This is a genomic window from Rhizobium sp. 'Codium 1', from assembly GCF_020889605.1.
GTDB lineage: Bacteria > Pseudomonadota > Alphaproteobacteria > Rhizobiales > Rhizobiaceae > Allorhizobium > Allorhizobium algae.
Genome location: NZ_JAJGPW010000001.1, coordinates 903410 through 959041 on the forward strand (window position 1 = coordinate 903410; position 55632 = coordinate 959041).

The window sequence follows — 55632 nt, forward strand, 5'->3', positions numbered from 1 at the left end:
AAGAAACTCAGGCCGCAGGACAAGCCGCCGCACCTGATCCTCAATCAGGTCGGCATGCCGAAACGTCCCGAAATCGCGCCATCGGATTTCTTCGAACCGCTCGAACTCGAGCCGGTCGCAATCATACCCTTTGATGCACAGCTTTTCGGCACGGCCGCCAACAGTGGCCGGATGATCAGCGAACTCGATGGGAAATCCCCGACAGCGGAGACCTTTTCGCAGCTGGCGCATCTGGTGACGGGCCGCGCCACGATCAAGAAACCCAAGAAGGCGGGCCTCGGCTCGCTCATCGAAAAACTCCGCAAGAAGTAGACCGGTAACAGGAACAGGTAGAGCTCATGTTTGGCAAACGCGGAAACGACGGCTTCGGCAAGGGCGGGGCGGGCGTCAGCACGATCCCGGCACAGCCGCCTGCTGCCGCACCTGCGGCCCGTTCCAGCACGCTCATCGAGCCCGGCAGCCCGGAGGTCAACAGCCGCCAGCAGGTCGCGGCACCTTCGATGCAGACACCGAGCCGCAAGAAGCCACCGCGGACAGAAGATTATTACGACACAAAGAGCCAGGTCTTCTCGGCGCTGATCGACACGATCGACCTCTCGCAGCTGGCCAAGCTCGACGGCGAAAGCGCGCGCGAAGAAATCCGCGATATCGTCAACGACATCATCACGATCAAGAACTTCGCGATGTCGATCTCGGAGCAGGAAGAACTGCTCGATGACATCTGCAACGACGTCTTGGGCTACGGTCCGCTCGAGCCGCTGCTGGCACGCGACGACATTGCCGACATCATGGTCAACGGGGCTGGCCAGACCTTCATCGAAGTCGGCGGCAAGACCATCGAGTCGGAGATCCGCTTCCGCGACAATTCCCAGCTGCTTTCGATCTGCCAGCGCATCGTCAGCCAGGTCGGCCGCCGCGTCGACGAATCGAGCCCGATCTGCGACGCGCGTCTTCCCGATGGTTCCCGTGTCAACGTCATCGCGCCGCCGCTCGCGATCGACGGACCGGCGCTCACCATCCGCAAGTTCAAGAAGGACAAGCTGACCCTCGCCCAGCTCGTCAAGTTCGGCGCGATCACGCCCGAGGGCGCGGAGGTTCTGCAGATCATCGGGCGCGTCCGGTGCAACGTAGTCATCTCCGGCGGTACCGGCTCGGGCAAGACGACGCTTCTCAATTGCCTGACCGGCTTCATCGACACCGACGAGCGTGTCATCACATGCGAAGACACGGCCGAACTGCAGCTGCAGCAGCCGCATGTGGTGCGTCTCGAAACGCGCCCGCCGAACATCGAAGGCGAAGGCGAAATCACCATGCGTGACCTCGTCAAGAACTGCCTGCGTATGCGCCCCGAACGCATCATCGTCGGCGAAGTGCGTGGACCGGAGGTTTTCGACCTTCTCCAGGCCATGAACACCGGCCACGACGGTTCGATGGGCACGATCCATGCGAACACGCCGCGCGAATGCCTCAGCCGTATGGAATCGATGATCGCCATGGGTGGTTTCTCTCTGCCGGCCAAGACCGTGCGCGAGATTATCTCCGGCTCGATCGACGTCATCATCCAGGCCGCCCGTCTGCGCGACGGTTCGCGCCGCATCACCCACATCACCGAGGTGATCGGGATGGAAGGCGACGTGATCATCACCCAGGACCTGATGCGCTACGAGATGGACGGTGAAGACTCCAACGGCAAGATCATCGGACGGCACATGTCGACCGGCATCGGCAAGCCGCATTTCTGGGACCGCGCCCGTTACTACAACGAGGATCGCCGGCTCGCTGCCGCGCTTGATTCCATGGAACAGAAGTCGAAGGGGATCTGATCACCATGTTCGGCATCGATCCGACCATTCTCGCCATCGTTCTTCTGGTTGCCGTCTCGACCGGAGCCGTGGCCTATGGCGTGCTGTATTCGAGAATCGAGACCGACAAGAAGACCGCCAGCCGCATCAACAGGGTTCGTGCTGCCGAGACCGACACCTCGCAGGTGAAAGCTGCCCGCGACCGCGTGCAGGAAATCTCCAAGCGTCGCAAATCTGTCCAGGATTCGCTGAAGGAACTGGAAAAGAAGCAGCAGCAGGAGAAGACCAAGAAGGCCAATGCCACCAGCCTCAAGGCCAAGCTTGTGCAATCGGGTCTGCCGGTAACGCTGCCGCAATTCTATATCCTGAGTGCCATTCTGAGCCTCGTCGTGCTCGCCGTGACCTTTCTCACCGGCATGCCGCCGCTGGTCATCGGGGGCGCCACCTTTGTCGCTGGCCTCGGCCTTCCGCGCTGGATCGTCGGCTTTCTCGTCGGCCGTCGCCAGAAGCAGTTTCTGAACGAGTTCCCAAACTCGCTGGACGTGATGGTCCGCTCCATCCGATCGGGCCTGCCGCTGAACGACGCGATCCGCATGATCGCATCCGACGGCCAGGAGCCGGTCAAGACCGAGTTCCGCCGGATCGTCGAATCGCAGCAGCTCGGCCTCAACGTCCCCGATGCCGTTGCGCGCATGCACCAGACCATGCCGCTCTCGGAGGTCAGTTTCTTTGCTATCGTCGTGGCGATCCAGGGACAGGCAGGCGGCAATCTTTCCGAAGCCCTGTCCAACCTTTCGCGCGTGCTGCGCGACCGCAAGAAGATGAAGGCCAAGGTCAGCGCGCTGTCGATGGAAGCGAAAGCTTCGGCAGCCATCATCGGCGCCCTGCCCTTCATCGTCGCCTTTCTGGTTTACCTGACATCACCGCAATACATCATGATCCTCTTCACTGATCCGCGAGGACACCTGATCCTCGGCATTTCAGCGGTGTGGATGAGTATCGGGCTGCTTGTCATGCGCAACATGATCAATTTCGAGATCTGAAGGATAGGCGGGATGACCGAAGACTGGGCCGCACAAATGACCGATCCGGCGTTGGTGATCGCAGTGCTGGTGGCGCTCGCGGTCTTCGGCACATTCTACACGTTCGCGATGCCGTACCTGGAACGCGGCGATCTCAACAAGCGCATGCGTGCAGTCTCGACCGAGCGCGACCTGATCCGCGCGCGTGAGCGGGCGAAGCTCAATGCCGAAGCGACGCAGAGCCGCGCATCGCTCCGGGCCAACAACAACAAGTCGGTGCGCAATATCGTCGAGCGCTTCAATCTGAAGAAGGCGCTTGTCGACGTCGGCACCGTCGACCGGCTCAAGGCTGCAGGGCTTCGTTCACAGAACGCGCTGAACATGTTTCTCGTCGCGCGCTTCCTGTTGCCCTTCGCAACTCTGGCACTGACCGCATTCTGGGTCTTCGCACTGGGAAATCTCGCCGAAAAACCGCCTGCGGTCCGGCTCTTCGCGACCATCGTGGGGGGGTATGTCGGCTTTTATCTGCCGAACATCTATATTTCGAACCGCATTGGCAAACGCCAGAAATCGATCCGCCGCGCGTGGCCAGACGCGCTGGACCTGATGCTGATTTGCGTGGAATCCGGTATTTCCCTTGAAGCCGCCATGCGACGCGTATCGGACGAAATCGGGGAACAATCACCCGAACTCGCCGAGGAAATGGTACTCACCACCGCTGAGCTCTCGTTCCTGCCCGATCGGCGCCAGGCGCTCGAAAATCTTGGCACGCGAACCCAGCTCGACGGCGTCAAGAACGTGGTCCAGGCGCTGATCCAAGCGGACCGCTATGGTACGCCTGTCGCCCAGGCACTTCGGGTGCTGGCTCAGGAAGGGCGCGACGAGCGCATGAACGAGGCGGAAAAGAAGGCCGCGGCCTTGCCGCCGAAGCTCACCGTCCCGATGATCCTGTTCTTCCTGCCCGTGCTGGTCGCGGTCATCCTCGGTCCGGCCGGCATCCAGGTGTCCGACCGCTTCTGACTGCGCTCAATCAGTGGACGGTTGCGAGCTCTTCTTCAAGGAGCTTCAACGCATCCTGAAGCGCTTCCACCAGGATGTCCGTCAGTTCGTCGGACTTGTTTTCGAGAAGCATCAGCTTGACCGCCATGTCCTGCTGTTCGAAATACTGATCAGGTCCTTCGTTCATCATCGTCATGTCCCCATAAGGCCGAATCATCTCGGCTGGTTCCCACGATGATGACGTATCCTTGCGCCGGGCTTTCACCCGATCGCGCTTTTCCGGTCAAGCCTCACTCCCTCCATCACCCGCTGTCACGGCCGCGCTGAAATTCGAGAAAAACTCTCCGGCGAGCTTTTTTGATGTCGATTCGATCAGACGACTGCCGAGCTGAGCGATTTTGCCACCGACTTCCGCCTTCACCGTGTAGGTGAGTACGGTCGCTCCTTCGCCATCGGATGTCAGCGTCACATCTGCCCCGCCCTTGGCAAAGCCGGCAAGGCCACCCTTGCCTTCGCCTGATATCGTATAGGAATTGGGCGGGTTGAGGTTCTGCAACTCGACGGCGCCCTCAAACTTCGCCTTGATCGGTCCGATCTTGAGAACGACCTTGGCCGCCATCGTGGTGTCGGACGTCTTTTCCAGGCTCTCGCAGCCAGGGATCGCCTGTTTCAGGATATCAGGATCGTTGAGGGCCAGCCATACGGTCTCGACCGGCGCCTCTATGCGCTCGCTTCCCTGCATATCCATTCGGCATTCCTCCCTTGCAGATCACGGGCTCCCTCCCGTGGAAACAAGACTGCATGGCAGGGGCGGCGGATGCAAGACATCTAAAGCATCAGAGCGTCGCTGATGTCAGACGATTACGGCCTGCTCGACACGGTCCTGTGAACCGAAGAAGCGGAGGTATCGCTCAACCTCGGCCGGATCGCCAGTTGCCTTGCGCGGATTGTCCGAGAGTTTCACGGCAGGGCGGCCATTGGCTTCCGACACTTTGCAGACGATGGAAATCGGTTTCAGGCCGGCGATCTCCACAGGTGCGCAGCCGGCGAAATCATTGGTGAGGTTCGTGCCCCAGCCGAAGGACATGCGCACACGGCCGGCGAAGTGGCGGTAGGTGTCGATGATGGCATCGACATCAAGACCGTCGGAGAAGATCAGCAATTTCTTGCGGGGATCTCGGCCCGTCTTCTTCCACCAGTCGATGATCTTCTCACCGCCTTCGATCGGGGGCGCGCTGTCCGGGCGGAAACCGGTCCAGTCGGCGACCCAATCGGGGGCGTGCTGGAGAAAGGATGCGGTGCCGAAGGCATCCGGAAGGACGATCAGCAGGTTTCCGCCGTAGAGACGGTTCCAGTCCTTGAGAACCTGGTAGGGGGCGGCTGCCAGTTGCTCGTCGTTTCTGGCAAGCGCTGCGACGACCATCGGAAGTTCGTGGGCATTCGTGCCCACTGCCTCCAGATCCGAATCCATGGCGAGCAGGACGTTGCTTGTCCCCGTGAAAGCCGGGCCTATGCCTTCCTTCAGGGCTTCGACGCACCAGCGCTGCCAGAGGAAGCTATGGCGCCGCCGGGTACCGAAATCGGAGATGCGCAGGCCCGGAAGTTCGCGCAGGCGCTCGACCTTGGCCCACATCTTGGCCTTGGCTCGGGCGTATAGCACATCGAGGGTGAAATAGCCGACGGAGCGCATGGCCGCACGCGAGCGCAGTTCATTGATGATTGCGAGCGCTGGAATCTCCCAGAGCGTCGTTTCCATCCAGGGACCGTGGAAGGTCAATTCGTATTGACCGTCGCGCTTGGCAAGCTCGTATTCGGGAAGCTGGAGATTGCCGAGCCATGCAAGGAATTCGGGTTCGAAGATCTGGGCCCGCCCATAAAAGGTATTGCCTGCGAGCCAGATCATTTCCTTCTTGGTCAGACGAAGAGACCGCACATGATCGAGCTGGTCGCGTAGCTCCTGCTCGTCGATCTCGTCGGCGAGACGGACCGAGGTGGTGCGGTTGATCAGGGTGAAGGTGGCGTTGACCTCCGGGTAAAGCTTCCAGATCATCTGAAGCATCAAGAGCTTGTAGAAGTCGGTATCGATAAGGCTGCGGATGATCGGATCGAGCTTCCAGGCGTGGTTATATACCCTGGTCGCGATATCAGTCTTGGTCATGATCCACTGCCTTCACTTCCGCAGCGGGGGCTGCGGCGGGCGACCGGAACACTTCGGTCGCTTCCGCTGCAGTTATCGGCAATCGATTTCGGATTGTCCAGTGAGCGACGTGCGCGCACCAGCCAAGCTGCAATCACTGGCCCGGCGTCGGGTTTGACTGCGGCATGTTCTCGGCTCCGTCGGAAGTGCCCCCCGGGGACGGCGCTGGAGCTGTCTGCTGCGACTCATTGGCCGGATTTTCCGGCGCAATCGAATTGCCCCACCATTCAGCGGGAATCCAGACCAGCATGGCGAGGATGAGCCCTCCCAGGAGGACAATCAGGACAGGCTTGCCGCGAAAGCCCTGGCGAGCCTCGACCGGCGTCATGGGCTCAGGCCTCAGGCCACGGGTCCGACGATCAGATGTGTCGGGCATATCGGTTCTGCTGCTCATGTGATGCTCCCATTTTCTGAGGCGCTCAAGGCGCGTTCCTCAGGACAAACGGAAGCTGTCGCGGTTTGTTCCGCGAATTCGGTGGCAGATCAGTAGCCGGATGTGCGGTCGACGACGAATTCGAGCGGTTTGCCGCTTTCCAGACGAGCGATCTGCGCCTCTACATGGCGGAAAAGTGCACGAACATCAGATGCCGCTGCCGCATGGGGCGTCACGATCACATTGGGCATCGACCAGAGCGGGCTGTCGGTGACAAGCGGCTCATGTTCGAAGACGTCCAGCGATGCTGCCTTCAGCGTACCGTCGGCGAGACACTCGATTAATTCGGCTTCGTTCTGGCTGCCACCACGACCCGCATTGAGGAAGATGGGACCGTCCAAGGCGCCAGTGCTGCGGAGCTTCGAGAAGAGCGCGCGATCGTAGATGCCGCGCGTGTCCTCGGTCAGCGGCAGGAGGCCGACGAGGATGTCGGTGCGACCCAGGAAGGCATCGAGGTCTGCGGCATCGAAGGTTTCGAGACCGGCGATCGACTTGGCACGACGCGACCAGCCGATGACATCGAAGCCCATGACCTTCAGCTTGCGGACGGCATCGGCACCGAGGACACCGAGACCCATGACACCGACCGTGACGTCACGGGCTTCCGGCTGTTCGGCGATTTCATTCCAGACGTTCTCCCGCTGTTGCCCGGCATAGGCGATGCCGTTGCGCAGATGGTGGAGGCATTGCCAAACAACCCACTCGCTCATGCGATCCGTCAGGCTGCGATCGACGAAGCGCACGATGGGAAGGTCGGGGAGTTCATAGGCCGAGAGGATGTGATCGACGCCGGCCCCACCGGAGAAGATGGCCTTCAACCCCGTGGCACGGCGGAAGAGCGCCGGATCCGGCTTCCAGACGATGGCGAATTCCGCATCGGAAATGTCTCGGTCGGCATTGGCGGGGTCGCCCATGTCGATGACAGGCCGATCTGGAAAGGCCGAACGCAGTGCGGAGACCACAGTCTCGCGCGCGAAGCGGAGGTCGATGACGACGGGGCGTTTGTCGGACATGGTAAACTCACATTATTGGCGAATGCCACCGGCCTCGACGGCTTCGAGATTGAAGGCTGCGGCCATCAGGGCACGGGTGTAATCGGCTTTGGGAGAGGCGAAGACCTCTGCCGCCGGACCCTTCTCGACCACCTTTCCACCGCGCATGACGATAAGCTCGTTGGCAAGCGCTTTCACAACCTTCAGGTCGTGACTGATGAAGAGATAGGCGAGATCGTGCCTGGCCTGAAGGTCGCGCAGGAGATCAACAACCTGGGCCTGGACGGTCATGTCGAGGGCGGATGTCGGCTCGTCGAGCATGACAAAACGGGGTTTGAGCACCATGGCGCGGGCAATCGCGATGCGCTGCCGCTGACCGCCGGAAAATTCATGCGGATAGCGCCAGCGGGTGGCGGGATCGAGGCCGACTTCCTCAAGCGCCCAGGCGACGCGAGCGTCGCGCTCTTCCGCCGTGAGCTGCTTTTCATGAACCTTCAGACCCTCGGCAATGATCTCGCCGACCGACATGCGGGGGCTGAGCGAGCCGAAGGGATCCTGGAAGACGATTTGCAGGCGATCGCGCAGCGGCCGCATCTCGCTGTAAGAGAAAGCGTGAATGTCCTTGCCAATGAAGCTGATGCGCCCCTTCGAGGCAATGAGGCGCGAGAGGGCCAGGCCGAGCGTGGTCTTGCCAGAGCCGGATTCGCCGACTACGCCGAGCGTCTGCCCGGCCCTGAGCGTCAGGTCCACGCCATCGACGGCTTTAACATGGTCCACCGTGCGGCGGAGGAAGCCGGCCTTGATCGGGAACCAGACGCGGATGTCCTCGCCCTGCATGACCACGGGTTTTGTCCCGTCCAGAAGCGGCGGCTCGCCGCGCGGCTCGGAGGCAAGCAGCTTCTTCGTATAGGGGTGCTGCGGGCGCTCGAAGATCTCTTCGACCGCGCCGGCCTCGACGATCTCACCCTTGGTCATGACGCAGACGCGATCGGCGAATTTGCGGACGATGCCGAGATCGTGGGTGATGAACAGCATGGACATGCCATGCTCGGTCTTCAGGCGGCCGAGCAGTTCCAGGATCTGCGCCTGGACGGTGACGTCGAGTGCCGTGGTCGGCTCGTCGGCGATCAGGAGCTTCGGTCTGTTGGCGAGTGCCATGGCGATCATGACACGCTGGCGCTGCCCGCCCGAGAGTTCATGGGGATAGGCCGTGAGCCGCTTTTCAGGTTCGCGGATACCGACCTGATGCAGCAGTTCCAGCACTCTTGCGCGGGCCGGGGCGCCCGCCAGACCCTGATGGAGCGTCAGGATCTCGCCGATCTGCCGCTCGATCGTGTGGAGCGGATTGAGCGAGGTCATCGGCTCCTGGAAGATCATGGTGATCTCGTTGCCGCGCACGGCACGCAGCTCCGGCTCGCTGGCCGTCATCAGGTCGCGACCGTCGAAGAGGATCTGGCCCGAGGGGTGGCTGGCGGCCGGATAAGGCAGAAGTTTCAGGATCGAGGCAGCCGAGACCGACTTGCCGGAACCGGATTCGCCGACGAGAGCGACGATCTCGCCCCGACCGATATCGAAAGAAACCCGGTCTACCGCCAGACTCTCGCTTCCGCCCTGATGGAAGGCAACGGACAGATCGCGCACGGAGAGGAGAGGTGACATCAATCGAAACCTGACAGTCGAAGTACGATAATGAACAACAAGAAAAAGCTACCAAAGGTCGTGATGTACTCTGGGAGGATCCCATACTTCCCGCCAGCACTGCCCTTGTTGCTAGCCTCGATAACCCTGCTTCCCAGTTCGGGAAACACCTCATCAAAGTCGACGTCACCTTTTCGAAAAGTAGTCTTCACCGGAAAAAGCCACGTATCGATCCGATCTAAATCCAGTGATGGCGTCCTTCGTTCGACTTTCTTGACCTCGGCGTTCTGTAGCACGTCTTGCTCGGCCAAAAACGCTGCTTCGACCAAAAGCGCAGCTACTCGCCGGTTCCGGAACTGAAATCTGAGTACCAAGTGGAAGAGTATCCAGACGATCCCGGCAAGCGGAATAAGCGTTTCCCTGCCAAGGCGTGCCATGTCCTGAGGAATTGAATTGAGCACAACGAAACCCAGAAAGAATGCTCCTTCGAGAGCAAATACACTAAAGGCCATGGCCTCCTTATGGTTGTGGTACTCCGCGTAGTGTTGGCGGAAGGATCTGAGATAACTGATCTTCTGCTCTTGGTTCATGGGATTCTCCTCATCGGAAGGTCTTCCTCGGATCGAAGGCATCGCGCACGGCTTCGCCGATGAAGATCAGGAGCGAGAGCATGATCGACATGGTGAAGAAGGCGGTGAGGCCGAGCCAGGGGGCCTGGAGATTGCGTTTGCCCTGCGCGATCAGCTCACCAAGCGAGGGCGAGCCAGGCGGCATGCCGAAGCCGAGGAAGTCGAGCGAGGTGAGCGTGGTGATCGAACCCGAGAGGATGAAGGGCAGGAAGGTCAAGGTGGCGACCATGGCGTTCGGCAGCAGGTGGCGGAACATGATCGTGCCGTTTCCGACGCCCAGCGCGCGGGCAGCGTTGACATATTCAAAATTCCGCGCGCGCAGGAATTCGGCACGCACGATGCCGACGAAGCCGACCCAGGAGAAAAGCAGCATGATGCCGAGCAGGACGAAGAAGCCGGGCGGCAGGATGGCTGCGATGATCAGCAGGATGTAGAGCACCGGCATTGATGACCAGATCTCAATGAAACGCTGCATCAGAAGATCGGTCCAGCCGCCGAAATAACCCTGCACAGCCCCCGCCGTGACCCCGATCGCGGCGGAGGCGAGCGTCAACGCCAGTCCGAAGAGGATCGAGATACGAAAGCCGTAGATCATGCGGGCCATGACATCGCGCGCCTGATCGTCGGTGCCAAGCCAGTTCATGTTGCCGAGCACGCAGTTCGGGTCCTCGGCCTTCAGCGGATAGGCGGCGCAGCGGGTTTCCTTGTCCATCAGCCAGAAGGGCGCTGTGGGTGCCGAATGCGGCACCTCGGAATTTACCGTGCGGTAGGAATAGCGGATCGGCGGCCAGACCATCCAGCCGTTGGCATTGATCTCGTCTGATATGAAGGGCGAGCGATAGTCGGTGACGGCGAGGAAACCGCCGAACTTTTCTTCCGGGTAGTCGACGACAACCGGGAAGAGGATCTCGCCCTTGTAGGAAGCGATGACGGGCCTGTCATTGGCAATGAATTCGGCAAACATCGAGAGCACGAAGAGGACCATGAAGATCCAGAAGGACCACAAGCCGCGCCGGTTCGCCTTGAAGTTTTCGAGGCGACGGCGATTGGTGGGCTTGAGCCAGGCCTTTTTCGGCGGCGCGATGGACGTGGTTTCGACGGCGGACATCAGACATCCCTCCGATCGAAATCGATGCGCGGGTCAATCCATGTGTAGATCAGGTCGGAGATGAGGCCGACCACAAGACCCATCAGCGAAAAGATGTAGAGCGTGGCAAAGACGATCGGATAGTCGCGATTGACGACGGCGAGATAGCCGAGGCGTCCGAGGCCATCGAGCGAGAAGATGTTTTCGATGAGCAGCGAACCGGTGAAGAAAGCTGAGATGAAGGCCGCGGGAAGGCCGGCGATGACGATCAGCATGGCGTTGCGAAAGACATGGCCGTAGAGCACCTGGCGCTCGCCGAGACCCTTGGCGCGGGCAGTCACCACATACTGCTTCTTGATCTCGTCGATGAAGGAGTTCTTCGTCAGCAGGGTCGTCGTGGCGAAGGCCGAAAGCAGGAGCGCTGTCAGCGGCAGTGCGAGGTGCCAGAAGTAGTCGAGGATCTTCTCCCACCAGGAGAGTTCGGCGAAATTGTCGGAGGTCAGGCCGCGGAGCGGGAACCAGTCGAAGAAGGAGCCGCCTGCGAACAGCACGATGAGCAGGATGCCGAAGAGGAAGCCCGGAACCGCATAACCGATGACGATGACGCCAGAGGTCCAGACATCGAAGCGCGAGCCGTCTGAGACCGCCTTCCTGATCCCAAGCGGAATTGAGATCGCATAGGAGATCAACAGGACCCACAGGCCGAGCGAGATCGAGACCGGCATCTTTTCGATGATGAGGTCAATGACAGACGTGTTGCGGAAGAAACTCTCACCGAAGTCGAAGCGGATGTAATTCCACATCATTTCCATGAACCGTTCAAGCGGCGGCTTGTCGAAGCCGAACTGCTTTTCGAGCTTGGCGATCAGGTCCGGATCAAGGCCCTGGGCACCGCGATAGCGGGAGCCACTCTCCTCCGTGCCGACCGACTGGTTCAGCATGTCGCCGCCGCCGGACAGACGCGCATCGGCGCTGTCGCCCTGACCACTCAGCTGGGCGATGACCTGTTCGACCGGGCCACCGGGGGCAAACTGGATGACGATGAAGGATATGCCCATGATGCCGATCATGGTCGGGATCATCAGCAGCAGACGCCGGAAAATATAGGCGATCATGCAAAACGCTCCGTAGCGGGATCAAACCCGCCGGCCAAGGCCATTCCCATTGCGTCCGCCAATCTCAGCCGCTCCCTTTCATGCGATTCGTCCCCTTCATTCCTAGTGGCTCCGGGCCAAGGCGCAAGCCCCGAGGCCGGGTCACTGGCTCTTCGCCCACCAGATCAGGGGGAAGCCGGTGGAATAGGTCGGTAGTTCAGCCGGGTGCTCGAACTTGTCCCAGAAGGCATAGCGGGCCGTCCCGCCATAGTAGAGAGGTATGACGTAGTCATGGGCGAGCAGCACACGGTCCATCGCTCTGGTCGCGGCAACCTGTTCGTCTCGGTCGGCCGGGAAGATGATCTTTTCGATCAATGCATCGACCGCGGGATCGGCAATGCCGGCATAGTTCTGTGAACCTTCGCGATCGACCGAGGTCGATCCCCAGTAATCGCGCTGTTCATTGCCCGGGTTGAGCGTCTGGGCCCATACCGTCCAGGTCATGTCGTAGTCGAAAGTCCGGGTGCGGTTGGTGTATTGCGAGTCATCGACGGTGCGAACCGCCATGTCGATGCCGATCTTGCGCAATTGCTGCTGATAAGGCACGGCCACGACCTCCAGCTGCGGGCTGGACAGAAGCAGCTCAAAGCGAAAGGGCTGACCCGTCTTCGCGTTCACCATGGCATTGCCGCGCAATTCGTAGCCGGCGTCCTTCAACAGTTCGACCGCTTTGCGGAGGTTGTCTCGCGAGGCCTGCGGCGTGCCTCCGACCGGGTTCTCATAAGGCGTGTCGAAGACCGAAGCCGGAACCTTGTCTTTCAGGGCCGTCAGCAGTTCCAGCTCCTTGCCTTCAGGAAGTCCGGTGGAGGCGAGCTCGGTTCCGGAGAAGAAACTCGCGACGCGGTGATAGGCGTTGTAGAAGACCGTCCGGTTCAGCTCCTCAAAATCGAGCGCATAGTTCAGCGCCTCGCGCACCCGCTGGTCCTTGAAGATCTCACGCCGCATATTGGGAACCAGCGCCTGCATGATCCCCGTTGCGCGGTAGGGATTTTCGTATTCCTTTTTCGTGACGCGGCCATCCTTCACGGCGGGAAAATCGAAACCGGTTGCCCAGCGGGCGGCACGCGTCTCCTGCCAGAAATCTGTGTTGCCGGAGCGGAAGGCCTCGAACTCGACGTCGCGGTCGCCGAACATCGTGTAGGTGACGTTCCGGAAGTTGTTGTAACCGACGTTGACGTTGAGATCCTTGCCCCAGTAGTCGTCGCGCAATTCGTAGCGGATGCTGGCGCCGGGCTTGAACTCGGCAATCCTGTAGGGACCCGAACCCAAGACAGGCTCCAGAGTGGTGCGTGAAATGTCACGCGGCTGACCATCGGGACCATTTCCTTCCCACCAGTGCTTGGGAATGACGGGAAACTGGCCAAGGATCATCGGTAGTTCGCGATTGTTCTTCTGGTCGAAACGGAAGGTGACGTCTCGCTCGCCGGTTTTTTCGGCCGAAATCACATGGCCGTAATAACTCATGTAGAGAGGGTTCAGCTCCTTCAGCTTTTCGAAGCTGAAGATGACGTCCTCGGGCTTCACGGGTTCACCGTCAGCAAAACGGGCTTCGGGACGCAGGCGGAAGGTTGCGCTGGAGAAGTCTGCGGGGAAAGAGACACCCTCGGCGAGCAAACCATATCCGGTGGACACCTCGTCGCTGGAATCCTTGAGCAAGGTGTCAAAGACATAAGCAAGCGCCGGGGCCGCCTCTCCCTTGTTCAAAACCGGGTTGAAGCTGTCGAAGGTGCCGGTCGACGACATGCGAAGCGTGCCGCCCTTGGGCGCTGTCGGATTGACGTAGTCGAAGCGTTCGAAGCCTGCTGAATATTTCACATCGCCGACGATGGCGACGCCGTGCACGAACGGCTCAGCCGGCTCCTGCGCGGTCACAAGCTGCGGCGAGAATGCCAAAACCGCCAGGAGACCACCGAACACCGCACTCTTCTTGTTCAGACCCATCGACCGATTTCCCCTTGATTTTCATGGTTGCGACGCAGGATAGGGCAAATGTCGACAAAAAACAGGCAGCTGACAGAGATGTGAGCGGCGTTGCATCCGCAGATTCACCCCATTTCCATTTCACGCTAGACTGACAGGTGATTCACCCGGGGCGCTGCGCCCTTGGGAGATCAGGACAGACCGGGGACGAACACACGATGAAAACGACCAGGGGCAGCCGCCCGATCGCCGCGGCACTGATGCTTGCGGCGGCCTTCGCGACCGTCATCGGCGACGCGGCCTTTGCCGAGGGGCGCCCCGCAAAGGAATTGTTTGGCGGCATGGCACTGCCGGCCAAGGCTGCCCCCTCGCCGTACGGATCCTATGCCAAGGGCTGCATTGCAGGGGCAGTCGCCATCCCGACCGATGGGCCGACCTGGCAGGCCATGCGGCTGTCGCGCAATCGCCGCTGGGGCCATCCGCAGATGATTGCGCTTCTCGAACGGTTTTCCAGAGATGCGGTGCAGCTCGGCTGGGGATCGGGGATCCTGATCGGGGATATTTCGCAGCCACGCGGCGGCCCGATGCTTTCGGGCCATGCCTCGCATCAGATCGGCCTTGATGCCGATATCTGGTTCACGCCGAAGCCTGTAAACCCGTTGTCGCCGCAACAGCGCGAAGACATGCCCTTCACGTCCTTGCTGGAAAAGAACAAGTTCCTCACCGTGGACAGGCGGCTCTGGACCGACACCCTTGCCCGGATTGTCGTGCAGGCGGCCAGCTATCCGCAGGTGGAGCGCATCTTCGTCAATCCAGCGATCAAGAAGAAGCTCTGTGACACCTGGCCCGGCGACCGCTCCGCGCTGGGCAAGATCCGGCCAATCTACGGTCACGACGCCCATTTCCACATCCGCATGCGCTGTCCCGATGGCGCGAGCGGTTGCAAGCCGCAGGCCGCAGTGCCGCCAGGCGACGGCTGTGACAAGTCGCTGGCCTGGTGGTTTACCAAGGAGCCCTGGGCGGCTCCAAAGAAGGACCCGAACGCCAAGCCGGCGCCGAAGCCGCGGGCCATGCAGGTGTCCGACCTGCCTAAGGCCTGCGCCATGGTGCTGGATGCCGGTGGACCGTCGAGCGAACTGGAGGCGACCTACCAGGCCCATGGCGGATCCATGCCCGCCGCTGCCTCGGCCTTTGTCGCGCCTGTGGCCGCAGCCGACCCGTCTTTCGAGATTCCCGCAGTGGTACCCGTGCCCGCCGCTCGCCCCGCCGGTTGGTGAGACGTCCTGCGCCTGATGCCTTTTCAAGCGCGGCGGGCTGCGCTAGATGGGTTTATCAAATCGATTAAAATGAGTTGGGGGACCCGTCGTGAGCCGCACCCGTTGTATCGCCCTGATCGCGCATGACCAGAAGAAAGATGACATGGCGGAGTTCGCCAGACGCCACAAGGCCAAGCTCATGGGCTGGCGGATCGTGGCGACGGGCACGACAGGCGGCCGGATCAAGGAGGCCGTATCCGAGCTCGACGTGACGCGGCTGAAGAGTGGGCCGCTTGGCGGCGATCAGCAGATCGGCGCATTGATCTCGACCGGCGAAGTGGACATGCTCGTCTTCTTTGTCGACCCCTTGACTCCGATGCCCCATGATGTGGATGTCAAGGCGCTGATGCGGCTGGCGACCGTCTACGACATTCCGATGGCGCTGAACCTCTCAACCGCCGACATCCTAATGCAGACCCTGACTGCCTGAGGCAGCGGGGGCCAAGACCGGACAGACCATGGCCCAGACACAGCGCGACGACACCCTCCCCTTTCCGATCCTGATCGGCGACATCGGTGGCACCAATGCCCGCTTCTCGATCCTGATCGACGAAAGTGGCGAGCGGATCAGCTTTCCGAACGTGGTGAACAAGGACTTCGCGACGATTGACGATGCGATCCGCACCTGCGTTCTGGAAACCACGAGCCACAAGCCGAAGTCGCTGATCCTGGCGCTGGCCGGGCCGATCGAAGGCGACGAGGTGCCGCTGACCAACTTCCCCTGGATGGTCCGGCCGAAGGTGCTGATGGCCGATCTCGGCTTTGCCGAAGTCTTGCTGCTCAATGACTTCGAAGCACAGGCTCTTGCCGCAGCAACGCTCGAAGCCAGCGACCGGCAGAATCTCGGCTCGCTCAGCGAGGCGCCGCTCGGTTCGCGCGTCGTGCTCGGGCCCGGTACGGGCCTTGGCGTTGCCGGCCTGGTCAGGGCGCGGGACATGTGGTTCCCGGTTCCGGGCGAAGGCGGGCATGTGGATGTGGGGCCGCGCACGCTTCGCGATCACCAGATATGGCCATATCTGACGCCGGTGCGTGACCCGAATGCGGCACTCGGGCGCATTTCCGCCGAAGAGCTTCTCTCCGGACGCGGGCTGATGAACATTTACCGCGCCCTCTGCAAGGCGGATGGCAATCTGACGCCCCGTTACGACGAACCGGCAGAGGTATCGGCTGCCGGTATTTCTGGCGCGGACGCCAGGGCGGGGGAAGCGCTCAGCCTCTTTGCCACCTATCTCGGTCGGGTCGCGGGCGATCTCGCACTCATTTTCATGGCCAAGGGTGGCGTGTTTCTTGCCGGCGGAATCTCGCCGAAGATCCTGCCTGCGTTGCAGAGCGGCGAATTCCGCGCGGCCTTCGAGGACAAGGCCCCGCATCAGGCCCTGATGCACAGCATTCCGACCTTTGTCGTGACCCATCCCCAGGCCGCCCTGCACGGGCTCGCAGCCTTCGCAACCGCGCCGGCCGACTTCGGGCTTGCCACCGAGGGGCGTCACTGGCGCTGAGCGCAAAGGCCGTCCGCCTATGGCCAAAGCCGCCGCGACTGGCTATAGAGCGGCGGCGCCTGCGCGGGCGTAAAAGAGCAATCGCACAGGACATTTCTTCTTGGCCGCCAGGAACACCGAAACCCGCAAGACGGATATCGAAAGCGTCTCCGCCATCCTGAAGCGCGTGATCGCGGAAAACGGGCGCGAACACGTCAGGGGTTACACATTCGCCATCTTCTGCCTGCTGACGGTCGCGGCGACTACGGCATTCACCGCCTGGATCATGGAGGCCGTGATCAATGAGGCGTTTGCCAATCGGCGGGCCGACCTCGTTTGGATCATCTGCGGCGCCATCTTTGCGGCTTTCGTGATCCGCGGTTTTGCCGGCTACGGGCAGGCCGTGACGCTGTCGAAGATCGGCAACAATATCGTGGCCCGCTATCAGCGTCGGCTGTTTGCCCATCTGATGTCGCTTTCCGTCGGCTATTTCAGCGAAGCCCGATCCGCCCGCCTCGCTGCCCAGATCAACGAGAATATCAACGGCGTCCGGGATGTTCTCAATCTCACCGTTACCTCGCTGGCGCGCGATCTGGTCACCCTCGTCGCCCTGATCGGGGTCATGTTGTTCCAGGATCTGGTTCTGACGCTCATCGTCTTTACCGTGGCGCCGCCGCTGATGATCGGACTGCGCTATCTCTCCAGGCGGCTGCGCAGCGCCACGAAAGAGAGCATTATCCTCAATTCTCATGTGCTGGGGGCGGTCCAGGAGACCGTTCAGGGCATCGCCATCGTCAAGGCCTTCACCATGGAGGCCCAGTTGCAGAACAAGATCCAGTCGACGATCAACGAGGCGGAACGCCGCGCCAACAAGATCGCGCAACTCAGCGAACGCAATGGCCCGATGACGGAAACGGTGGCCGGCTTCTCGATTGCGGGGGTCATGGCCTATGCCGCCTACCAGGCGATCTATGGGGGCGTCCTGCCCGGCGCCTTCTTCTCCTTCGTCACTGCGCTTCTGCTCGCCTACGAACCGGCAAAGCGGCTCGCGCGCCTGCAGGTGCAGATGGAACGCGCTGCCGTCAACGCCCGCATGATATACGAGATATTGGACACCCAGCCACATCAGCGCGACAAGACCGGTGCGGCGGCGCTTTCGGTTACGGACGCGCGGATCGAGTTCCGCGACGTGACCTTTGCCTATGGCTCCAACCCGCCTGTCCTGCGCAAATTGAGCTTTACCGCTGAGGGCGGACAGACGACGGCGCTGGTGGGTCCTTCGGGCGCCGGAAAGTCGACCGTCATCACGCTCGTTCCGCGTTTCTACGATCCGGCAGGTGGCGAAATCCTGATCGACGGGACGAACATCGCCGACGTGACGAAGGCGTCGCTCCGCCAGCACCTCGCCTATGTCTCGCAGCAGCCCTACCTTTTCGAAGGCTCGATCCGCGACAATATCCGCTATGGCCGTCCCGAGGCGACAGATGCGGAGATCGAGGATGCGGCGCGGCTCGCCAATGCGCATGACTTCATCCTGGCGCAGCCGCAGGGTTATGACACGCCCGTCGGCGAAAACGGCGTGACGCTATCCGGTGGCCAGAGGCAGCGGCTCTCGATTGCCCGTGCGCTTGTGCGCAACGCGCCGATCCTGCTGCTCGACGAGGCGACCTCCGCACTCGACACGGAATCGGAAGCTGCCGTGCAGCAGGCGCTCGACGCCGCCATGGCCGGGCGCACCGTCATCGTCATCGCGCATCGCTTGTCCACGGTTGTCAACGCCGACAAGATCATTGTCATGCAGGCGGGCGAAGTGGCCGAGGAAGGCACGCATGAGAGCCTTGCACAGCAGCCGGGCGGTCTTTACGCTCGCCTCAACAACCTGCAGGCCGCGTCCAACGGCCCGCACAACATTCAGGAATAGACCCGCATGGATACACCCATGAAGCTCGTCGTCGTTGGTGCCGCCGGTCGCATGGGCAAGACGCTCATCAAGTTGATCAGCGAGACGCCGGGCATCGTGCTGCATGCGGCGGTCGAACGGACGGGCTCTGCGGTTCTCGGACAGGATGCCGGCGAATTGGCCGGCGTGCCGAAGCTCGGCGTTGCCGTGACCGACGATCCGCTGGCAGCCTTCGTGCATGCGGACGGCGTCGTCGACTTTACCACGCCGGCTTCGACCGTGGAGTTCGCAGCGCTCGCCGCGCAGGCGCGGATCGTGCATGTCATCGGCACCACCGGCTGCCTGACGGAGCACGAGGAGAAGATCGATGCCGCCGCGCGGCATGCGCGGGTGGTGAAGTCCGGCAACATGAGCCTCGGCGTCAATCTGCTCTCGGTTCTGATCAAGCAGGCGGCGCGCGCGCTGGAAGCCTCGGGCTGGGACATCGAAGTGCTGGAAATGCACCACAAGCACAAGGTTGACGCGCCCTCCGGCACGGCACTCTTGCTCGGCGAAGCGGCGGCGGAAGGGCGAGGCATTGCGCTTGCCGATCATTCGGTCAGAGTGCGGGACGGACATACCGGACCACGCGAAGAGGGCTCGATCGGCTTTGCCACGCTGCGCGGCGGATCCGTCATCGGGGAACACTCCGTGCTGTTTGCCAGCGAAGGCGAGATGGTCACGCTTTCTCACAGCGCGACCGACCGGTCTCTCTTTGCGCGCGGCGCATTGCGGGCAGCCGTCTGGGCCCGGGACAAAAAGCCCGGCCGCTATACCATGCTCGACGTGCTCGAGCTCAACTCCACCCCCTGATCGTCAAGAGAGGAATTGTCGATGACCGGTACACTCGTGCTCGTGCGCCATGGCCAGAGCGACTGGAACCTGAAAAACCTGTTTACCGGCTGGCGTGATCCCGATCTCACGGAGCTCGGCGTCCAGGAAGCCAATGCCGGCGGCAAGGCGCTTGCCGACTATGGCATCAAGTTCGACATCGCGTTCACCTCGGTGCTGACGCGTGCGCAGAAGACCTGCGACATCATCCTCGAAAACGTTGGCCAGACGGACCTCGAGACGATCAAGGACCAGGCGCTGAACGAACGTGATTACGGCGATCTCTCCGGCCTCAACAAGGACGATGCCCGCGCCAAGTGGGGCGAGGAGCAGGTTCATATCTGGCGCCGTTCCTATGACATCCCGCCGCCAGGCGGCGAAAGCCTGCGCGATACCGGTGCGCGCGTCTGGCCCTATTACATGACCGAAATCCTGCCGCGCGTTCTGCGTGGCGAGAAGGTCCTGGTGGCTGCACACGGCAACTCGCTGCGCTCGCTGGTGATGGTTCTCGACAAGCTGACCAAGGAACAGATCCTCGGCGTCAATCTCGCGACCGGCGTTCCCATGGTCTACAAGCTGAAGGCGGATTCGACCGTGGCTTCCAAGGAAGTCCTGGGCGACATGTCCGGCGCGCATTGAGTGCAACAGTAAACGCTTGATATGAAAGAAGCCGCCCATGAGGCGGCTTCTGCATTTCCAGGTCCTGTTGTCAGTTCGCCTGCTTGCGCATGAAGCCCTGAATCAACTCCGCGAGGGCCTCTGGCTGCTCGACACAAGGGATGTGCGCGCAATCGTCGATGACCTCGAAACGGGCATCGGGCACAAGTTGAGAACCGGCCTCCACGGTTGCGGGCGGGGTGGAGCCATCCTGGTCGCCGACGACGAAGAGGGTGGGCACGGTGACGGTCGGCAGGACGTCGGAGAAATCCGTGTCGCGCAAAGCCGCGCAGGTCGAGAGATAGCCGGAAAGAGACTGGCGCGTCATCATCAGACGGTAGCCAGCCAGCTCGTCGGCACGGTCATCATGGAAGGCCGGTGTAAACCAGCGGTTCATGGCGTTATCGGCTGCACTTTCTATCCCGTCCTTCTCGATACCGGCGATGCGTTCGGCCCAGATCTCGGCGGTGCCGATGCGGGGGGCGGTGTCGCAGAGGATGAGCTTGCGGAACAGATCCGGCCGCTCCTGCCAGAGGCCCTGGCAGACGAGACCGCCGACCGAGAGGCCGCAAAAGGTCGCCTTGCGGATGCCGAGTTCGTCGCAGAGCGTGGCCAGATCCGAGACGAGATCCGACATGCCGAAGGGCGTGTCGGCGCCACCGGAGAGGCCATGGCCACGGCTGTCATAGAGGAGTACCGAGACGTCGTCGCCGAGTTCGTCGAAGAGCGGCAGCCAGATACGGAAGTCGGTGCCCAGCCCGTTGGAGAAGACGATCAGGTTCTTGGCTTTCGCCTCGCCGATCAGCTCATAATGCACGACGTTTCCGTTGATGGTGGTGAAAGCCAAGTTTCGTACTCCTGTGGGGCTGCGCTGAGCCCTCGTGTTTCGGTGCCGGCCGAGGCCGGAAATTCTCAGTGTGCCTCGTCCCAGTTCTGGGCTGCCCGCGCATCGACCTTGAGTGGTACACGCATGGAAACGGCGGGCATGGCGGCATTTTCCATGATGTCGACGATGACGGGCATGGCGGTATCGACGGCTTCATCCTCGACCTCGAAGATCAGTTCGTCATGCACCTGCAGCAGCATGCGGCAACGTTCCGACAGACCAGCAGCGGTGAGCGCCGGCTCGATCTGGATCATGGCGCGGCGGATGACATCGGCGGCCGAGCCCTGGATCGGGGCGTTGATTGCGGCGCGTTCGTTGAAGGCGCGCATCGAGGGGTTGGACGACCTGATCTCCGGATAATGCGCGCGCCGACCGAAGATGGTTTCCACAAAACCATTCTCGCGGGCGAAGGCCTTGGTGGATTCCATGTAGTCCTTGATGCCGGGGAAGCGCTCGAAATATTTCTTGATGTAATCGCCAGCTTCCGACCGCTCTATGCTCAGCTGATTGGCAAGGCCAAAGGCAGAGATGCCGTAGATGATGCCGAAGTTGATCGCCTTGGCGCGGCGACGGACATCCGACGGCATGCCCTCCACGGGCACGCCGAACATCTCGGACGCGGTCATGGCGTGGATATCGATGCCATCGGCGAAGGCCTGACGCAGCTGCGGGATGTCGGCGACATGGGCCAGCACACGCAGCTCGATCTGACTGTAGTCGGCCGACAAGAGCTTGTGTCCTGGCGTCGAGATGAAGGCCGTGCGGATCTTGCGGCCTTCAGCCGTGCGGACCGGGATGTTCTGCAGATTGGGCTCTGAAGAGGACAGGCGGCCGGTGGTGGTGGACGCGAGCGAATAGCCGGTGTGGACGCGCTTCGTCTGCGGATGCACGTAGCCCGGGAGCGCATCCGTATAGGTGGATTTCAGCTTGGTCAGCTGGCGCCAGTCGACGATCTTGCGTGGCAGCGGGGCCCCTTCTGCCGCAAGGTCTTCCAGAACCTGGGCGGACGTGGACCACTGGCCGGTCTTGGTCTTGGAGCCACCTGGGAGGCCCATGCGGCCGAACAGGATATCGCCGAGCTGTTTGGGCGAGCCGATGTTGAAGCGCTCGCCGGCGAGTTCGTAGACCTCGTCCTCGGTGGCTGCGGCCTTCTGGGCGAGTTCGCCTGACAGACGCGAGAGGATCTGGCGATCGACGGTGATGCCGCGCTCTTCCATATGCGCGAGAACGGGCACCAGCGGGCGCTCCAGACGCTCGTAGATGCGCGTCAGGCCTTCCGCTGCGAGGCGCGGTTTCAGCACCAGCCACAGACGCAGCGTCACGTCAGCATCCTCGGCGGCATAGGCCGTGGCGCGATCGATGTCGACGAGGTCGAAGGTGATGGAGGACTTGCCGGAGCCGGCAACGTCCTTGTAGGGGATCGGCGTGTGGCCGAGCCATTTTTCCGACAGGCCGTCCATGCCGTGATTGCCCTTGCCGGCATCAAGCACGTAGGACATCAGCATGGTGTCGTCGAAGGACTGAAGCGTGATGCCGTGGCGCTTCATCACCAGGTAGTCGTATTTCAGGTTCTGGGCGACCTTGAGGACCGAGGGGTCTTCCAGAAGTCCCTTCAATGCCGAAAGCGCCTCCTTCATCGGGATCTGGCCTTCCGCATGCCCCCCGCCGAGCAGGTCGCCGATGCCGGTCCTGTGTGTCAGCGGGATATAGGCGGCGCGAATGTCGGTCGAGCCTGGCGACAGCACGTTGTCCTGGATGGCCAGCGAGACGCCGACGAGTTCGGCCTGCATCGGATCGAGCGACGTTGTCTCGGTATCGAAGGCGACGAGGCCGGTTTCGCGGGCAGCGGCGATCCAGAGTTCGAGGGTCTCGATATCGCGGATGGTGACATAGGCGGTGGCATCGAGCGGCTTGCCCGCAAAGGCATTGGCCCGGCTGGCTACAAGGTCAGCCGGCGTTGTGCCGTCGGCGCCTGCAGTGGTCGCGGCAGCGGAGCCCGGCGCCGGGGCTGAAGGCGCGGGCACGTCGCCGGCATCAAGGTCGGGACCACGGGCGGCATCCCCCCATTCGACCGGCACGATGGCGGGCTCTATGGCAGCGGCATCGCAGTCGCAGGCTTCGGCGACACGACGGGTCAGGGTGGTGAATTCCATGGTCTTCAGGAAGCCGATCAGCTTCGGCCCGTTCTGGGGTTCCAGCACCAGGTCTTCCAGCTTCATGTCGATCGGCACGTCGGTGCGCAGTTCGACGAGCTGGCGGGACAGGCGAGCGAGCTCGGCATTGGCGACGATGTTTTCGCGGCGCTTGACCTGCTTGATTTCCCCGGCACGGGCAAGCAGGGTTTCGAGATCGCCGAACTCTTCCAGAAGCTGGGCTGCAGTCTTCGGGCCGATGCCGGGAATACCAGGCACGTTGTCGGTCGAATCGCCGGTCATCGCCTGCAGGTCGATCATCTTTTCCGGGGCTACGCCCCATTTCTCGATGACGTCGGGGATGCCGATCTGCTTGTCCTTCATCGCGTCGTACATATGCACATTCGCGGTGACGAGCTGCATCAGGTCCTTGTCGGAGGAGACGATCGTCACATCGGCACCAATTGCCTCGGCCTGGCGGGCATAGGTCGCGATGATGTCGTCAGCCTCGAAGCCTTCTGTCTCGATGCACGGCAAGTTGAAGGCGCGGGTGGCGTGGCGGATCAGACCAAACTGGGGAATGAGATCTTCCGGGGGGGCCGAGCGGTTCGCCTTGTAGAGCGGGTAGATTTCCTTGCGGAAGGTCGTCGACGAATAGTCGAAGATCACAGCCAGATGGGTCGGCGTCACCCCGACATCGGTATTGCGGGCATCGCGCAAGAGCTTCCACAGCATGTTGCAGAAGCCCGAGACCGCATTGACGGGCAGGCCGTCCGACTTGCGGTTGAGGGCCGGGATGGCGTGGAAGGCACGGAAGATGAAACCCGAGCCGTCGACGAGGAAGAGATGATCGCCTTTTTTCATGTCGGCATGGATAGCGCGAGGGCGGCTAAACGTCCATGACGGTTTGGCGCGAATGCCCCAAAATCGCCGGTGACGGCGCTGGCAACCGGGTCACTGGTGTTCCACCGAAACATCACGAAAAGCTTACCGATTTGTAATCTCGCTTTCCCTTGAAAAACCACAATCCGGATCACAAATCTCAGTCATCGGCGCCTGATCACGCCGTAGTCTGAAAGAGGCTCGTCCCCCGCCGCTTCAGACTCGGGCAAAGGCCTTATCCCCCTCTCCGGGCCTTTGTCCCCATATTCCGGAGCCGTCGTGGCAGTCCCCCGCCTAGTTGCCACGGCGGCCTCCGTCCCCCGCCTAGAAATCCAAAATTAGTCAGCCTCGGAAATGGATCGCATGCGATCATTCCCGAACAACGAACCACGACGACGTGTCGAGTGCCATGGCCCATGACCGTATGATCCCCGACCGCTCCGAATCCGCCACATGGCTGGCGAGCCAGCTGGCGCGCGGTTTCACGCGGGCTTTGCAGGCACGGGCGGGGAAACTCGGTTTTTCGCCCGGGCAGTTTCCGATCCTGATCGAACTCTGGGCGGAAGAGGGGCTGACCCAGAGGCAGCTGCTCGACCGGGTCGATGTCGAGCAGGCGACGATCGCCAACACCTTGTCCCGCATGGTGCGGGACGGATTGATCGAGCGGCGCGCACACCCCACGGACAAGCGGGCACAGCAGATCTTCCTGACGGACAAAGCGCGCGACATGCGCGAAGAAGCGCTTGCGGCGGCCGAAGAGGCCGAGCAGGCTGTCTTTCACGGCTTCCGGCGCTTCGAGAAGGAATTGCTCAAGGAATATATCCGCTGGGCGATCGCCAACGCACGCAAGCTGTGAGCGGATGTCGACGGGACCCTTGAGAAAAATTCGCGGTTCCGACGCCTCGAAACGTCAGGAGGTTTGGTCTATCGTCCGCCGCACTTTCAAAATTGCAGGACATGACCATGACCGATCTCTCCCCCATCCTTGCCAAGGCCGACGAGGCCCTGCCGCAGAGCCTCGAGCGCCTGTTCGATCTCGTGCGCATTCCGTCGATCTCGACGGATCCGGCCTATAAGGACGATTGCCGCAAGGCCGGCGAATGGCTGGTTTCCGCACTGGGCGAGCTTGGCTTTGATGCTTCGCTGCGCGACACGCCCGGCCATCCGATGGTGATTGCCCATCACGCGGCCGATCGTGAGGACGCACCGCATGTGCTATTCTACGGCCACTACGACGTGCAGCCGGTCGATCCGCTCGATCTCTGGGAAGACGATCCCTTCGCCCCTGCGATCAAGGAGAAGGATGGCCGCAAGGTCATTACCGGTCGCGGCACCTCCGATGACAAGGGGCAGTTGCTGACCTTCGTCGAAGCCTGCCGTGCCTATAAGGCGGTGAAGGGCACGTTGCCGGTCGAGATCACCATCCTGTTCGAAGGTGAGGAAGAATCCGGTTCGCCGTCCCTCAAGCCCTTCCTCGCCGCCAATGCCGACGAACTGAAGGCCGATTTCGCGCTGGTCTGCGATACCAGCATGTGGGATCGCGATACGCCGGCCATCGCCGCCGCGCTGCGTGGCCTGGTTGGCGAAGAAGTCACCATCATCGCCGCCGACCGCGACCTGCATTCCGGCCTCTTCGGTGGTGCGGCCGCCAATCCGGTTCATATCCTGACCAGGATCCTGGCCGATCTGCATGACGAGACAGGCAAGGTCACGCTTCCAGGCTTTTACGACGGCGTCGAAGAGACGCCTGCCAATATCAAAGCCTCCTGGGAGAGCCTGGGGCGGACGGCGGAAAGTTTCCTCGGAGAGGTCGGCCTGTCAGTGCCTTCGGGTGAAAAGGGCAGATCGGTGCTGGAGCTGACCTGGGCGCGCCCCACGGCCGAGGTAAACGGCATCATCGGCGGCTATACCGGCGAGGGCTTCAAGACGGTTATCGCGGCCAAGGCGTCGGCCAAGATTTCCTTCCGCCTGGTGGGCACGCAGGATCCGGCGAAGGTGCGCGAAAGCTTCCGCGCTTTCGTGCAGACCCGCATCCCCGCCGATTGCAAGGTGGAATTCCATGAACATGGCGGTTCGCCGGCGATCCAGCTTTCCTATGATTCGCCGGAGCTGACCAAAGCGAAAAACGCATTGTCGGACGAATGGCCGAAGCCCGCCGTCATCATCGGCATGGGCGGCTCGATTCCGATCGTCGGCGATTTCCAGAAGATGCTGGGCATGGATTCACTGCTGGTCGGTTTCGGGCTGACCGACGACCGCATCCATTCGCCGAACGAGAAATATGACCTCAACTCGTTCCACAAAGGCATCCGCTCGTGGATCCGCATCCTCGACGGGCTGGCAAACGGCTGAAGTCCAAAAAGCAAAAAGGCCGGTCAAAAACCGGCCTTTCCTTTACGTTTCAACGACTTGCTGCCAGTACATCCGTGGTCAGTGACGGAAACGTGCCATGCGATGTGTCGGATGTTGGCCCGCCTTGGCGAACCGCATCCCGGATCATGATGATCGCTCTGGATGCTTAACAACCGGTTAAGCGTTGCAAACTTCCTGAAACAGGATTTCGCAAGCGCTCTATCGCCTGGTGATCCGAAGATGGTGATTCTCGATCACGCTTTCAAGGGTATGTGCGCTTGAAAAGCGGGGCCGGCTGCGGATAGGATTTCCTCATGAGTCTCGAATCCGTCCGCCAGTTCCTTCGGGAACACGCTCCCGATATCTCCGTCATCGTCACCGAAGCGAGTTCCGCGACCGTGGCACTTGCGGCCGAAGCGCATGGCGTGGAGCCGGACCAGATTGCCAAGACCATCTGCCTTCGGATCGGCGATGACGTGGTGCTGGTGGTGACTGCGGGGACGAAGCGGCTCGACAATCGCAAGTTCAAGGATCGCTTCGGCGTGAAGCCGCGCATGCTGGACGCCGAGGCGGTGGTCGAGGCAACGAGCCATCCGGTGGGCGGTGTGTGCCCCTTCGGCCTGCCCTCGCCGCTCACGGTCTATTGCGATCTGTCGCTGAAGGCCTTCGACGAAGTGGTACCGGCCGGAGGCGCGACAAACGCTGCCGTGAAGATTACCCCGGAACGCCTGCTTTCGCTGGTCAACGGCGAGTGGGCAGACCTCTGCCAGTAACCGCGCGATCCCTGCAAAGCTTGTTTACGGGGCTTTAACCACCCCTTAAATCGCCGCATTTACTGTGCAATTGCGCGATCATCCATCCGGGCGCCAGTTCGACCGATCGCAATTTCTCGAAGCGATTTACGCGCATGCCGCTGCAGGCGCCTCACAACGAATAGCTGGAGCAAGACCACCGGAATGGTGAGCCGAGGAAAATCCCGAGACCGCATCGAGCCGAGCTTCGACGAAGATCGTGAAGACGAGGATTTGCGCCTCGACGCAGATGACCGCGTGATCGGTAGCCGCCAGGCGCGGACGGGTGCCAAGCGCGCCAGCGCGACGGCGAAGCGTGGAAAGCCGGCAAGCGCCAGAGGCCGGAAGGCCAAGGATCGCGGCGGCTTCGGCCTCGGACGGCTGATCTACTGGGGGTTCGTTATCTCCATCTGGTGCGGCATCGGCATTGTGGGACTTGTCGCCTATTACGGCTCGCAGATGCCGAGTGCCAGCAGCTGGTCGATCCCCGAACGGCCTCCGAACATGAAGATCGTGTCCGTCGAGGGCACCGTCATCGCCAACAGGGGAGCGACCGGCGGGGAGGCACTGCCACTCGAGGAAATGTCGCCCTTCATCCCGCAGGCGGTGATGGCGATCGAGGATCGGCGCTTCTACTCCCATTTCGGTGTCGATCCGCTGGGTCTCGCGCGCGCCGTCGTCACCAATGTGACCAGCGGTCGCGCGGTGCAGGGTGGCTCGACGCTCACGCAGCAGCTGGCCAAGAACCTCTTCCTCTCGCCGGAACGCACCATCGAGCGCAAAGTGCAGGAAGTGCTGCTCGCCTTCTGGCTGGAGCAGAAATACACCAAGGACCAGATCATGGCGATGTATCTGAACCGGGTGTTTTTCGGGTCCAACGCCTATGGCGTGGAAGCAGCAGCGCGGCGCTATTTCAACAAGTCGGCGCGTGACGTGAACCTGGGTGAGGCAGCGCTTCTGGCCGGGCTTCTCAAGGCGCCCTCGCGGCTGTCGCCGGCGCGCGATCCGGAAGCTGCCGAGGCGCGGGCGCAGGTCGTGCTGCAGGCCATGCGGGAAGAGGGCTACATCACCGACGAAGAGATCACGACAGCGATGTCGCAGCCACCGACCAAGGCCAAGCGCTACTGGAGCGGTGCCGGCCAGTATGTCGCCGACCTCGTGCGCGACGAGGTGACCCTGCTGATCGGCAAGGTGACCGAGGATATCCTCGTCGAGACCACAATCGACATGACGCTCGAAAAGAAGGCGGAAGCCGCGCTGACGGAATCGCTGGCCGCGGAGGGCGAAAAGGTCAACGCCTCGCAAGCGGCACTCGTTTCCATCGACGGGACGGGCGCGATCCGCGCACTCGTCGGGGGGCGCGACTATTCGGAGAGCCAGTTCAACCGTGCGGTCAAGGCCAAGCGCCAGCCAGGATCGGCGTTCAAACCCTTCGTCTATGCGGCTGCGCTGGAGAACGGGCTCCGCCCGACTTCCCTGCGCAACGATGCGCCCATCCGGATCGGCTCCTGGACACCGGAGAATTATGACCAGAAGTATCGGGGACAGGTGACGGCAACCCAGGCGCTTGCCGAATCACTCAATACGATCGCGGCCCAGCTGGTCATGGAAGTCGGGCCCGATCAGGTGATCAAGGTCGCGCATCGCATGGGGATCGAGTCGGAGTTGCAGAACAATGCCTCCATCGCACTCGGCACTTCGGAAGTCTCGCTGCTCGAGCTTACGGCAGCCTATGCACCCTTCATGAACGGCGGATACAAGGCAACTCCACACATCGTGCGCCGCATCTCCAAAGCCGATGGAACGCTGCTCTACGAGAACAATTATCTTGAGCCACCAAAGGTTCTGAACGACGGGGTGGTTGCGGCGATGAACACCATGATGCGCAGCGTCATCGACCACGGCACGGGAAAGAATGCGCGGCTTTCCGGCTGGGAGGCGGCCGGCAAGACCGGTACGACACAGTCTTTCCGCGACGCCCTCTTCGTCGGCTATACGAGCAATTTGACCACCGGCATCTGGTTCGGCAATGACGACGGGCAATCGATGAAGAAGGTCACCGGTGGCGGTTTGCCAGCCAAGGCCTGGCATGAGTTCATGACGGCGGCGCATCAGGGCCTTGCCCCTGCCCCGCTCCCGGGTGGCGATTTCATCGAGCCGGCGCCCGCCCAGGACCCGATGACGATCGGCACGATCATCTCCGACGTGTTGCAGGGCGGCGGCGAAGAACGCTATTCCGGGGATCCCGTCTATCCGGATCAGTATCCCGCGGAACCCTCGGCAACCGGGGATGTCAACGGCGCGCAAGGCCCGGTTCCTCCAGCCGATGTCGGCGGGACACAGGGGTCGCGACGCACCACGCTTCTCGACTTGATCCTCGGACAATAGAGCCCACATGTGGGCAGCAAGACGCCGTCGGCCTGACGCAAGGCCGGCTGACTAGCATACCCGGTCGACAAAGAACGGACAGGCGGCGCAAAACACATCAACACGCCGCGCCAATCTGTTCTTTTTTACCGGTTTTCGGCGGATTTCCAGCCTTGCAGTCGGAAAATCCGCTTCTTATATACGCGACATAACCGCAGCGGCGCTGCAGTATATCCCAGACCATCCACGTCGAGGGGCTATCAGGAATGCCTGATTGGGGTTCCGACGGCCTGCTTCAAGGAGAGAATGACATGGCAAAAGTAATCGGTATCGACCTTGGAACGACCAATTCCTGCGTCGCCGTCATGGACGGCAAGGATGCAAAGGTCATTGAGAATTCGGAAGGCGCTCGTACTACGCCGTCCATGGTGGCATTTTCGGACGATGGCGAACGCCTCGTCGGCCAGCCGGCCAAGCGCCAGGCGGTCACCAACCCCACCAATACGCTCTTCGCTGTCAAGCGCCTGATCGGCCGCCGTCACGAAGATCCGACCGTTGAAAAGGACAAGGGCCTCGTTCCCTTCCCGATCATCAAGGGTGACAATGGCGACGCCTGGGTCGAAGCTCAGGGCAAGGGTTATTCGCCTTCGCAGATCTCTGCCATGATCCTCCAGAAGATGAAGGAAACGGCTGAAGCCTATCTCGGCGAAAAGGTCGAAAAGGCCGTCATTACCGTTCCTGCCTACTTCAACGACGCGCAGCGCCAGGCAACCAAGGATGCCGGCCGCATCGCCGGTCTTGAAGTTCTCCGCATCATCAACGAGCCGACGGCTGCCGCTCTCGCCTATGGCCTCGACAAGACAGAAGGCAAGACAATCGCCGTCTACGACCTGGGTGGTGGTACCTTCGATATTTCGGTTCTCGAAATCGGCGACGGCGTCTTCGAAGTGAAGTCGACCAATGGCGACACCTTCCTTGGCGGTGAAGACTTCGACATGCGTCTCGTCGAATATCTCGCAGCCGAGTTCAAGAAGGACCAGGGCATTGACCTGAAGGGCGACAAGCTTGCCCTGCAGCGTCTGAAGGAAGCCGCTGAAAAGGCCAAGATCGAACTGTCGTCCTCGCAGCAGACCGAAATCAACCTGCCCTTCATCACGGCAGATGCGTCCGGCCCGAAGCACCTGACGATGAAGCTGACCCGCGCCAAGTTCGAAAGCCTGGTCGACGATCTCGTCCAGCGCACGATCGCGCCTTGCAAGGCAGCCCTCAAGGATGCAGGCGTCACGGCTGCCGATATCGACGAAGTCGTTCTCGTCGGCGGCATGAGCCGCATGCCGAAGGTGCAGGAAGTCGTCAAGCAGCTGTTTGGCAAGGAGCCGCACAAGGGCGTGAACCCGGATGAAGTGGTCGCGCTTGGCGCTGCCATCCAGGCCGGTGTTCTGCAGGGTGACGTCAAGGATGTCCTGCTGCTCGACGTGACACCGCTGTCGCTCGGCATTGAAACGCTCGGTGGCGTCTTTACCCGTCTGATCGATCGCAACACGACGATCCCGACCAAGAAGAGCCAGGTCTTCTCGACCGCCGACGACAACCAGCAGGCCGTGACGATCCGCGTTTCCCAGGGCGAGCGCGAAATGGCTGCAGACAACAAGCTGCTCGGCCAGTTCGATCTCGTCGGCCTGCCGCCATCGCCGCGTGGCGTTCCGCAGATTGAAGTGACCTTCGACATCGACGCGAACGGCATCGTTCAGGTTTCGGCAAAGGACAAGGGCACTGGCAAGGAACAGCAGATCCGCATCCAGGCCTCGGGTGGTCTGTCCGACGCGGACATCGACAAGATGGTGAAGGACGCCGAAGCCAATGCCGAGGCCGACAAGCAGCGTCGTGCCGTGGTTGAAGCCAAGAACCAGGCCGAAAGCCTCGTCCACTCCACCGAGAAGTCGGTCAAGGAATATGGCGACAAGGTTTCGGAAACCGACCGCAAGGCGATCGAAGATGCAATCGCCGCGCTGAAGGCCGCAACCGAGGCTTCCGAGCCTGACGCTGAAGACATCACCGCCAAGACGCAGGCCCTCATGGAAGTTTCCATGAAGCTTGGTCAGGCCATCTACGAGGCCCAGCAGGCCGAGGGTGGCGCAACCGACGCCGATGACGGCCAGGATGGCAATGTCGTCGACGCCGATTATGAAGAAGTGAAGGACGAAGACGCGAAGAAGTCGGCCTGATGCAGGGTCGCTTCGAACGCCGTTCCACGTGCTGGCTGGCCTTTGGGCCAGCCGCCATTTTTTTGATGCTGACGACCGGCGCCATGGCGCAGGACAAGGGGCAGGTCAGCGCCGTCCACCGCCAGGTGGGTGCCGCCGAGGTCAAGGTGGCCAAGGCGATCTCCGCTAAGGACAGCAACTCCCTTTCCCGCCTCGGCAATCAACTCGGCAGCATCATCGAAGCGGCACTTCAGCGGCGCGAGAGCGGTGGCGAAGTCTCTTCCTGCGACATGGCGGCCCATTCTCTGGCATTTGCGGCGGTCACATCGGCCGATGCTCTGATCAGCAAGGGGGATGCGCGCAAGCTCCTGATGCAGGATGCAGTCTCCGCCGCATCCGACTTCCAGAAAGACATGCAGGCCTGTGACAAGCAGGCCGGCAAGGCGACGGGCAGCCACACGAGCGTTGGGAAAGCTTTGAGAGCTTTGTAAGACCATGGCAAAGGCAGATTATTATGAGACCCTCGGGGTCGGCCGGACTGCGGATGAGAAGGAGCTGAAAAGCGCCTTCCGCAAGCTGGCGATGAAATTTCATCCGGACAAAAATCCCGATGACAGCGAAGCCGAAAAGAAGTTCAAGGAGATCAACGAGGCCTACGAGACCTTGAAAGATCCCCAGAAACGCGCGGCCTATGACCGCTTCGGCCATGCAGCCTTTGAACAGGGCGGCATGGGCGGTGGTGGCTTCGGTGGTGGCGGTGGCTTTGCCGGCGGCGGCGGCTTTTCCGATATCTTCGAGGACATCTTCGGCGAGATGATGGGTGGCGGTCGTGGCGGCAGGGCCCGCTCGACCGGAGGTCGCGAACGCGGAGCCGACCTGCGCTACAATATGGAGATCAGCCTCGAAGAGGCCTATACCGGCAAGACGGCTCAGATCCGGGTCCCGACCTCGATCACCTGTGATGTCTGCACCGGTTCGGGCGCCAAGCCCGGCACACAGCCCAAGACCTGTACGACCTGCCAGGGGTCCGGGCGAGTTCGGGCCGCGCAGGGCTTTTTCTCGATCGAACGCACCTGCCCGACCTGTCATGGCCGCGGCCAGACGATCACCGATCCCTGCACGAAGTGCCACGGCCAGGGCCGGATGACCGAAGAACGGTCGCTGTCGGTCAATATTCCCTCGGGCATCGAAGACGGCACGCGCATTCGCCTGCAAGGCGAGGGCGAGGCCGGGCTGCGCGGCGGCCCGTCGGGTGACCTCTATATCTTCCTGTCGGTGAAGCCGCACGAGTTCTTCCAGCGTGACGGGGCCGATCTCTATTGCTCCGTGCCGATATCGATGACGACGGCCGCGCTCGGCGGCACCTTCGACGTGGTGACGCTTGACGGCACGAAGTCACGCGTGACGGTTCCGGACGGTACGCAGCCCGGCAAGCAGTTCCGCCTCAAGGGCAAGGGCATGCCGGTTCTGCGTTCGACGCAGGTGGGTGATCTCTATATCCAGATCCAGATCGAAACGCCGCAGAAGCTGACGAAGCGGCAGCGCGAACTGCTGCAGGAGTTCGAGGAGCTGTCTTCAAAGGAGAACAATCCGGAATCGACGGGCTTTTTCGCCCGGATGAAGGATTTCTTTGACACGCTCAGCGACTGAGCGAGGTGAGATCAAGAAAATGCGAAGGGGCGGGCTGATAAGGCCCGCCCCTTTTTGCATGTCCGTCAGGCGATCAGGCGTGGCTGCCGCAGGATGAACCAGGCGAAATGCTTCTGGATCGTGGGTGCGATGCCATAGATGATCGAGACGACCATGATCGGCGCGAGAAGCGCCGTGCGTGCCCAGATCGGCCAGCCCTCGGTCAGGGGCATGAGGACGTAGAGAATGGCGGTCACGAAGGGGTAGATCGCCAGCAGCATCAGAAGGGCAAGCCGATGCTTTGACGGTGTCGGGCGGGATGCGGAAATCTGAGACATGGGGGACTCCATCAGAACGGTACGTTTCGTTTATATTGAAACGGGCCGTTCCGTTCAATAGTTTTTTCTGCTAGGAGCTAATCACAGGAGCATCTGATGTGACAAAGACTGCCAGCGATATCACAAAGCGCACCTCGATCGGCGCGCAACGGAACCCCGCCAGCGAGGAAGCCATCCTCACCGCGGCCGGCGCACTCCTGTCGGAGGGCGGCCTTGCTGCCTTTTCGATCGAAGCGGTGGCGCGACGGGCCAAGGCCGGGAAGCCGACCATCTACCGCTGGTGGCCTTCCAAGGCCGCACTCCTGCTCGACGTCTATCATCGGCAGAAAGGCGAGACCTTCTACGCCGATACAGGCAATACGCGGGTCGATCTGATCGCCTTTCTCGAAAGCTTGCTTGGCTTCTGGAAGAAGAACGGCGGCGAGGTATTCCGGTCGGTCATTGCCGAGGCGCAGAGCGATCCAGCGGCGTTGGAGGCGCTGCGGGACTATGCAGTCACGCGCTGTCGGGCAAGCGGCATCATCCTGGAACGGGGCGTGACGCGCGGCGAGATCCGGGCAGATCTCGACATTCCACTGGTCATGGAGCTGTTTTCCAGCTTCTGCTGGCAGCGACTGCTCACCGGGCGGCTTGATGCATCACGGGAACAGCTCGCCCACCTGGTCGACGCGGTGCTGACAGGCTTCGCATCAAAGGAGAGCCACGCTCAGTAGTGCGGCGGGCGGGTGATGGCGGGGGCTTCGAGGCCCTGCTCTTCCAGGGACAGGAAGCGCTCCGTGAGCCGATCCAGCTTGGCTCGGGTCTGCTCGACCACTTTCCACTGTTCCGTCAGCTGGTCCGACAGTTCCTCAATCACACGCGTCTGGTGCGCAACGGTCTCTTCCAGACGCGTGATGCGTTCGTCCTGCGTGTCCATGGCTCTCTCCATCGTCTCGATCCGGCCTAGATGCCGCAAGACGCGCGCGCGGTCAAACGCCGTCCGACTAGATGCTTTCAGCGCTGCTTCTTCCGGCGATAGGGCATGGTCATGACGGCAGATGCCGTTACCGCTGCGGCGAAGGTCAGGGCAAGCGGCACGGCCATCATGAGCGCAGGAAGAACCGGGTGGCTGGAGCGAGAGAGCGAGGCGCCGACGCCGCCGAGATCGAACCAGAAGATGGCGAAGGCGACCAGGAGACCAAGGCCCGCGCCGAAACCGGCATTGATTGCCAGAAAGCCCAGCATCTCCCAATGGTCACGGCGGGCTTCTTCAGGTGTCAGATCATCAGGATGCAGGGACATGGCTCGGCCTCCGGCTCGGCGATCCCTTCAAACTAGCAGGTTCAACGCACAGTTCCATGTCGCCAAGCGTCGCATGCCTCCAAGGACCAGGGATTGGCGCTTGCGCCTTGCCATCGACGATCAATCGGCCTAGCTCATGGCGACAACGATTCCGACCGATGACCCAAAAGACACAGATCCACAGGCTCAAACTCAGCGACTTCCGCAACTACACGCAGGCCGGCCTGACGCTGGACGGGCGCCATGTGGTGCTGGTCGGCGACAACGGCGCGGGCAAGACCAACTTCATGGAAGCGATCTCCTTCCTGTCCCCCGGGCGTGGGCTTCGCCGTGCGGTGCTCTCCGACATTCCAAGGCTCGGGGCTTCGGGGAGCTTCACGGTCTTCGCCGCGATCGACGGGATGGCGGGTGTGGCCGATATCGGCACGGGTACGGAGACTACGGAAGAAGGCAATCTCGTCCGGCGGCTCAGGATCAACGGCGCACCGGCGAAATCGGTCGATGAACTCACCGATCATCTGCGCATCCTCTGGCTGACGCCATCCATGGACGGGCTCTTCACCGGGCCTTCGGCGGATCGCCGCCGCTTTCTCGATCGCCTCGTGCTTTCCCTCGACCCCGCCCATGGACGGCGGGCAAGCGACTTCGAGCGGGCCATGCGCAGCCGCAACCGGCTCCTGTCGGAGGGACGCTTCGACCCGACCTGGCTCTCCGGCATCGAGCAGCAGATGGCAGCGCTTGGCATTGCCATGGCGGCAGCCCGACGCGAGATGCTCGGTCTGCTTTCGGGGCTGATCGAAGCGGACAGGCAGACATCCGCTTTCCCCTCCGCCTCTCTCGCTTTGACAGGCTTCCTCGACGATCTGGCCGATTTGCCGGCCTTCGAGTTCGAGGAACGCTACATTGACCTCCTGGCGCAATCGCGGCACCGGGACGCTGCGGCAGGACGCACGCTGGACGGGCCGCACCGCGCGGATCTGATCGTCCGACACATCGAGAAGGACATGGATGCGGAACGCTGCTCGACCGGCGAGCAGAAGGCACTCCTGATCGGCCTTATGCTCGCCCATGCGCGCCTGGTGGCAACGATGACGGGCTTTGCGCCGGTCCTGCTGCTCGACGAGATCGCCGCACATCTGGACGAAGGACGGCGGGCGGCCCTTTTCGAACGGATCGACGCGCTCGGCGGCCAGGCCTTCATGACGGGGACAGACAAGGCGATGTTCTCGGCGCTCGGCGACCGGGCGCAGTTCGTCACGGTACGGGATGGCAACATCGATGGCTGAGACGCCTTTTCATCTGTTTTCCCGAATGGCAAGGTGACGTCCATGGATCCTCTGTCACCCGAAGAACTCTCTCGCTATCACCGCCATATCCTGCTTCCGGAAGTCGGTGGCCATGGGCAGCAATTGCTCAAAGGCGCGCGGGTGATGGTGATCGGCGCCGGCGGGCTAGGCTCGCCTGTGCTGCAATATCTGGCTGCTGCGGGTGTCGGCACGCTCGGGATCGTCGATGATGACGGGGTGTCGTTGTCCAACCTTCAGCGGCAGGTCATCCATGACACGGGAACACTCGGCGAGAGAAAGACCGAAAGTGCTGCCCAGGCCCTGGCACGGCTCAACCCACATTGCCGGATCATGCGGTACGAGGCGCGCTTCGATGCCGGCTTCGCACGGGACTATCTGCCGCGCTACACACTTCTGATCGACGGGTCCGACAACTTCTCCACGCGCTACGCGGCGGCTGATGCCGCTGAGCTGGCGAAGGTGCCACTGGTGACGGGCGCTGTGGGGCGGTTCGACGGGAGCGTGACGGTGCTCAAGCCGTATGAAGCGGCGCCGGATGGGCAGCTTTATCCGCGCTACACCGATCTCTTTCCCGAACCGCCGCCGGAAGGCCTTGTACCCGCCTGTGCGGAAGCGGGCGTGATCGGGGCGCTCACCGGCGTGATCGGCACACTGATGGCGATGGAGGCGATCAAAGTGATCACCGGGATAGGCGAACCTCTGGTCGGGCGCCTGTTGCTGTATGACGGGCTGGCGGCCCGCTTCGACACGGTTCGCTACAAGCGACGGGCTGGCGCATGAGCGTGGCCATCAGCCGGATCGATGAGCGATTTGCGCGTCATGAGGACATGTTGGCGCTGATCAAGGGCTCCTTCGCCTACATGGACGGCGTGATCGACCCGCCCTCCTCCGCGCAACAGCTGACCGTCGCCACGCTCAAGGACAAGATCCGGGACGAGATCGGGCTGATTGCTGAAATCGACGGGTGGCTGGCCGGCTGCGCCTTCCTGCGGCCGGAACCGGAGTTTCTCTATGTCGGCAAACTGGCGGTCGCGGCAAAAGCCCAGGGCACCGGCATCGGCCGCCGGTTTCTTGCGGAGAGCGAAGTCATCGCCCGGCAGTTGGGAAAGCCGGGGCTCCGGCTCGAGACAAGAATTGAATTGACAGGCAATCACCGACGCTTCGCCGCCTGGGGCTTTGTCCGCACCGCCGAGAGAAGCCATGCCGGCTATGACCGCCCCACCTTCATCGAGATGCAGAAGTCGCTGGCCTGACGGCCCTCAGCTCCTACTCGGCAGGACACGGTTCGGCGGGCGGTGGCCGTCGAAATAGGTGCGGATGTTGATGATCACCTTGTCGCCCATGTCGATGCGGCCTTCGATGGTGGCCGAGCCGGTATGCGGCAAAAGCACGACCTTGCCTTCGTTGGCAAGCTTCACCAGCTTCGGATTGACCGCAGGCTCGTTCTCGAAGACGTCGAGGCCGGCGCCGGCAATCTTGCCGGTACGCAGTGCCTGGACAAGCGCATCCTCGTCGATGATGTCGCCACGGGCCGTGTTCACCACATAGCTGGTCGGCTGCAGCAGTGCCAGGCGTCGGGCCGAGAGCAGGTGGAAGGTCGCCGGCGTTGACGGGCAGTTGACCGAAACGATGTCGACGCGAGCGAGCATCTGGTCGAGGCTGTCCCAATAGGTCGCCTCCAGCTCGTCCTCGGTCGCCGGATTGACCCGCTTGCGGTTGTGATAGTGGATCGACAGGCCGAAAGCCTTGGCGCGGCGGGCAACAGCCGTCCCGATGCGGCCCATTCCGATGATACCGATGCGCTTTCCCCAGATGCGGCGCCCGAGCATCCAGGTGGGCGACCAGCCCTCCCATTCGCCCGGCTTGTCCATCAGGACACGCGCGCCCTGCACCAGGCGGCGCGGAACTGCAAGGATAAGCGCCATGGTCATGTCGGCGGTATCTTCGGTCAGCACGTTCGGCGTATTGGTAACGGTGATGCCCTTCTTCGCCGCCGCATCGATGTCGATATGATCAGTGCCGTTCGAGAAACTGGCGATCAACTTCATCTGCGGGCCGGCCTCGGCAATGAGAGCAGCATCGATTCGGTCGGTGACAGTCGGAACCAGAACGTCTGCCGTGCGAACGGCCTCGATCAATTCTTCGCGCGTGCGTGGCCCGTCTTCGACGTTCAGCTCGGCATCGAACAGCTCGCGCATGCGCGTTTCCACGGCATCCGGCAGTTTCCGCGTGATGTAGACCCTGGGTCTTTTCCTGTTTGTCATGGACCGGACCGATGCCTTCTTCAGAACTCGTTAACCAAGTCGCGGGATACTTCGCTTCTCAGGAAGGCAATTTCTACCAAACCCGTCGGCGAAGACAAACAAAACTCGTCGGCTCGCGGCGGATTTGTCCGGAACTCGCGTGACGCGTGACGGGGCGGTCAGAAAGCGCTTCATTTCCACAGCTTAGCCCGGAATGACCATGTTTCATAATCTGTGCCGCGCCAGCCTAGCCTTCAGCGTCCTTGCGCTGTCTCTCGCGGCTGGCCCGATCGCCGGTCATGCCCAATCCACGACCAAGGGTTCAACCGGCCTGCCGCTGCCACGCTTTGTCAGCCTCAAGGCGGAGCGGGTCAATCTCCGCATCGGCCCGAGCACCGACTATGCGGTGTCCTGGCGCTATCTAAAATCCGGCCTGCCGGTCGAGATCATTCGCGAATACGAAAACTGGCGCCAGATCCGGGACGCCGATGGGACCGAGGGCTGGGTGAGCCAGTCTCTGCTGACGGGCGAGCGCACGGCGGTCGCTGCGCCGTGGATGCGCGGCAATGGCGAGAACATCTATGTGATGATGCGGCGTGATTCGAATTCTTCGGCAGCCGTCATCGCCAAGCTCGAACCCGGCGTCGTGCTGAAGCTCGGCGAATGCAACGGCAACTGGTGCAGCGCCGAGACGGGCGGCGTCAGCGGCTGGGTCTCGCAGAACGAGATCTGGGGCGCCTATCCGGGCGAGGCCTTCAAATAAGGCCTGCTGTCGCGGCACCCTTCTGCAGGGACATCATCGGACGCGGGCCGATCTGCTGGATGACGATGCCGGCGGCATAACATCCGAGATGGGCGCAATCCTCCAGGCTTCGGCCATTGGTGTAACCGAAGAGGAAGCCGGAAGCGAAGAGATCGCCGGCACCCGTCGTATCGACCACCGTCTCCACCTTCGTTGCGGGTACACGGATGCGCTTGTCGTCCTTGACCACCACGGCACCCTGATCGCCCATGGTGACGGCCGCAAGCTTGCAGTCCTTCGCGATCCGGTCGAGGGCCTCGGCAAAATCGTTGGTTTCGTAGAGCGAGAGCGCTTCCTGCTCGTTGGCGAAGACGATATCGACCGTGCCGGAGCGCATCAGATCGAGGAATTCTGCGCGGTAACGCCCGACGCAGAAACTGTCGGAGAGCGTCATTGACATTTGCTGGCCGGCCTCATGCGAGATGCGGGCACAGTCGAGGATCGCCTGCTTGGCACGCGGCGGATCCCAGAGGTAGCCCTCGAAATAGGTGACCTTCGATTTCGCCACCACGTCGGGCTCGACGTCCTCCGGGCCGAACTCGACGCAGGCGCCGAGATAGGTGTTCATCGAACGCTCGCCGTCTTCGGTGACGAAGATCATGCTGCGGGCCGTCGGCGGCTGGCTGCCCAGCGGCCGGGTTTCGAAATGCACGCCCTGGGCGCGGATATCGTGGGTGAAGATCTCACCCAACTGGTCTTCCGCAACCTTGCCGAAATAAGCAGCCTTGCCCCCGAAATTCGCAATTCCGGCCGCCGTGTTGCCCGCGCTTCCGCCGGAGGCTTCAACGGCCGGACCCATCATGCCGTAGAGCCGTTCGGCCCGCTCCGCGTCGATCAGGTTCATGGCGCTCTTGGTGATGTCGTTTGCGATCAGAAACTGGTCGTCGCAGCGAGAAATAATGTCGACGATCGCGTTTCCGACAGTCAGGACATCGAACTGGCTCATGGTGGGCGGGCTCCGTTTGCGTGCCAGACGGTCATAGCCGTTTTTCCGGCGATGGGAAGGGGCAAGCGGATCAACGTCATCCTGCCGTTACATCGCCGGGCTAAGAATGCGCGCATGGACGGCCAACTCCCCTTGGACGTCCGACAGGACCATGACAGGTCCGCACGGGACAGCTGACCACGGATGTACTGGCGGCGAATCCCGACCCGGCATGACGTCGGGCGTGAAAGCAGGCAATGGCCTGCTTTTGTCGTTTATGGCGGATTGGCTGGGAGCGGCAGGGGGCCTAAGAAGGCTCTACCTTGCCATTCACGAGTCGATTTTCATGACAGCTGTTGCCCAGGACGTCCTCCCCATCTTCCTCCTCATTCTCTTCGGTTGGGCTCTCGTCCGGCTGAAGATCCTTGCAGCGGAGATTGGCGACGGTCTTGGCGATTTCGTCTTCAAGGTCGCCGTTCCGCTGCTTTTGCTCAGAACCATCGCCAATGCCGACTTCCACGGCGCATCCCCGTTTCGACTGTGGATTGCTTATTTTTCCGGGGTTTTCGTGGCCTGGGTCGTGGGCCATCTTGTCGCGACGCGCGTGTTCAAGCGAGACCCGCGGCTCGGCGTGCTGGCGGGTGTTTCGTCCGCCTTTGCCAACAATGTCTTTATCGGACTGCCGCTCGTGGAGCGCACGGTGGGGCCGGAGGGGATCGTGGCCATGTCGATCCTGCTCGCCATCCATTTGCCGCTGATGATGATCGCGGGTGTTCTGGCCATGGAGCGGGCCGAACAGAAGAGCGGCGGCAGGAAGGCCGAGAGCATTGTTGCCGTGCTGAGGCAGGTCGGCATGAACCTGATCCGCAATCCGCTGATCATCGGGCTCGCGGGAGGCATCCTGCTACAGATCGCAGGCACACCCGTTCCCGCCCTGATCGATGGCGTCGTCGCGCAGGTGGCCGGCATGGCGGCACCGGCAGCACTGATTTCGCTCGGCATGACGCTGAACAAGTATGGCTTGGCCGGCAATGTCAGGATCGCCGGCAGCATCTCGCTGCTGAAGCTCGTCCTGATGCCGGGCGTTGTGTGGATCGCCTCGATACTGCTGGGGCTGTCACCACAATGGACGGCGGCGCTCGTCCTGACCTCCTCGGTCCCCACCGGCATCAATGCCTGGCTGATCGCAAGTCGCTTCGGTGTCGGGCAGGGTCTCGCCGCCTCGGTGATCACGCTTTCGACCGCAGCCGGCGTGGTAACCGTTTCCCTCTGGGCCCTGCTGCTGCTTTGACGCCGAGAAACGCAAAACGCCCGGCCGCAAGGGCCGGGCGCATGATTGGATAAGATCTGAGAGATCAGTCCTTGAAGATTACGGCGTGGCCGGCTGTGCGGGTGCAGGCTCGGCCGGAGCGGTCTCTGCAGGTACCGCAGGAGCTGCGTCTGCGGGTGCGGCCGGCTCAGCAACGGCCGGGGCTTCAGCCGGGGCTTCGGCGGCATCTGCCGGGGCTGCATCTGCCGGAGCGGCCGCTGCATCGGCGGGTGCGGCCTCAGGCGTCGGCAGCGCAACGGGGCTGTCCGCCATGGTGTGCAGGTACACGATCAGGTTGGCGCGCTCGTCGTCCTTCTTGAGACCGGCGAAACCCATCGCTGTGCCCGGGATGTGCTTCTTCGGAGCGAGCAGGAATTCGTTCAGGTGGTCCCAGGTCCAGAGCACTGTGCCGCCCTGGGAGAATTCCGTCATGGCAGCCGAATAGCCGAAGCCTTCATGCGTGGCGATCGGGCGGTCGACAAGGCCATAGAGGTTCGGGCCAACCTTGTTGGCGCCGCCCTTGTCGACGGTGTGACAGCTCGCACACTTCTTGAAAGTGGCTTCGCCGGCAGCTGCATCGGCGCTGGCGAGAAGAACGGCAATCGGCGTCGCTGCGACTTCGGGTGCTGCGTCTGCCGGTGCAGAATCTTCGGCGACGATGGCAAAGCCCTCCGTCTCAGGCGCTTCCGCGTGGAAAATGCCTTCCGAAGCGATCGACACAGACATCAGGACGAAGACGGTGCCGAGAAAGGCACCCACGCCCATATTGGTATAAGAGTTCATCTGCAAAGCTCCCCGTGCAGCCGGCCGATGAGCAACCGGACGATCTTGAAATCGCGCGGAACCTATGTCTTTTGCATAACACATGCAACACGATTATGGTCCCGCAGCTGGGACTATTTGACACTTCTGTTCGGTGATTTGAAGGGGTTATGGACATGAATGAAGGCGGAACAGCCAAAACCCTGATCCTGATCCCGGCCCGCATGGCATCAACCCGTCTTCCGGACAAGCCACTGGCCGATATCGGCGGGCTGCCGATGATCGTGCAGGTCGCAAAAAGGGCTCAGGAAGCGGAAATCGGGCGAATCATCGTCGCCGTGGATGACATCAGGGTTTTCAACGCTGTGGCAGATGCTGGCTTCGAGGTCGTGATGACGCGTGGCGACCATCAGTCGGGCTCGGACCGGATCTTCGAGGCGCTCTGCAAGGTCGATCCCACGGGCGAGGCCCAGATCGTGATCAACGTGCAGGGCGACCTGCCGACGATCGACCCGCAGACCATTCGCGCAGCACTGAAGCCGCTCGAAGATCCGCAGGTGGATATCGCAACGCTCACCGTCGAGATCGAGGACGAGCAGGAGAAGACCAATCCCAACGTGGTGAAAGTCGTCGGCTCTCCGCTCGGTTCGGACCGGCTGCGCGCGCTTTACTTCACACGCGCAACCGCACCCTACGGGCCTGGGCCGCTTTACCATCACATCGGCCTCTATGCCTATCGACGCGCAGCGCTCGAACGCTTCGTGTCGCTTTCGCCCTCGGCGCTTGAAAAGCGCGAATCGCTCGAGCAGCTCAGGGCGCTCGAAGCCGGCATGCGGATCGATGTCCAGGTGGTGAAGACAGTCCCGCTGGGCGTGGACACGGCCGCCGATCTGGAAAAGGCGCGCCGCATTCTCTCCGCTTCCTCCAATGCAGGACATTAATCCCTTGGCACCGACGAACAAGATTTCCTTCCAGGGCGACTACGGCGCAAATTCCGACATGGCCTGCCGCGACATGTTTCCGGACATGGAGCCCCTGCCCTGCCCGACATTCGAGGATGCCTTCGTCGCGCTGGAGAATGGTGATGCGGATCTCGCGATGATCCCGATCGAGAATACCCTTGCCGGTCGCGTTGCCGACATCCACTATCTCTTGCCACTGTCGCGCCTGCATATCGTCGGCGAATACTTCATGCCGATCCGCTTTCAGCTGATGGTGCTGCCGGGCGTGAAGCACGACGAAATTCGCACCGTGCACAGCCACATCCATGCGCTGGGGCAATGCCGCAAGATCATCCGCAGCCATGGCTGGAAGGCCGTGGTTGCCGGCGATACCGCCGGGGCTGCCAAACTCGTGTCGGAAAAGGGAGACCGCAGCATGGCAGCGCTCGCCCCCCGGCTCGCAGCACCACTCTACGGACTCGACATCATCGCCGAGAATGTCGAGGATTCAGAGAACAACATCACCCGCTTCGTGGTGCTCGCGCGTGACGAGGACGACCAGAAGCGTTCGACCGCCGACGAGCTGTTCATCACCACCTTCGTGTTCAATGTGCGCAACATTCCGGCCGCCCTCTACAAGGCAATGGGCGGTTTTGCGACGAACGGGGTGAACATGACCAAGCTGGAAAGCTACCAGATCGGTGGCAAGTTCACGGCCACGCAGTTCTATGCCGATATCGAGGGGCATCCGGACGACGCCCCCGTTCGCCGGGCGCTGGAGGAGTTGCGCTTCTTCTCCGAGAAGGTGCGCATCCTCGGCGTCTACAAGGCGCATGAAATGCGCGGCAAGCTCTGATCAGGCCGATGGCGGCTCAATGCCGCCATTCGAACCAGTCGGCGATCAGGCGGCGGGCAATGGTGCCTTCGATCGGCAGTGTCCGGCCGTCGAAGGATCCTTCCGACAGCATGCTGCCGATCTCGTCGCGGGTGAACCAGAGGCAATCCTCGAGCTCGGCCGTGTCGAATGTGATGTCGAAGGTCGTTGCCTCTCCGTAGCAGCCGATCATCAGCTGGTGCGGCATGGGCCAGGGTTGCGAAGCGTGATAGCGGACACGGCCCACAACGATGCCCGATTCCTCCCGCGTTTCGCGGCGGACGGCATTTTCGATCGTTTCCCCCGGCTCGACAAAACCGGCGAGCGAGGAATACATACCCTCCGGAAAGCGCGGGCTTCTGCCCATCAGACAGCGATCATTCTTCTCGTCAACGACGAGCATGATGGCGACCGGGTCTGTGCGCGGGAAGATCTCATGGGCGCAGGCCGAGCAGATGCGCTTGTAACCACCGATTCGGCCTTCCATTCTGCCACCGCAGCGACCGCAGAAACGATTGTCGGCGTTCCAGCGCAAGAGGCTGAGCGCCTGGGCGACTTCGCCCAGCAGCGCGTCGCCGACCAGGGCATCACGGAAGAGCGCACGGGGATCGGCCGGCTTGTATTGGGCGGCGAGCGCCTCCGGTGCGACATTGACGGGGACCGCGAGACGTGGCTCGCCGGAGGCCTGATGGCCCAGCAGGATCGCGTCATCGAAGTTTGGTTGCAGTTCCGCCAGCTCGTAAGGCGCAAACAGAGGATCCAGCACCTGGCCGTCATGCTTGAGCACAAGCTGAGTGCCCGAGAAGGCGAGAATATGCATCCCCTCGACCTTCAACGCCGTTTCGAGCGAGGTCTCGTCACGATGTTCGCTGTCGCGGTCGAGCATGTTACCGGAGAATGCCGTGAGCTCGCTGGGTTCCAGATGGGGGGCACGGTTGAGGAAAATCGAATTCTTCATTGGAATGCTTCAAGTATCCTGTGCTTCATGGCCTCGAAGGCCTTCTCCTCATAGGGGACAGACTGGCCGAAGCCCCAGATCGGGCCGGGCCAGTTCGGATCATTCTCGACACGCGCGACGACATGGACGTGAAGCTGGCGCACGATATTGCCGATTGCGGCGATGTTGATCTTGTCGGCGCCGGTCACCTTCTTCAACACCGTCCCCACTGTGACCTGCTCGAAGGTGAGCATTGCCTGATCGAGCGGCGTGAGATCGAAAACCTCGCTGACGTCGGGACGTTGCGGCACGAGAATCAGCCAGGGCCAGCGACTGTCGCGTGCCAGCCGCAGGTCGCAAAGACCGAGCTTCAGGATCGACTCGCTGTCTCTCGCGAGGCGATGATCGAGGGCGAATGGCTGCACGGTGTTTCTCTCCGCTTTGTTTTCAACGACGCTAGCAGTTTTTTCCGCGCTTGGCTTGCATTTGGCGACTTTATTGCCGATATGTCTCCTCGGGAGGTTGGTGGTGGACGAGCCACTCGCCAACCGGGTCAGGTCCGGAAGGAAGCAGCCCCAACGAGCACGGCACGGGTCATCGTGCCAGCCTCCCACCTCATCTTCATTCCCGGCCCCTGTTTCCAACATGGGCCGTGCCATGCCCGGCCGCGGGCGAACGGGGAAGCTGGCAACGCGATGAGCGAGTTCGAGCCGACTGCAGAGGCCAAGGCCGCCCCCGGCGGTTACCGCGTTCTCGCCCGCAAATATCGCCCCAAGGATTTCACAGACCTGATGGTCGGCCAGGAGCCGATGGTGCGGACGCTGACGAATGCGTTCGAGACCGGGCGTATCGCCCAGGCCTATATGCTGACCGGTGTGCGCGGGGTGGGCAAGACAACCACGGCCCGCATTCTGGCGCGGGCGCTGAACTACAAGACCGCTGAGATCGACAAGCCGACGATCGACCTGCGTATCCCCGGCGAACATTGCCAGGCGATCATGGAAGGCCGGCATGTCGACGTGATCGAGATGGACGCGGCCTCGCATACCGGTATCGATGACATCAGAGAGATCATCGAGCAGGTGCGCTATCGCCCGGTTTCGGCGCGCTACAAGGTCTACATCATCGACGAAGTGCACATGTTGTCGACGGCGGCCTTCAACGGGCTTTTGAAGACGCTCGAGGAACCGCCTGAGCATGTGAAATTCATCTTTGCCACCACCGAAATCCGCAAGGTTCCGATCACCGTGCTCTCCCGCTGCCAGCGCTTCGATCTGCGCCGGATCAGTGCTGGCGATCTCGTCGGGCTGTTTTCGACCATTGCATCGAAGGAAGGCATCGAAGCCGAGGAGGAAGCGCTTGCGATGATCGCACGTGCAGCCGAAGGTTCTGCGCGTGACGGTCTGTCGCTGCTCGATCAGGCCATCGCCCATGGCGGCGGCATTGTACATGCCGATGCCGTGCGCGCCATGCTGGGTCTCGCCGACCGGGCCCGCATCGTCGACCTCTTCGAGCAGGTGGTGCGTGGCGACGTCGCTGCGGCAATCGCCGAATTCGGCAGCCAGTACGAAGCGGGGGCGAACCCGACCGTGGTGCTGACCGACCTCGCAGATTTCACCCATCTGGTGACCCGGCTCAAATACATTCCATCGGCTGCGCAGGACCCGTCGCTCACCGAAGTCGAACGCGTTCGGGGCGCCGAGCTTGCCGAGAGCGTGGCGGTGACCACGCTGTCGCGCATGTGGCAGATGCTGCTCAAGGGCATTCCGGAAGCAGAAGGCTCGTCGCGCCCGGCAGGGGCTGCGGAGATGGTGCTGATTCGCCTCGCCCATGCGGCGCATCTCCCCTCGCCCGAGGATGCCGCGCGACGCCTGCTCGAACTCTCCAATGGCGACGGCGGAGCAGAGCGCGGGCCGTCCGCACCCCGCCCGAACGGCAGTGGCGGCGGCGCCTCGATGGCCTTGCGGGCCCAGGCCGTGGCCCAACCTTCGCAGGACAGCGGCGCTCGCCCGGCGATGAGCCAGCCCGTGGCGCATCTGCAGAGCGTGCCGGCCGGTGACGCCCTGCCGCAGACGATGGAACGCCGCGAAACCAAGGCCGAAGAGGCGCTGGTTCCGGGTGTTCATGTCGAGACGCTGGACGATATCGCGGATCTCTGCACCAAGAACCGCGCTCCGGTCTTGCGCGCGCAGCTTCGCCAGTTCGTGCATCTCGTGAAGATCGAGCCGGGCCGGCTGGAAATTCGCCTGGAAGCGCAATGCCCGCCTGCGATCGTCAACGAACTGAAGATGAAGCTCAGCGAGTGGACGGGCATTAACTGGTGGGTGACGCTGTCCAACGAGGCGGGCGCTCCGACGCTGGTCGAGGTTGAGAAAACAACCCGGGAGGCACGGCTGGTCGATGCCCGACAGGACCCCGATGTGGCCGCGATTCTCGCACGTTTCCCAGGCGCCAAGGTGACCGACGTCCGGATCAAGGCGGCGGCGATCGAAGACGACGACATCGTGGCGGCACCGCCGGCTGTGGCGGAATCGGCCGAGGGCGATATCTTGCCCGGCGACGACATCGAATTCTAGGGCTCATGCCCTCCCGGCAGAACACGACAACAATCCAAGGAGACGACGATGCGCGACATCATGGGCATGATGGGCAAGGTCAAGGAAATGCAGTCAAAGATGGAGAAGATGCAGGAAGAGATCGCTGCACTCGAAATCGAGGGCAAGTCCGGCGGTGGTCTGGTCACGGTGATCCTGACCGGCAAGGGCGAGATGCGCAGCATCAAGATCGACCCGTCGCTGTTCAAGGAAGACGATGTCGAAATCCTCGAAGACCTGATCGTCGCCGCTCACAAGGACGCCAAGGACAAGGGCGAAGCCCAGGCGCAGGAAAAGATGGCGGCACTGACCGCAGGCATTCCGTTGCCGCCCGGCATGAAATTCCCGTTCTGATCAAGACGGCTGATCGGGTCTGTCAAAGATAGACCCGATCCCTCCAAGGATTTTCCCCCTCGCGCAGAAAAGCCAGGCTCTGGCGCCAGAAACCATCTTCATGGCGGGCGTGGAAGAGATCGAAGTGACCGATGCGGTCAAAACCCAAGTCTTGTGGCGCGAGCATCACCTTGGTCACCGGCGACCGGCGATAATAGCGCATGGCCCGGTTGACCGCTTTTGCTGTCGCGATCTCATCATCTGACATGGTGACGCTGAGGATCGGGCCGGTTGCGGTTGCGAAACGGTCGCACATGACCTCGGCGGCCTCGCGCGAGAGGCCCTGCTCCGCCCTGCCCTGTTGCAGCCCCCAGCCATAGGCGACTCCTTTTGGCAGATCCTCAAGCCAGCCCAGACGCTTGCCCGGGAAATGCCCGAGGGCAAGGGTGATCGCCGGCATGACGACATGCCATTTGAGAAAGAGGGGTAAACGGCGTCCTGGCCGATAATCGCCCCAATACCCAAATTGGCCGCCGACCGAGAGCATGGACGAGACGCGCCCGACCGCCGGTGAATAGCCCGGCAGGAAGCCGCCGATGCTGTGACCGACGACGATCACGCGTCCTGCCTGGTCCTCCTGGAGGGCATGACGCAGGGCCGCGTCGAAATCCTGCTCACCCCACTGGCGCCAGGTGAATGTGGAGCCTTTGAGACTTTCGGGACGCGACAGGCCGATGCCACGATAGTCATAGGTGAGCACGGTAAAGCCATTTGCCGCGAGATGAGCGGCATAGCGGTGGTAATAGCGGGCGCGGACACCGGTCGCCGGATTGATGATGACGGTCGCTGATGGTGCGGATCCGGCATGCCGCCACCAATGGCCGGTCAGATGCACCCCGTCGGCTGCGGTCAGCTCTGTTGTGCTCGGTTCCATCACCCCTCCCATGCGGGGCGGCATGATGGCGAGAAGCGGCACAAGGGTAAAGCGTGGAAGCCTACGACCTTCGGCGGACGCTCACATGTCGCCTGCGCGGATTGCGTCCTTCACCTTGTAATGGACTGGAGCTGCGAGATAGCGGGGACGATCGGCCTCGCTCAGCCTGCGGCCGAAGGTCGCCATCATCTCGCGCATCGTCACACGGTCACCGCGCCAGGGCGTGAACTCGACGGATTGGCCGGCCTCGACCATGCCGCCCTGCAAGACCCGCGCATAAGCGCCAGGACGGGCTGCGCGGGTGTAGCGCTTGACGAAGGTCGGTTCGCCCATCTTGGCGGCGAAGGTGGCGCAGGGGATGCGCGCGGAGGTGACTTCAAGAAGCACCTCGCCGACCGCCAGCCGGTCGCCGGCTGCCAGCATGGCGCTTTCCAGGCCTTCGATCACAAGATTTTCGCCGAAAGTGCCGTAGGGCAGATCGCGACCGAGTTCGGCTCGCCACCAGTCGAGATCGATCGAGCCTTCGATATAGACGGCCTGATCGACCCCGCCATGATGCTTGCGGTTGAGGATCGCGTCGCCGACCAGGCCCTCAGCGTCAATCATGATCGGACCCTGGATGGCCAGCTTGTTGATGCCGGTCTTATATTTCTTGCCGGGCAGGATCTCGGGCCGCCCGAGACATACGGCGAGGATTTTCATCTGGGCACCCCTTCGGCGATTCCGTTCGCCGTCTATATGGGCTAGAAACGCCGCCATGGCAAAACGAGTCACCGGCCCCGAAATCGAGAAACTCATCCAGCTTCTGGCAAAAGTGCCGGGGCTTGGACCACGCTCGGCACGGCGTGCGGCGCTGCATCTTATTAAGAAGAAGGATCAGTTACTCGGTCCACTCGGCCATGCCATGGGCGAGGCCTATGACAAGGTGAAGATCTGCTCGTGCTGCGGCAATGTCGACACCGTCGATCCCTGCACCGTCTGCACCGACGTCGCGCGCGACCAGTCCGTCATCATCGTCGTCGAGGATGTCTCGGACCTCTGGGCGCTGGAACGCGCAGCCGCGATGAATGCCGCCTACCACGTGCTGGGTGGCACGCTGTCGCCACTTGATGGGATCGGGCCCGATGATCTCAACATCAAGGGGCTGATCGACCGGGTGGCCAAGGGCGGGATTCGCGAGATCATCATCGCCGTCAATGCGACGGTCGAGGGACAGACCACAGCACACTATATAACTGACCACCTGACAGGACTCGACGTCAAGATAACCCGGCTCGCCCATGGCGTGCCCGTCGGTGGTGAGCTCGATTATCTGGACGAAGGTACATTGTCTGCGGCGATCAGGGCCCGCACCGCGATCTGACGGACATTCCGGGAGGAAACATCGATGGCACGAACTCGCAAGCCGCTTCGCTTGTTGATGGCGACCTTTTCACTGGTAGTGGCCGGGAGTTTCGCCGCCCCGGTCGAAGCCTCCTCACGCAGCGCCGTCGAGGCGCAGTTCCGGCAATGGATCGCTGGCGATCTCTGGCGCGCCGCTCAGGAGGGCGGGATCAGCAAGGAGACCTTCGACAGGACGCTTCAGGGCGTGCGGTTGAACTGGGATCTGCCGGATCTCGTGCCGCCCGGTACGGCGCCCCCGAAGGAACAGACACAGAGCCAGGCGGAGTTCAGCTCGCCCGCCGCCTATTTCAACGAAAAGCGTCTCCAGGGATTGTCCGCCACCGGTCGCAGCCTTGCGGACCAGCATGCGGCGACGCTGCGCAAGGTTGAAGCTGCCTATGGCGTTCCAGGCCCCATTATTGTTGCCATCTGGGGACGCGAATCCGGCTATGGGCGGGCGAAACTGCCGCATCCGGCAATCGACGTGCTGGCGACCAAGGCCTTCATGTCGACGCGCAAGCCGATGTTCCAGCAGGAGCTGATTTCGGCACTGCATATCGTCGCGAGCGGAGATGTGAGTGCCGACAGACTGATGGGCTCCTGGGCCGGTGCTCTGGGACAGCCGCAATTCATGCCGGGAAGCTACCTGAAATATGCCGTCGACTTCGATGGCGACGGCAAGCGCGACATCTGGAATTCGGTGCCGGATACCCTTGCATCCATAGCCAACTATCTGGTGAAAAACGGATGGCAGAAGGGCCGGGACTGGGGCTTCGAGATCACGATAGCCGATGGCGTATCCTGTGCGCAGGAAGGGCCCGACAGGGCCAAGCCTGTTTCTGCCTGGGCGAGCGCCGGGATTTCCCGGATCTCCGGCCGGGCATTTCCGTCGTCGGAATCCTCTCAGCCTGCGATGATGCTGGTACCGGCCGGCACATTTGGACCGGAATTCCTGGTCACGCCGAATTTCTATGTGCTGAAGGAATACAATAATTCCGACCTCTATGCGCTGTTCATCGGCAATCTCGCGGACCGGATCGCGCATGGCGGCGGTGCGTTCAAGGCATCCTGGGGCGATATCGGCAAGATGCTGCGCTCGGACGTGCTCGCCATGCAAAAGGTGCTCGTTGCGCAAGGTTACGACGTCGGCAAGGTCGATGGCCTGCCCGGCTTCAAGACACGCCGGTCGCTTGGCGAATGGCAGGCCAAGAACGGGATGACGCCCACCTGCTACCCGAGTGCTGATCTCAAGGCGAAGCTGCGCTGAGACCCGCCATCAGTGGGGGTCGATATGCGTCTGGTGGAAGATATCGTCCGCCGGGGGGATCGCCTGGCGCTCGATCATCCGATGGACCCGGGGCGGACGGTCGCCGTAGTGCAATTCCAACAGGCGGTCGGTGATATCCGCATCGGCCTTGGTGCGGCGCTGGTTGTGGCGGACATAATCGACCCAGGTCGGCACGTGATAGGTTTCCGTCCATATGTCAGGATTTTCCAGGTCGCGCATCAGCGCCCAATTGCGTGCGCCGTCGCGCAAGCGAATGCGGCGGCGCTCGACCATGATCCTCAAGAACTCCGGAACATCTTCGTCGGCAATCTCGAAATCGACATGAATGACGATCGGGCCGCTGCGCGGCCGGATGTCGAGCTTCAGGGACGGCTCGTTAAAGCGGTTCAGCGGATCGAGATCGAGGGTGGCGAAGGCAGGCATGGGGAGGAAGAAGCCGATGAAGACGCCAACCATCATCAAAAGGCTCGATGCCACCAGCGCATGACCGGAACCGTAGCTTTCGGCGACACTGCCCCAGAGCCAGCTGCCCGTCGCCATGCCCCCGAAGGTGGCCGTCTGATAAAGCGAGAGTGCGCGCCCGACGACCCAGCGAGGGGCCGAGAGCTGCACGACCGTGTTGAAAAGGGAAAGCGCCAGAACCCAGCAGGCGCCGGCGACCATCAGCGCAAGCGCCGTGATCCAGACCGAGGTGCTGATGCCCGTGACCGCTGCGGCGACCGCAAATCCGGCGAAGGCGGCGCGGACGATATCCTCACTTGAGAGGAGTTCTCGCGCACGCTGGTTGGAAAAGGCGCCGAGGATGGCGCCGAGCCCGAAGGCACCGAGCAGGCCACCGAAGGTCAGCGGTCCGCCCGCCAGTTGGTCACGGGCGACAATCGGTAGCAGCGAGAGGATTGCGGTTGCCGTCAGACCGAAGACGAAACCGCGAAACAGGACCTTCCCGAGATTGGGCGACATCGCCACGTAGCGCAGCCCGGCACCGATGGCGGACCCCAGATGTTCGCGTGGCAGCGGGTTCTTCGGAATGTTCGGCTGCCAGCGGAAGAGCGCATAGGTGATCGCGAAATAAGACAGCGTGTTGACGGCAAAGGCGGCGGCAGCACCTGCGGCTGCCACGATGGCGCCGCCGATGGCAGGGCCGACGCTGCGGGTGATGTTGAAGCCCATGCTGTTGAGCGAGACGGCCGAGGGCAGATCGGCGCGCGGGACGAGGTCGCCGACCGAGGCCTGCCAGGACGGATTGTTGAGCGCAGTGCCACAGCCGATCAGGAAGGTGAAGGCCAGGAGCGCCCAGGGCGTGATCAGATCGAGAAACGCGAACAGCGTCAGGAGCGCCGAGACCACAATCATGAACAACTGGGCAGCGATCATCACCCGGCGGCGATCGAAGCTGTCGGCGATGGCTCCAGCGACCAGGGACAGAAGCATGATCGGGCCGGTGTTCGATGCCTGGACGAGGGCCACCATATTTTCTGAGGTGGAGATCGATGCCATCATCCAGGCGGCACCGACGCCCTGGATCAAACCACCGAGATTGGACGAGATGCTGGCAAGCCAGATCCGGCGATAGGCTTCGTTGCGGAGGGGCAGAAGCGGAGAGCGGTGTTCGTGTGTGGACATGTCTCGACTTTTCTCGACGCATTCGCCATCGGGAACGGCTGCGGTCGCCACGACCTTGCCTTGCGCAACGCATGAAAGGCAAGATTGTTTTGCCCCATGCGCGAAAAGCTTGCAAAAGTCGGGGCAGTCGCGTATATGACCTTCAAATTCTTGATCGACAGATGAAGGGTGGGCCCGGAAGGACCCGCTCTTTTTTATTGGCGATCATAGCCAATCGGGAGTAAAACGATTGTCCGAAGACATGCCGACGCCGGAGCCCGGCGAAGCACGGATCATCACCGAGACGGGCCTTGACCGTCGTATCGCTGACATTATCGAGCCCGTGCTCGTCGCGATGGATTTCAAGCTGGTTCGCGTGCGCATGATGAACCAGAACGGAATGACGCTGCAGATCATGGCAGAGCGCAACGACGGCACGATGGATGTCGAGGGCTGCGAGGCCGTATCGATGGCAGTATCGCCTGTCCTCGACGTCGAGGATCCGGTCGACAAGGCCTACCATCTGGAAGTTTCGTCGCCGGGCATCGACCGGCCGATGGTGCGCAAATCGGATTTCAGCCGTTGGCAGGGCCATATCGTGAAGTGCGAGACATCGATCCTGGTCGATAACCGCAAGCGCTTCCGCGGCAAGATCACCGACGTGAACCAGGACGGTTTCACCCTGGAACGCGACCAGGTAGCCTATGGCGAAGAACCGAAGGTGGTCATCCCCTTCAATACGCTCGCCGAGGCGAAGCTCATTCTGACGGACGATCTGATCCGTGACGCGCTCCGAGCCGACAAGCTCGCCAAGGCGCAGGCCGCGAACCAGAACGACGAAGACGACAGCGAAGAATAACGTTTGACCTATAGCCCGAGGCCGATGCCCGGGCGTGAAGACGGAGACCTAAGACAATGGCAGTCAGCGCTAACCGGCTCGAGCTCTTGCAGATCGCAGATGCCGTCGCCCGTGAAAAGGTGATCGACCGCGAAATCGTGCTCGCCGCCATGGCCGACGCGATTCAGAAGGCTGCCCGGTCGCGCTACGGCAGCGAGACCAACATCCGCGCCGACATCAATTCCAAGACCGGCGAGATCCGTCTGCAGCGTCTTCTGGAAGTGGTCGAGAAGGTCGAGGACTACGCGACCCAGATCGCTCTCGAACTCGCACGCGACCGCAATGTCGATGCCAAGCTCGGCGACTTCATCGCCGATCCGCTGCCGCCAATGGACTTCGGTCGCATCGCCGCGCAGTCGGCCAAGCAGGTCATCGTGCAGAAGGTGCGCGAAGCCGAGCGTGACCGCCAGTTCGACGAATTCAAGGACCGCGTCGGCGAGATCGTCAACGGCACCGTCAAGCGCGTCGAATACGGCAATGTGATCGTCGATCTCGGCCGGGGCGAAGGCATCATCCGTCGCGACGAGATGATCCCGCGCGAAGCCTTCCGTTACGGCGACCGCGTGCGTGCCTATGTCTACGACGTGCGCCGCGAACAGCGCGGCCCGCAGATCTTCCTGTCGCGTACCCATCCGCAGTTCATGGTGAAGCTGTTCACCATGGAAGTGCCCGAAATCTACGACGGCATCATCCAGATCAAGTCGGTTGCCCGTGACCCCGGTTCGCGCGCCAAGATCGCCGTCATCTCGAACGATAGTTCGATCGATCCGGTCGGTGCCTGCGTCGGTATGCGCGGCTCCCGCGTTCAGGCCGTCGTCGGCGAGCTTCAGGGCGAAAAGATCGACATCATTCCGTGGAGCCAGGATCCGGCTTCCTTCATCGTCAACGCCCTGCAGCCGGCAGAAGTCGCCAAGGTTGTTCTCGATGAAGACGCAGAGCGCATCGAAGTGGTCGTTCCTGACGAGCAGCTGTCGCTGGCCATCGGCCGTCGTGGCCAGAACGTACGCCTTGCGTCGCAGCTGACCGGCTGGGATATCGACATCATGACGGAAGCCGAGGAATCGGAGCGCCGCCAGAAGGAATTCAACGAGCGTACCAACCTGTTCATGGACGCGCTCGACGTCGATGAAATGGTCGGCCAGGTTCTGGCGTCCGAAGGCTTCGCCCAGGTCGAGGAAGTGGCTTACGTCGATCTCGACGAAATCGCTTCGATCGACGGCTTCGACGAAGACACCGCACAGGAAATCCAGACCCGCGCCCGCGAGTACCTCGAGAAGATCGAGGCCGAGATGGACGCGAAGCGCAAGGAACTCGGCGTTGCCGACGAACTGCGCCAGATCGAGGGCATCACCTCGCAGATGATGGTCGCACTCGGCGAAGACGGCATCAAGACGATCGAGGACTTCGCCGGCTGCGCCGCTGACGATCTCGTCGGCTGGAGCGAACGCAAGGACGGCGAGACGAAAAAGTTCGAGGGCCTGTTCTCGAAATTCGAGATCTCGCGTGCAGAGGCCGAGGCCATGATCGTGCGGGCGCGTCTTTCT

General features: G+C 62.0%; 54 protein-coding genes and 1 other RNA gene (2 of these 55 only partly in view). 32 read left to right on the forward strand and 23 right to left on the reverse strand.

What is annotated here, in order from left to right; translation table 11 throughout:
* The 4 genes in view from LJE98_RS04390 to LJE98_RS04405 are tightly spaced (at most 26 nt apart) and all read left to right on the forward strand, a layout consistent with a single transcriptional unit that may run on beyond the window.
* Positions 1 to 312, forward strand: partial view of an AAA family ATPase gene (locus tag LJE98_RS04390; RefSeq protein ID WP_229573615.1) — the end only. The gene continues 978 nt to the left of window position 1, outside the view; the window shows 312 of its 1290 coding nt (coding positions 979–1290); its start codon lies beyond the left edge, outside the window; the stop codon is at positions 310 to 312.
* A gap of 26 nt (positions 313 to 338) precedes the next feature.
* Positions 339 to 1823 (forward strand): CpaF family protein, encoded by a 1485-nt coding sequence (locus tag LJE98_RS04395; protein ID WP_229573616.1) that lies wholly within the window; start codon positions 339 to 341, stop codon positions 1821 to 1823.
* A gap of 5 nt (positions 1824 to 1828) precedes the next feature.
* Positions 1829 to 2845 (forward strand): type II secretion system F family protein, encoded by a 1017-nt coding sequence (locus tag LJE98_RS04400; RefSeq protein WP_229573617.1) that lies wholly within the window; start codon positions 1829 to 1831, stop codon positions 2843 to 2845.
* A gap of 12 nt (positions 2846 to 2857) precedes the next feature.
* Complete coding sequence (locus LJE98_RS04405; protein WP_229573618.1) at positions 2858 to 3844, forward strand: type II secretion system F family protein; 987 nt, start codon at positions 2858 to 2860, stop codon at positions 3842 to 3844.
* Positions 3845 to 3854: 10 nt separating this feature from the next.
* On the opposite strand, the gene LJE98_RS04410 is transcribed toward LJE98_RS04405, so the two are convergent.
* The 10 genes from LJE98_RS04410 to LJE98_RS04455 all read right to left on the reverse strand — a co-directional run bounded on the left by LJE98_RS04410 (position 3855) and on the right by LJE98_RS04455 (position 13894).
* Positions 3855 to 4013, reverse strand: coding sequence for a hypothetical protein (locus tag LJE98_RS04410; RefSeq protein ID WP_229573926.1), 159 nt, complete (start codon positions 4011 to 4013; stop codon positions 3855 to 3857).
* Between the two features lie 93 nt (positions 4014 to 4106).
* On the reverse strand, positions 4107 to 4571 hold the full coding sequence (locus tag LJE98_RS04415) for a CoxG family protein (protein ID WP_229573619.1): 465 nt from the start codon (positions 4569 to 4571) through the stop codon (positions 4107 to 4109).
* Positions 4572 to 4676: 105 nt separating this feature from the next.
* On the reverse strand, positions 4677 to 5981 hold the full coding sequence (gene pncB / locus LJE98_RS04420; RefSeq protein WP_229573620.1) for a nicotinate phosphoribosyltransferase: 1305 nt from the start codon (positions 5979 to 5981) through the stop codon (positions 4677 to 4679).
* A 133-nt stretch (positions 5982 to 6114) separates the two neighbouring features.
* The gene (locus LJE98_RS04425) at positions 6115 to 6414 is read right to left on the reverse strand and encodes a hypothetical protein (protein ID WP_229573621.1); all 300 of its coding nucleotides are present in this window, start codon (positions 6412 to 6414) and stop codon (positions 6115 to 6117) included.
* A gap of 89 nt (positions 6415 to 6503) precedes the next feature.
* Positions 6504 to 7466, reverse strand: a complete 963-nt coding sequence (locus LJE98_RS04430; RefSeq protein ID WP_229573622.1) for a 2-hydroxyacid dehydrogenase — start codon at positions 7464 to 7466, stop codon at positions 6504 to 6506.
* A gap of 12 nt (positions 7467 to 7478) precedes the next feature.
* Positions 7479 to 9104, reverse strand: coding sequence for an ABC transporter ATP-binding protein (locus LJE98_RS04435; RefSeq protein WP_229573623.1), 1626 nt, complete (start codon positions 9102 to 9104; stop codon positions 7479 to 7481).
* Positions 9104 to 9673 carry a hypothetical protein gene (locus tag LJE98_RS04440; protein WP_229573624.1) on the reverse strand — a complete coding sequence of 190 codons (570 nt, stop codon included), beginning with the start codon at positions 9671 to 9673 and terminating at the stop codon, positions 9104 to 9106. Before LJE98_RS04440 ends, LJE98_RS04435 begins: the two co-directional genes overlap by 1 nt.
* Positions 9674 to 9683: 10 nt before the next feature.
* The gene (locus LJE98_RS04445; protein ID WP_229573625.1) at positions 9684 to 10820 is read right to left on the reverse strand and encodes an ABC transporter permease; all 1137 of its coding nucleotides are present in this window, start codon (positions 10818 to 10820) and stop codon (positions 9684 to 9686) included.
* A complete protein-coding gene (locus LJE98_RS04450; protein WP_229573626.1) occupies positions 10820 to 11914 on the reverse strand; it encodes a microcin C ABC transporter permease YejB in 1095 nt (364 codons plus the stop codon). Before LJE98_RS04450 ends, LJE98_RS04445 begins: the two co-directional genes overlap by 1 nt.
* A gap of 141 nt (positions 11915 to 12055) precedes the next feature.
* Positions 12056 to 13894 (reverse strand): extracellular solute-binding protein, encoded by a 1839-nt coding sequence (locus LJE98_RS04455; RefSeq protein WP_229573627.1) that lies wholly within the window; start codon positions 13892 to 13894, stop codon positions 12056 to 12058.
* 197 nt (positions 13895 to 14091) lie between these two features.
* Between LJE98_RS04455 and mepA the strand changes: the two genes are divergently transcribed.
* From mepA to LJE98_RS04485, 6 genes are all read left to right on the forward strand, one after another.
* A complete protein-coding gene (gene mepA / locus LJE98_RS04460) occupies positions 14092 to 15150 on the forward strand; it encodes a penicillin-insensitive murein endopeptidase (RefSeq protein ID WP_420710091.1) in 1059 nt (352 codons plus the stop codon).
* Between the two features lie 88 nt (positions 15151 to 15238).
* Positions 15239 to 15619: a methylglyoxal synthase gene (locus LJE98_RS04465; protein ID WP_229573628.1), complete on the forward strand. Its 381-nt coding sequence runs from the start codon at positions 15239 to 15241 to the stop codon at positions 15617 to 15619.
* 28 nt (positions 15620 to 15647) lie between these two features.
* Positions 15648 to 16688 carry a glucokinase gene (locus LJE98_RS04470; protein WP_229573629.1) on the forward strand — a complete coding sequence of 347 codons (1041 nt, stop codon included), beginning with the start codon at positions 15648 to 15650 and terminating at the stop codon, positions 16686 to 16688.
* A 100-nt stretch (positions 16689 to 16788) separates the two neighbouring features.
* Positions 16789 to 18588, forward strand: coding sequence for an ABC transporter ATP-binding protein (locus LJE98_RS04475; protein ID WP_229573630.1), 1800 nt, complete (start codon positions 16789 to 16791; stop codon positions 18586 to 18588).
* A 6-nt stretch (positions 18589 to 18594) separates the two neighbouring features.
* Positions 18595 to 19419, forward strand: a complete 825-nt coding sequence (dapB, locus tag LJE98_RS04480) for a 4-hydroxy-tetrahydrodipicolinate reductase (RefSeq protein WP_370660301.1) — start codon at positions 18595 to 18597, stop codon at positions 19417 to 19419.
* A 21-nt stretch (positions 19420 to 19440) separates the two neighbouring features.
* Complete coding sequence (locus LJE98_RS04485; RefSeq protein ID WP_229573631.1) at positions 19441 to 20076, forward strand: 2,3-bisphosphoglycerate-dependent phosphoglycerate mutase; 636 nt, start codon at positions 19441 to 19443, stop codon at positions 20074 to 20076.
* A 70-nt stretch (positions 20077 to 20146) separates the two neighbouring features.
* Here the strand turns inward: LJE98_RS04485 and pcaD are convergent, their stop codons facing one another.
* Positions 20147 to 20941, reverse strand: a complete 795-nt coding sequence (gene pcaD / locus LJE98_RS04490; protein ID WP_229573632.1) for a 3-oxoadipate enol-lactonase — start codon at positions 20939 to 20941, stop codon at positions 20147 to 20149.
* Positions 20942 to 21006: 65 nt separating this feature from the next.
* The gene (gene polA / locus LJE98_RS04495; protein WP_229573633.1) at positions 21007 to 23976 is read right to left on the reverse strand and encodes a DNA polymerase I; all 2970 of its coding nucleotides are present in this window, start codon (positions 23974 to 23976) and stop codon (positions 21007 to 21009) included.
* 442 nt (positions 23977 to 24418) lie between these two features.
* On the opposite strand from polA, the gene LJE98_RS04500 reads away from it, so the two are divergent.
* The 7 genes from LJE98_RS04500 to dnaJ all read left to right on the forward strand — a co-directional run bounded on the left by LJE98_RS04500 (position 24419) and on the right by dnaJ (position 33358).
* Positions 24419 to 24850: a MarR family winged helix-turn-helix transcriptional regulator gene (locus tag LJE98_RS04500; RefSeq protein WP_229573917.1), complete on the forward strand. Its 432-nt coding sequence runs from the start codon at positions 24419 to 24421 to the stop codon at positions 24848 to 24850.
* 107 nt (positions 24851 to 24957) lie between these two features.
* Entirely contained in the window at positions 24958 to 26346 is a 1389-nt protein-coding gene (locus tag LJE98_RS04505; RefSeq protein ID WP_229573634.1) for a dipeptidase, read from the forward strand.
* 314 nt (positions 26347 to 26660) lie between these two features.
* Positions 26661 to 27119 (forward strand): YbaK/EbsC family protein, encoded by a 459-nt coding sequence (locus LJE98_RS04510; protein ID WP_229573635.1) that lies wholly within the window; start codon positions 26661 to 26663, stop codon positions 27117 to 27119.
* Positions 27120 to 27302: 183 nt separating this feature from the next.
* Positions 27303 to 29525, forward strand: coding sequence for a transglycosylase domain-containing protein (locus LJE98_RS04515; RefSeq protein ID WP_229573636.1), 2223 nt, complete (start codon positions 27303 to 27305; stop codon positions 29523 to 29525).
* A 290-nt stretch (positions 29526 to 29815) separates the two neighbouring features.
* Positions 29816 to 31729, forward strand: a complete 1914-nt coding sequence (dnaK, locus tag LJE98_RS04520; protein WP_229573637.1) for a molecular chaperone DnaK — start codon at positions 29816 to 29818, stop codon at positions 31727 to 31729.
* Positions 31729 to 32199, forward strand: a complete 471-nt coding sequence (locus LJE98_RS04525; RefSeq protein WP_229573638.1) for a hypothetical protein — start codon at positions 31729 to 31731, stop codon at positions 32197 to 32199. The genes dnaK and LJE98_RS04525 overlap by 1 nt, the downstream gene beginning before the upstream one ends.
* A gap of 4 nt (positions 32200 to 32203) precedes the next feature.
* Positions 32204 to 33358: a molecular chaperone DnaJ gene (gene dnaJ, locus LJE98_RS04530; protein WP_229573639.1), complete on the forward strand. Its 1155-nt coding sequence runs from the start codon at positions 32204 to 32206 to the stop codon at positions 33356 to 33358.
* 65 nt (positions 33359 to 33423) lie between these two features.
* On the opposite strand, the gene LJE98_RS04535 is transcribed toward dnaJ, so the two are convergent.
* The gene (locus tag LJE98_RS04535; RefSeq protein WP_229573640.1) at positions 33424 to 33675 is read right to left on the reverse strand and encodes a hypothetical protein; all 252 of its coding nucleotides are present in this window, start codon (positions 33673 to 33675) and stop codon (positions 33424 to 33426) included.
* 98 nt (positions 33676 to 33773) lie between these two features.
* Here LJE98_RS04535 and LJE98_RS04540 point away from each other — a divergent pair, with 98 nt between their 5' ends.
* Positions 33774 to 34388, forward strand: a complete 615-nt coding sequence (locus LJE98_RS04540; protein WP_229573641.1) for a TetR/AcrR family transcriptional regulator — start codon at positions 33774 to 33776, stop codon at positions 34386 to 34388.
* On the opposite strand, the gene LJE98_RS04545 is transcribed toward LJE98_RS04540, so the two are convergent.
* On the reverse strand, positions 34382 to 34591 hold the full coding sequence (locus tag LJE98_RS04545; protein ID WP_054149513.1) for a SlyX family protein: 210 nt from the start codon (positions 34589 to 34591) through the stop codon (positions 34382 to 34384). The genes LJE98_RS04540 and LJE98_RS04545 overlap by 7 nt on opposite strands.
* A 77-nt stretch (positions 34592 to 34668) precedes the next feature.
* Positions 34669 to 34956, reverse strand: coding sequence for a hypothetical protein (locus LJE98_RS04550; protein ID WP_229573643.1), 288 nt, complete (start codon positions 34954 to 34956; stop codon positions 34669 to 34671).
* Positions 34957 to 35114: 158 nt separating this feature from the next.
* Here LJE98_RS04550 and recF point away from each other — a divergent pair, with 158 nt between their 5' ends.
* The 3 genes from recF to LJE98_RS04565 are packed head-to-tail and all read left to right on the forward strand — an operon-like array spanning position 35115 to position 37516.
* Complete coding sequence (gene recF, locus LJE98_RS04555; protein ID WP_229573645.1) at positions 35115 to 36242, forward strand: DNA replication/repair protein RecF; 1128 nt, start codon at positions 35115 to 35117, stop codon at positions 36240 to 36242.
* Between the two features lie 42 nt (positions 36243 to 36284).
* Positions 36285 to 37043: a molybdopterin-synthase adenylyltransferase MoeB gene (locus LJE98_RS04560; RefSeq protein ID WP_229573646.1), complete on the forward strand. Its 759-nt coding sequence runs from the start codon at positions 36285 to 36287 to the stop codon at positions 37041 to 37043.
* Positions 37040 to 37516: a GNAT family N-acetyltransferase gene (locus LJE98_RS04565; RefSeq protein WP_229573648.1), complete on the forward strand. Its 477-nt coding sequence runs from the start codon at positions 37040 to 37042 to the stop codon at positions 37514 to 37516. Before LJE98_RS04560 ends, LJE98_RS04565 begins: the two co-directional genes overlap by 4 nt.
* 6 nt (positions 37517 to 37522) lie before the next feature.
* Here LJE98_RS04565 and LJE98_RS04570 read toward each other — a convergent pair whose 3' ends face one another.
* Complete coding sequence (locus LJE98_RS04570; RefSeq protein WP_229573649.1) at positions 37523 to 38527, reverse strand: 2-hydroxyacid dehydrogenase; 1005 nt, start codon at positions 38525 to 38527, stop codon at positions 37523 to 37525.
* A gap of 199 nt (positions 38528 to 38726) precedes the next feature.
* Between LJE98_RS04570 and LJE98_RS04575 the strand changes: the two genes are divergently transcribed.
* Positions 38727 to 39269, forward strand: coding sequence for an SH3 domain-containing protein (locus LJE98_RS04575; protein ID WP_229573650.1), 543 nt, complete (start codon positions 38727 to 38729; stop codon positions 39267 to 39269).
* Here the strand turns inward: LJE98_RS04575 and LJE98_RS04580 are convergent.
* Positions 39262 to 40254, reverse strand: a complete 993-nt coding sequence (locus LJE98_RS04580; RefSeq protein ID WP_229573651.1) for an adenosine kinase — start codon at positions 40252 to 40254, stop codon at positions 39262 to 39264. The two genes, LJE98_RS04575 and LJE98_RS04580, sit on opposite strands and share 8 nt — an antisense overlap.
* Positions 40255 to 40579: 325 nt before the next feature.
* On the opposite strand from LJE98_RS04580, the gene LJE98_RS04585 reads away from it, so the two are divergent.
* Positions 40580 to 41524: an AEC family transporter gene (locus LJE98_RS04585; protein ID WP_229573652.1), complete on the forward strand. Its 945-nt coding sequence runs from the start codon at positions 40580 to 40582 to the stop codon at positions 41522 to 41524.
* A gap of 78 nt (positions 41525 to 41602) precedes the next feature.
* Here LJE98_RS04585 and LJE98_RS04590 read toward each other — a convergent pair whose 3' ends face one another.
* Entirely contained in the window at positions 41603 to 42325 is a 723-nt protein-coding gene (locus tag LJE98_RS04590; protein ID WP_229573653.1) for a c-type cytochrome, read from the reverse strand.
* Between the two features lie 155 nt (positions 42326 to 42480).
* On the opposite strand from LJE98_RS04590, the gene LJE98_RS04595 reads away from it, so the two are divergent.
* Both LJE98_RS04595 and LJE98_RS04600 read left to right on the forward strand, forming a co-directional pair.
* Positions 42481 to 43245, forward strand: a complete 765-nt coding sequence (locus tag LJE98_RS04595) for a 3-deoxy-manno-octulosonate cytidylyltransferase (protein ID WP_229573654.1) — start codon at positions 42481 to 42483, stop codon at positions 43243 to 43245.
* Positions 43232 to 44101, forward strand: a complete 870-nt coding sequence (locus tag LJE98_RS04600; RefSeq protein WP_229573655.1) for a prephenate dehydratase — start codon at positions 43232 to 43234, stop codon at positions 44099 to 44101. Before LJE98_RS04595 ends, LJE98_RS04600 begins: the two co-directional genes overlap by 14 nt.
* A 16-nt stretch (positions 44102 to 44117) precedes the next feature.
* Here the strand turns inward: LJE98_RS04600 and nudC are convergent, their stop codons facing one another.
* Both nudC and LJE98_RS04610 read right to left on the reverse strand, forming a co-directional pair.
* Positions 44118 to 45077 carry an NAD(+) diphosphatase gene (gene nudC, locus LJE98_RS04605; protein ID WP_229573660.1) on the reverse strand — a complete coding sequence of 320 codons (960 nt, stop codon included), beginning with the start codon at positions 45075 to 45077 and terminating at the stop codon, positions 44118 to 44120.
* Positions 45074 to 45481, reverse strand: a complete 408-nt coding sequence (locus tag LJE98_RS04610) for an HIT domain-containing protein (RefSeq protein ID WP_229573661.1) — start codon at positions 45479 to 45481, stop codon at positions 45074 to 45076. Before LJE98_RS04610 ends, nudC begins: the two co-directional genes overlap by 4 nt.
* 92 nt (positions 45482 to 45573) lie before the next feature.
* Between LJE98_RS04610 and ffs the strand changes: the two genes are divergently transcribed.
* From ffs to LJE98_RS04625, 3 genes are all read left to right on the forward strand, one after another.
* Positions 45574 to 45670, forward strand: an RNA gene (ffs, locus tag LJE98_RS04615) — signal recognition particle sRNA small type.
* A gap of 81 nt (positions 45671 to 45751) precedes the next feature.
* Positions 45752 to 47632 carry a DNA polymerase III subunit gamma/tau gene (locus LJE98_RS04620; RefSeq protein ID WP_229573662.1) on the forward strand — a complete coding sequence of 627 codons (1881 nt, stop codon included), beginning with the start codon at positions 45752 to 45754 and terminating at the stop codon, positions 47630 to 47632.
* Between the two features lie 48 nt (positions 47633 to 47680).
* Positions 47681 to 48004: a YbaB/EbfC family nucleoid-associated protein gene (locus LJE98_RS04625; RefSeq protein ID WP_229573663.1), complete on the forward strand. Its 324-nt coding sequence runs from the start codon at positions 47681 to 47683 to the stop codon at positions 48002 to 48004.
* A 22-nt stretch (positions 48005 to 48026) separates the two neighbouring features.
* Here LJE98_RS04625 and LJE98_RS04630 read toward each other — a convergent pair whose 3' ends face one another.
* Together LJE98_RS04630 and LJE98_RS04635 are read right to left on the reverse strand one after the other, a co-directional pair.
* Positions 48027 to 48917, reverse strand: coding sequence for an alpha/beta fold hydrolase (locus LJE98_RS04630; RefSeq protein ID WP_229573664.1), 891 nt, complete (start codon positions 48915 to 48917; stop codon positions 48027 to 48029).
* An 81-nt stretch (positions 48918 to 48998) separates the two neighbouring features.
* Positions 48999 to 49619, reverse strand: a complete 621-nt coding sequence (locus LJE98_RS04635; RefSeq protein WP_229573665.1) for an MOSC domain-containing protein — start codon at positions 49617 to 49619, stop codon at positions 48999 to 49001.
* Positions 49620 to 49674: 55 nt separating this feature from the next.
* Between LJE98_RS04635 and recR the strand changes: the two genes are divergently transcribed.
* Positions 49675 to 50280 carry a recombination mediator RecR gene (recR, locus tag LJE98_RS04640; protein WP_229573666.1) on the forward strand — a complete coding sequence of 202 codons (606 nt, stop codon included), beginning with the start codon at positions 49675 to 49677 and terminating at the stop codon, positions 50278 to 50280.
* A gap of 24 nt (positions 50281 to 50304) precedes the next feature.
* Positions 50305 to 51567 (forward strand): lytic murein transglycosylase, encoded by a 1263-nt coding sequence (locus tag LJE98_RS04645; RefSeq protein WP_229573667.1) that lies wholly within the window; start codon positions 50305 to 50307, stop codon positions 51565 to 51567.
* Positions 51568 to 51576: 9 nt separating this feature from the next.
* Here LJE98_RS04645 and LJE98_RS04650 read toward each other — a convergent pair whose 3' ends face one another.
* A complete protein-coding gene (locus tag LJE98_RS04650; protein ID WP_229573668.1) occupies positions 51577 to 53211 on the reverse strand; it encodes an MFS transporter in 1635 nt (544 codons plus the stop codon).
* A 241-nt stretch (positions 53212 to 53452) separates the two neighbouring features.
* On the opposite strand from LJE98_RS04650, the gene rimP reads away from it, so the two are divergent.
* Both rimP and nusA read left to right on the forward strand, forming a co-directional pair.
* On the forward strand, positions 53453 to 54049 hold the full coding sequence (gene rimP, locus LJE98_RS04655) for a ribosome maturation factor RimP (protein WP_229573918.1): 597 nt from the start codon (positions 53453 to 53455) through the stop codon (positions 54047 to 54049).
* Positions 54050 to 54105: 56 nt separating this feature from the next.
* Positions 54106 to 55632: the 5' portion of a transcription termination factor NusA gene (gene nusA, locus LJE98_RS04660; protein WP_229573669.1), read on the forward strand. Its footprint extends 93 nt past the window's final position; only the first 1527 of its 1620 coding nucleotides appear in the window; it begins with the start codon at positions 54106 to 54108; its stop codon lies beyond the right edge, outside the window.

Excerpts from the sequence above, each read along its gene's own strand:
- LJE98_RS04600 (WP_229573655.1), top strand. The coding sequence starts at position 43,232 with ATGCAGGACATTAATCCCTTGGCACCGACGAACAAGATTTCCTTCCAG.
- LJE98_RS04585 (WP_229573652.1), top strand. The coding sequence starts at position 40,580 with ATGACAGCTGTTGCCCAGGACGTCCTCCCCATCTTCCTCCTCATTCTC.
- mepA (WP_420710091.1), top strand. The coding sequence starts at position 14,092 with ATGAAAACGACCAGGGGCAGCCGCCCGATCGCCGCGGCACTGATGCTT.
- LJE98_RS04435 (WP_229573623.1), bottom strand. The coding sequence starts at position 9,104 with ATGTCACCTCTCCTCTCCGTGCGCGATCTGTCCGTTGCCTTCCATCAG.
- LJE98_RS04525 (WP_229573638.1), top strand. The coding sequence starts at position 31,729 with ATGCAGGGTCGCTTCGAACGCCGTTCCACGTGCTGGCTGGCCTTTGGG.
- LJE98_RS04630 (WP_229573664.1), bottom strand. The coding sequence starts at position 48,917 with ATGGAACCGAGCACAACAGAGCTGACCGCAGCCGACGGGGTGCATCTG.
- LJE98_RS04650 (WP_229573668.1), bottom strand. The coding sequence starts at position 53,211 with ATGTCCACACACGAACACCGCTCTCCGCTTCTGCCCCTCCGCAACGAA.
- recR (WP_229573666.1), top strand. The coding sequence starts at position 49,675 with ATGGCAAAACGAGTCACCGGCCCCGAAATCGAGAAACTCATCCAGCTT.
- LJE98_RS04635 (WP_229573665.1), bottom strand. The coding sequence starts at position 49,619 with ATGAAAATCCTCGCCGTATGTCTCGGGCGGCCCGAGATCCTGCCCGGC.
- dnaK (WP_229573637.1), top strand. The coding sequence starts at position 29,816 with ATGGCAAAAGTAATCGGTATCGACCTTGGAACGACCAATTCCTGCGTC.
- LJE98_RS04595 (WP_229573654.1), top strand. The coding sequence starts at position 42,481 with ATGAATGAAGGCGGAACAGCCAAAACCCTGATCCTGATCCCGGCCCGC.
- LJE98_RS04400 (WP_229573617.1), top strand. The coding sequence starts at position 1,829 with ATGTTCGGCATCGATCCGACCATTCTCGCCATCGTTCTTCTGGTTGCC.
- LJE98_RS04645 (WP_229573667.1), top strand. The coding sequence starts at position 50,305 with ATGGCACGAACTCGCAAGCCGCTTCGCTTGTTGATGGCGACCTTTTCA.
- LJE98_RS04575 (WP_229573650.1), top strand. The coding sequence starts at position 38,727 with ATGTTTCATAATCTGTGCCGCGCCAGCCTAGCCTTCAGCGTCCTTGCG.
- LJE98_RS04395 (WP_229573616.1), top strand. The coding sequence starts at position 339 with ATGTTTGGCAAACGCGGAAACGACGGCTTCGGCAAGGGCGGGGCGGGC.
- dapB (WP_370660301.1), top strand. The coding sequence starts at position 18,595 with ATGGATACACCCATGAAGCTCGTCGTCGTTGGTGCCGCCGGTCGCATG.
- LJE98_RS04625 (WP_229573663.1), top strand. The coding sequence starts at position 47,681 with ATGCGCGACATCATGGGCATGATGGGCAAGGTCAAGGAAATGCAGTCA.
- LJE98_RS04580 (WP_229573651.1), bottom strand. The coding sequence starts at position 40,254 with ATGAGCCAGTTCGATGTCCTGACTGTCGGAAACGCGATCGTCGACATT.
- LJE98_RS04425 (WP_229573621.1), bottom strand. The coding sequence starts at position 6,414 with ATGAGCAGCAGAACCGATATGCCCGACACATCTGATCGTCGGACCCGT.
- LJE98_RS04445 (WP_229573625.1), bottom strand. The coding sequence starts at position 10,820 with ATGTCCGCCGTCGAAACCACGTCCATCGCGCCGCCGAAAAAGGCCTGG.
- nudC (WP_229573660.1), bottom strand. The coding sequence starts at position 45,077 with ATGAAGAATTCGATTTTCCTCAACCGTGCCCCCCATCTGGAACCCAGC.
- LJE98_RS04500 (WP_229573917.1), top strand. The coding sequence starts at position 24,419 with ATGATCCCCGACCGCTCCGAATCCGCCACATGGCTGGCGAGCCAGCTG.
- LJE98_RS04590 (WP_229573653.1), bottom strand. The coding sequence starts at position 42,325 with ATGAACTCTTATACCAATATGGGCGTGGGTGCCTTTCTCGGCACCGTC.
- LJE98_RS04515 (WP_229573636.1), top strand. The coding sequence starts at position 27,303 with ATGGTGAGCCGAGGAAAATCCCGAGACCGCATCGAGCCGAGCTTCGAC.
- dnaJ (WP_229573639.1), top strand. The coding sequence starts at position 32,204 with ATGGCAAAGGCAGATTATTATGAGACCCTCGGGGTCGGCCGGACTGCG.
- LJE98_RS04430 (WP_229573622.1), bottom strand. The coding sequence starts at position 7,466 with ATGTCCGACAAACGCCCCGTCGTCATCGACCTCCGCTTCGCGCGCGAG.
- LJE98_RS04505 (WP_229573634.1), top strand. The coding sequence starts at position 24,958 with ATGACCGATCTCTCCCCCATCCTTGCCAAGGCCGACGAGGCCCTGCCG.
- LJE98_RS04415 (WP_229573619.1), bottom strand. The coding sequence starts at position 4,571 with ATGGATATGCAGGGAAGCGAGCGCATAGAGGCGCCGGTCGAGACCGTA.
- LJE98_RS04405 (WP_229573618.1), top strand. The coding sequence starts at position 2,858 with ATGACCGAAGACTGGGCCGCACAAATGACCGATCCGGCGTTGGTGATC.
- polA (WP_229573633.1), bottom strand. The coding sequence starts at position 23,976 with ATGAAAAAAGGCGATCATCTCTTCCTCGTCGACGGCTCGGGTTTCATC.
- LJE98_RS04455 (WP_229573627.1), bottom strand. The coding sequence starts at position 13,894 with ATGGGTCTGAACAAGAAGAGTGCGGTGTTCGGTGGTCTCCTGGCGGTT.
- LJE98_RS04550 (WP_229573643.1), bottom strand. The coding sequence starts at position 34,956 with ATGTCCCTGCATCCTGATGATCTGACACCTGAAGAAGCCCGCCGTGAC.
- LJE98_RS04440 (WP_229573624.1), bottom strand. The coding sequence starts at position 9,673 with ATGAACCAAGAGCAGAAGATCAGTTATCTCAGATCCTTCCGCCAACAC.
- LJE98_RS04570 (WP_229573649.1), bottom strand. The coding sequence starts at position 38,527 with ATGACAAACAGGAAAAGACCCAGGGTCTACATCACGCGGAAACTGCCG.
- LJE98_RS04410 (WP_229573926.1), bottom strand. The coding sequence starts at position 4,013 with ATGATGAACGAAGGACCTGATCAGTATTTCGAACAGCAGGACATGGCG.
- LJE98_RS04535 (WP_229573640.1), bottom strand. The coding sequence starts at position 33,675 with ATGTCTCAGATTTCCGCATCCCGCCCGACACCGTCAAAGCATCGGCTT.
- LJE98_RS04510 (WP_229573635.1), top strand. The coding sequence starts at position 26,661 with ATGAGTCTCGAATCCGTCCGCCAGTTCCTTCGGGAACACGCTCCCGAT.
- LJE98_RS04450 (WP_229573626.1), bottom strand. The coding sequence starts at position 11,914 with ATGATCGCCTATATTTTCCGGCGTCTGCTGCTGATGATCCCGACCATG.
- pncB (WP_229573620.1), bottom strand. The coding sequence starts at position 5,981 with ATGACCAAGACTGATATCGCGACCAGGGTATATAACCACGCCTGGAAG.
- LJE98_RS04545 (WP_054149513.1), bottom strand. The coding sequence starts at position 34,591 with ATGGACACGCAGGACGAACGCATCACGCGTCTGGAAGAGACCGTTGCG.
- LJE98_RS04620 (WP_229573662.1), top strand. The coding sequence starts at position 45,752 with ATGAGCGAGTTCGAGCCGACTGCAGAGGCCAAGGCCGCCCCCGGCGGT.
- LJE98_RS04470 (WP_229573629.1), top strand. The coding sequence starts at position 15,648 with ATGGCCCAGACACAGCGCGACGACACCCTCCCCTTTCCGATCCTGATC.
- rimP (WP_229573918.1), top strand. The coding sequence starts at position 53,453 with ATGCCGACGCCGGAGCCCGGCGAAGCACGGATCATCACCGAGACGGGC.
- recF (WP_229573645.1), top strand. The coding sequence starts at position 35,115 with ATGACCCAAAAGACACAGATCCACAGGCTCAAACTCAGCGACTTCCGC.
- LJE98_RS04565 (WP_229573648.1), top strand. The coding sequence starts at position 37,040 with ATGAGCGTGGCCATCAGCCGGATCGATGAGCGATTTGCGCGTCATGAG.
- LJE98_RS04560 (WP_229573646.1), top strand. The coding sequence starts at position 36,285 with ATGGATCCTCTGTCACCCGAAGAACTCTCTCGCTATCACCGCCATATC.
- LJE98_RS04485 (WP_229573631.1), top strand. The coding sequence starts at position 19,441 with ATGACCGGTACACTCGTGCTCGTGCGCCATGGCCAGAGCGACTGGAAC.